This window comes from Leuconostoc mesenteroides subsp. mesenteroides ATCC 8293, from assembly GCF_000014445.1.
Classification (GTDB): Bacteria; Bacillota; Bacilli; order Lactobacillales; family Lactobacillaceae; genus Leuconostoc; species Leuconostoc mesenteroides.
Genome location: NC_008531.1, coordinates 155,001 through 211,841 on the forward strand (window position 1 = coordinate 155,001; position 56,841 = coordinate 211,841).

Annotated in this window: 66 protein-coding genes and 3 tRNA genes (1 of these 69 cut by a window edge); 61 read left to right on the top strand and 8 right to left on the bottom strand. The window is 39.2% G+C overall.

All coding sequences use genetic code 11. The features are described 5' to 3' along the window. Positions 1-265: 265 nt before the first annotated feature. From serS to LEUM_RS00890, 4 genes are all read left to right on the top strand, one after another. Entirely contained in the window at positions 266-1,573 is a 1,308-nt protein-coding gene (gene serS / locus LEUM_RS00875) for a serine--tRNA ligase (RefSeq protein WP_011679121.1), read from the top strand. A 135-nt stretch (positions 1,574-1,708) separates the two neighbouring features. Beyond that, entirely contained in the window at positions 1,709-4,120 is a 2,412-nt protein-coding gene (gene secA / locus LEUM_RS00880; protein ID WP_011679122.1) for a preprotein translocase subunit SecA, read from the top strand. A gap of 50 nt (positions 4,121-4,170) precedes the next feature. Next, positions 4,171-5,289 (top strand): peptide chain release factor 2, encoded by a 1,119-nt coding sequence (gene prfB, locus LEUM_RS00885; RefSeq protein ID WP_011679123.1) that lies wholly within the window; start codon positions 4,171-4,173, stop codon positions 5,287-5,289. A gap of 145 nt (positions 5,290-5,434) precedes the next feature. Then, entirely contained in the window at positions 5,435-7,915 is a 2,481-nt protein-coding gene (locus LEUM_RS00890) for an ATP-dependent Clp protease ATP-binding subunit (protein WP_011679124.1), read from the top strand. A 4-nt stretch (positions 7,916-7,919) separates the two neighbouring features. On the opposite strand, the gene LEUM_RS10420 is transcribed toward LEUM_RS00890, so the two are convergent. Next, a complete protein-coding gene (locus LEUM_RS10420; protein ID WP_011679125.1) occupies positions 7,920-8,579 on the bottom strand; it encodes a prepilin peptidase in 660 nt (219 codons plus the stop codon). Positions 8,580-8,831: 252 nt separating this feature from the next. Between LEUM_RS10420 and rpsL the strand changes: the two genes are divergently transcribed. The 36 genes from rpsL to rplQ all read left to right on the top strand — a co-directional run bounded on the left by rpsL (position 8,832) and on the right by rplQ (position 31,406). Beyond that, a complete protein-coding gene (rpsL, locus tag LEUM_RS00895) occupies positions 8,832-9,245 on the top strand; it encodes a 30S ribosomal protein S12 (protein WP_004911305.1) in 414 nt (137 codons plus the stop codon). 15 nt (positions 9,246-9,260) lie between these two features. Beyond that, complete coding sequence (gene rpsG / locus LEUM_RS00900) at positions 9,261-9,731, top strand: 30S ribosomal protein S7 (protein WP_011679126.1); 471 nt, start codon at positions 9,261-9,263, stop codon at positions 9,729-9,731. Between the two features lie 160 nt (positions 9,732-9,891). Next, complete coding sequence (gene fusA / locus LEUM_RS00905; RefSeq protein WP_011679127.1) at positions 9,892-12,003, top strand: elongation factor G; 2,112 nt, start codon at positions 9,892-9,894, stop codon at positions 12,001-12,003. A 90-nt stretch (positions 12,004-12,093) separates the two neighbouring features. Then, on the top strand, positions 12,094-13,287 hold the full coding sequence (locus LEUM_RS00910; protein WP_011679128.1) for a CynX/NimT family MFS transporter: 1,194 nt from the start codon (positions 12,094-12,096) through the stop codon (positions 13,285-13,287). Positions 13,288-13,367: 80 nt separating this feature from the next. Continuing rightward, positions 13,368-14,474, top strand: a complete 1,107-nt coding sequence (locus LEUM_RS10960) for an ABC transporter ATP-binding protein (protein ID WP_011679129.1) — start codon at positions 13,368-13,370, stop codon at positions 14,472-14,474. Continuing rightward, the gene (locus LEUM_RS00920) at positions 14,461-15,282 is read left to right on the top strand and encodes an ABC transporter permease (RefSeq protein WP_041775224.1); all 822 of its coding nucleotides are present in this window, start codon (positions 14,461-14,463) and stop codon (positions 15,280-15,282) included. Before LEUM_RS10960 ends, LEUM_RS00920 begins: the two co-directional genes overlap by 14 nt. Before the next feature lie 13 nt (positions 15,283-15,295). After that, the gene (locus LEUM_RS00925; protein WP_011679131.1) at positions 15,296-16,126 is read left to right on the top strand and encodes an ABC transporter permease; all 831 of its coding nucleotides are present in this window, start codon (positions 15,296-15,298) and stop codon (positions 16,124-16,126) included. Between the two features lies 1 nt (position 16,127). After that, positions 16,128-17,207 carry an ABC transporter substrate-binding protein gene (locus LEUM_RS00930; RefSeq protein ID WP_011679132.1) on the top strand — a complete coding sequence of 360 codons (1,080 nt, stop codon included), beginning with the start codon at positions 16,128-16,130 and terminating at the stop codon, positions 17,205-17,207. Between the two features lie 296 nt (positions 17,208-17,503). Continuing rightward, positions 17,504-17,812: a 30S ribosomal protein S10 gene (gene rpsJ / locus LEUM_RS00935; RefSeq protein WP_002816040.1), complete on the top strand. Its 309-nt coding sequence runs from the start codon at positions 17,504-17,506 to the stop codon at positions 17,810-17,812. A 73-nt stretch (positions 17,813-17,885) separates the two neighbouring features. Continuing rightward, positions 17,886-18,572 (top strand): 50S ribosomal protein L3, encoded by a 687-nt coding sequence (rplC, locus tag LEUM_RS00940; protein ID WP_011679133.1) that lies wholly within the window; start codon positions 17,886-17,888, stop codon positions 18,570-18,572. 32 nt (positions 18,573-18,604) lie between these two features. Further along, positions 18,605-19,228 carry a 50S ribosomal protein L4 gene (gene rplD, locus LEUM_RS00945; protein ID WP_011679134.1) on the top strand — a complete coding sequence of 208 codons (624 nt, stop codon included), beginning with the start codon at positions 18,605-18,607 and terminating at the stop codon, positions 19,226-19,228. Beyond that, entirely contained in the window at positions 19,228-19,515 is a 288-nt protein-coding gene (gene rplW / locus LEUM_RS00950; protein ID WP_002816036.1) for a 50S ribosomal protein L23, read from the top strand. Before rplD ends, rplW begins: the two co-directional genes overlap by 1 nt. 21 nt (positions 19,516-19,536) lie before the next feature. Beyond that, on the top strand, positions 19,537-20,370 hold the full coding sequence (gene rplB, locus LEUM_RS00955; protein ID WP_002816035.1) for a 50S ribosomal protein L2: 834 nt from the start codon (positions 19,537-19,539) through the stop codon (positions 20,368-20,370). A 17-nt stretch (positions 20,371-20,387) separates the two neighbouring features. Then, the gene (gene rpsS / locus LEUM_RS00960) at positions 20,388-20,666 is read left to right on the top strand and encodes a 30S ribosomal protein S19 (RefSeq protein WP_002816034.1); all 279 of its coding nucleotides are present in this window, start codon (positions 20,388-20,390) and stop codon (positions 20,664-20,666) included. Positions 20,667-20,680: 14 nt separating this feature from the next. Continuing rightward, the gene (gene rplV, locus LEUM_RS00965) at positions 20,681-21,037 is read left to right on the top strand and encodes a 50S ribosomal protein L22 (RefSeq protein WP_002816032.1); all 357 of its coding nucleotides are present in this window, start codon (positions 20,681-20,683) and stop codon (positions 21,035-21,037) included. After that, positions 21,037-21,708, top strand: a complete 672-nt coding sequence (gene rpsC, locus LEUM_RS00970) for a 30S ribosomal protein S3 (RefSeq protein ID WP_002816031.1) — start codon at positions 21,037-21,039, stop codon at positions 21,706-21,708. Before rplV ends, rpsC begins: the two co-directional genes overlap by 1 nt. Positions 21,709-21,722: 14 nt before the next feature. Then, complete coding sequence (gene rplP, locus LEUM_RS00975; protein ID WP_002816029.1) at positions 21,723-22,136, top strand: 50S ribosomal protein L16; 414 nt, start codon at positions 21,723-21,725, stop codon at positions 22,134-22,136. Further along, complete coding sequence (rpmC, locus tag LEUM_RS00980; protein WP_002816028.1) at positions 22,136-22,342, top strand: 50S ribosomal protein L29; 207 nt, start codon at positions 22,136-22,138, stop codon at positions 22,340-22,342. The genes rplP and rpmC overlap by 1 nt, the downstream gene beginning before the upstream one ends. Before the next feature lie 22 nt (positions 22,343-22,364). Then, on the top strand, positions 22,365-22,631 hold the full coding sequence (rpsQ, locus tag LEUM_RS00985; RefSeq protein WP_002816027.1) for a 30S ribosomal protein S17: 267 nt from the start codon (positions 22,365-22,367) through the stop codon (positions 22,629-22,631). A gap of 48 nt (positions 22,632-22,679) precedes the next feature. Beyond that, positions 22,680-23,048: a 50S ribosomal protein L14 gene (gene rplN, locus LEUM_RS00990; RefSeq protein ID WP_002816026.1), complete on the top strand. Its 369-nt coding sequence runs from the start codon at positions 22,680-22,682 to the stop codon at positions 23,046-23,048. 23 nt (positions 23,049-23,071) lie between these two features. After that, positions 23,072-23,380, top strand: a complete 309-nt coding sequence (gene rplX, locus LEUM_RS00995) for a 50S ribosomal protein L24 (protein ID WP_011679135.1) — start codon at positions 23,072-23,074, stop codon at positions 23,378-23,380. A 23-nt stretch (positions 23,381-23,403) separates the two neighbouring features. Then, a complete protein-coding gene (gene rplE, locus LEUM_RS01000) occupies positions 23,404-23,946 on the top strand; it encodes a 50S ribosomal protein L5 (protein ID WP_002816024.1) in 543 nt (180 codons plus the stop codon). A 133-nt stretch (positions 23,947-24,079) separates the two neighbouring features. Continuing rightward, on the top strand, positions 24,080-24,478 hold the full coding sequence (gene rpsH / locus LEUM_RS01005) for a 30S ribosomal protein S8 (RefSeq protein ID WP_002816023.1): 399 nt from the start codon (positions 24,080-24,082) through the stop codon (positions 24,476-24,478). Between the two features lie 24 nt (positions 24,479-24,502). Then, positions 24,503-25,039 carry a 50S ribosomal protein L6 gene (gene rplF, locus LEUM_RS01010; RefSeq protein ID WP_002816022.1) on the top strand — a complete coding sequence of 179 codons (537 nt, stop codon included), beginning with the start codon at positions 24,503-24,505 and terminating at the stop codon, positions 25,037-25,039. Between the two features lie 80 nt (positions 25,040-25,119). Continuing rightward, entirely contained in the window at positions 25,120-25,473 is a 354-nt protein-coding gene (gene rplR, locus LEUM_RS01015) for a 50S ribosomal protein L18 (protein ID WP_002816021.1), read from the top strand. A 19-nt stretch (positions 25,474-25,492) separates the two neighbouring features. Beyond that, positions 25,493-25,999 carry a 30S ribosomal protein S5 gene (rpsE, locus tag LEUM_RS01020; protein ID WP_002816020.1) on the top strand — a complete coding sequence of 169 codons (507 nt, stop codon included), beginning with the start codon at positions 25,493-25,495 and terminating at the stop codon, positions 25,997-25,999. Positions 26,000-26,010: 11 nt separating this feature from the next. Further along, positions 26,011-26,193 carry a 50S ribosomal protein L30 gene (gene rpmD, locus LEUM_RS01025; protein ID WP_002816019.1) on the top strand — a complete coding sequence of 61 codons (183 nt, stop codon included), beginning with the start codon at positions 26,011-26,013 and terminating at the stop codon, positions 26,191-26,193. A gap of 30 nt (positions 26,194-26,223) precedes the next feature. After that, positions 26,224-26,658, top strand: a complete 435-nt coding sequence (gene rplO, locus LEUM_RS01030) for a 50S ribosomal protein L15 (protein WP_010292117.1) — start codon at positions 26,224-26,226, stop codon at positions 26,656-26,658. Then, positions 26,658-27,992 carry a preprotein translocase subunit SecY gene (gene secY / locus LEUM_RS01035; RefSeq protein WP_011679136.1) on the top strand — a complete coding sequence of 445 codons (1,335 nt, stop codon included), beginning with the start codon at positions 26,658-26,660 and terminating at the stop codon, positions 27,990-27,992. The genes rplO and secY overlap by 1 nt, the downstream gene beginning before the upstream one ends. After that, on the top strand, positions 27,985-28,548 hold the full coding sequence (locus LEUM_RS01040; RefSeq protein ID WP_002816016.1) for an adenylate kinase: 564 nt from the start codon (positions 27,985-27,987) through the stop codon (positions 28,546-28,548). The genes secY and LEUM_RS01040 overlap by 8 nt, the downstream gene beginning before the upstream one ends. 106 nt (positions 28,549-28,654) lie before the next feature. After that, on the top strand, positions 28,655-28,870 hold the full coding sequence (infA, locus tag LEUM_RS01045) for a translation initiation factor IF-1 (RefSeq protein ID WP_002816015.1): 216 nt from the start codon (positions 28,655-28,657) through the stop codon (positions 28,868-28,870). Positions 28,871-28,914: 44 nt separating this feature from the next. Continuing rightward, positions 28,915-29,034, top strand: coding sequence for a 50S ribosomal protein L36 (gene rpmJ / locus LEUM_RS01050; protein WP_002816013.1), 120 nt, complete (start codon positions 28,915-28,917; stop codon positions 29,032-29,034). A 76-nt stretch (positions 29,035-29,110) separates the two neighbouring features. Next, positions 29,111-29,482, top strand: coding sequence for a 30S ribosomal protein S13 (rpsM, locus tag LEUM_RS01055; RefSeq protein WP_002816010.1), 372 nt, complete (start codon positions 29,111-29,113; stop codon positions 29,480-29,482). A gap of 125 nt (positions 29,483-29,607) precedes the next feature. Further along, on the top strand, positions 29,608-29,994 hold the full coding sequence (gene rpsK / locus LEUM_RS01060) for a 30S ribosomal protein S11 (RefSeq protein WP_011679137.1): 387 nt from the start codon (positions 29,608-29,610) through the stop codon (positions 29,992-29,994). Positions 29,995-30,041: 47 nt separating this feature from the next. Next, positions 30,042-30,986 carry a DNA-directed RNA polymerase subunit alpha gene (locus tag LEUM_RS01065; RefSeq protein ID WP_011679138.1) on the top strand — a complete coding sequence of 315 codons (945 nt, stop codon included), beginning with the start codon at positions 30,042-30,044 and terminating at the stop codon, positions 30,984-30,986. Between the two features lie 36 nt (positions 30,987-31,022). Next, on the top strand, positions 31,023-31,406 hold the full coding sequence (rplQ, locus tag LEUM_RS01070) for a 50S ribosomal protein L17 (protein WP_002816006.1): 384 nt from the start codon (positions 31,023-31,025) through the stop codon (positions 31,404-31,406). A gap of 41 nt (positions 31,407-31,447) precedes the next feature. Here rplQ and LEUM_RS01075 read toward each other — a convergent pair whose 3' ends face one another. Together LEUM_RS01075 and LEUM_RS01080 are read right to left on the bottom strand one after the other, a co-directional pair. Next, entirely contained in the window at positions 31,448-32,446 is a 999-nt protein-coding gene (locus LEUM_RS01075) for a polyprenyl synthetase family protein (protein ID WP_011679139.1), read from the bottom strand. Positions 32,447-32,514: 68 nt separating this feature from the next. Further along, on the bottom strand, positions 32,515-34,185 hold the full coding sequence (locus tag LEUM_RS01080; protein WP_011679140.1) for an NAD(P)/FAD-dependent oxidoreductase: 1,671 nt from the start codon (positions 34,183-34,185) through the stop codon (positions 32,515-32,517). Positions 34,186-34,359: 174 nt separating this feature from the next. Between LEUM_RS01080 and LEUM_RS01085 the strand changes: the two genes are divergently transcribed. The 8 genes from LEUM_RS01085 (at position 34,360) to LEUM_RS01120 (ending at position 40,157) form a co-directional block, all read left to right on the top strand. Then, on the top strand, positions 34,360-35,178 hold the full coding sequence (locus LEUM_RS01085) for an energy-coupling factor transporter ATPase (RefSeq protein WP_010282672.1): 819 nt from the start codon (positions 34,360-34,362) through the stop codon (positions 35,176-35,178). Continuing rightward, positions 35,154-36,011 carry an energy-coupling factor transporter ATPase gene (locus LEUM_RS01090; RefSeq protein ID WP_011679141.1) on the top strand — a complete coding sequence of 286 codons (858 nt, stop codon included), beginning with the start codon at positions 35,154-35,156 and terminating at the stop codon, positions 36,009-36,011. Before LEUM_RS01085 ends, LEUM_RS01090 begins: the two co-directional genes overlap by 25 nt. Then, complete coding sequence (locus LEUM_RS01095) at positions 36,004-36,807, top strand: energy-coupling factor transporter transmembrane component T family protein (protein WP_011679142.1); 804 nt, start codon at positions 36,004-36,006, stop codon at positions 36,805-36,807. The genes LEUM_RS01090 and LEUM_RS01095 overlap by 8 nt, the downstream gene beginning before the upstream one ends. Before the next feature lie 20 nt (positions 36,808-36,827). Further along, positions 36,828-37,595: a tRNA pseudouridine(38-40) synthase TruA gene (gene truA, locus LEUM_RS01100; protein WP_010281220.1), complete on the top strand. Its 768-nt coding sequence runs from the start codon at positions 36,828-36,830 to the stop codon at positions 37,593-37,595. A 49-nt stretch (positions 37,596-37,644) separates the two neighbouring features. Continuing rightward, positions 37,645-38,055, top strand: a complete 411-nt coding sequence (locus LEUM_RS01105) for a pyridoxamine 5'-phosphate oxidase family protein (RefSeq protein WP_011679143.1) — start codon at positions 37,645-37,647, stop codon at positions 38,053-38,055. A gap of 137 nt (positions 38,056-38,192) precedes the next feature. Next, positions 38,193-38,636, top strand: coding sequence for a 50S ribosomal protein L13 (gene rplM / locus LEUM_RS01110; protein WP_002815997.1), 444 nt, complete (start codon positions 38,193-38,195; stop codon positions 38,634-38,636). 18 nt (positions 38,637-38,654) lie between these two features. After that, complete coding sequence (gene rpsI, locus LEUM_RS01115; RefSeq protein WP_002815996.1) at positions 38,655-39,050, top strand: 30S ribosomal protein S9; 396 nt, start codon at positions 38,655-38,657, stop codon at positions 39,048-39,050. Positions 39,051-39,239: 189 nt separating this feature from the next. Next, positions 39,240-40,157, top strand: coding sequence for a LysR family transcriptional regulator (locus LEUM_RS01120; RefSeq protein WP_011679144.1), 918 nt, complete (start codon positions 39,240-39,242; stop codon positions 40,155-40,157). 22 nt (positions 40,158-40,179) lie between these two features. On the opposite strand, the gene LEUM_RS01125 is transcribed toward LEUM_RS01120, so the two are convergent. Beyond that, positions 40,180-41,364: an oxidoreductase gene (locus LEUM_RS01125; RefSeq protein WP_011679145.1), complete on the bottom strand. Its 1,185-nt coding sequence runs from the start codon at positions 41,362-41,364 to the stop codon at positions 40,180-40,182. 775 nt (positions 41,365-42,139) lie between these two features. Here LEUM_RS01125 and LEUM_RS01135 point away from each other — a divergent pair. Both LEUM_RS01135 and LEUM_RS01140 read left to right on the top strand, forming a co-directional pair. Then, positions 42,140-42,222: transfer RNA gene (locus tag LEUM_RS01135), tRNA-Tyr, on the top strand. A gap of 37 nt (positions 42,223-42,259) precedes the next feature. After that, positions 42,260-42,331 (top strand) — tRNA-Gln (locus LEUM_RS01140). 95 nt (positions 42,332-42,426) lie between these two features. Here the strand turns inward: LEUM_RS01140 and LEUM_RS01145 are convergent. Beyond that, positions 42,427-42,511 (bottom strand) — tRNA-Leu (locus LEUM_RS01145). 113 nt (positions 42,512-42,624) lie between these two features. Here LEUM_RS01145 and LEUM_RS01150 point away from each other — a divergent pair. From LEUM_RS01150 to ppx, 7 genes are all read left to right on the top strand, one after another. Next, positions 42,625-42,960, top strand: a complete 336-nt coding sequence (locus LEUM_RS01150; protein ID WP_011679147.1) for a hypothetical protein — start codon at positions 42,625-42,627, stop codon at positions 42,958-42,960. Further along, positions 42,957-43,766, top strand: a complete 810-nt coding sequence (tpiA, locus tag LEUM_RS01155; protein ID WP_002815975.1) for a triose-phosphate isomerase — start codon at positions 42,957-42,959, stop codon at positions 43,764-43,766. The genes LEUM_RS01150 and tpiA overlap by 4 nt, the downstream gene beginning before the upstream one ends. A 141-nt stretch (positions 43,767-43,907) precedes the next feature. Further along, the gene (gene eno, locus LEUM_RS01160) at positions 43,908-45,233 is read left to right on the top strand and encodes a phosphopyruvate hydratase (protein WP_011679148.1); all 1,326 of its coding nucleotides are present in this window, start codon (positions 43,908-43,910) and stop codon (positions 45,231-45,233) included. Positions 45,234-45,329: 96 nt separating this feature from the next. Further along, positions 45,330-45,917: a DNA-3-methyladenine glycosylase I gene (locus LEUM_RS01165; RefSeq protein ID WP_011679149.1), complete on the top strand. Its 588-nt coding sequence runs from the start codon at positions 45,330-45,332 to the stop codon at positions 45,915-45,917. Positions 45,918-45,992: 75 nt separating this feature from the next. After that, positions 45,993-47,471, top strand: a complete 1,479-nt coding sequence (locus LEUM_RS01170; RefSeq protein WP_011679150.1) for a Ppx/GppA phosphatase family protein — start codon at positions 45,993-45,995, stop codon at positions 47,469-47,471. 8 nt (positions 47,472-47,479) lie between these two features. Further along, entirely contained in the window at positions 47,480-49,612 is a 2,133-nt protein-coding gene (locus LEUM_RS01175; protein ID WP_011679151.1) for an RNA degradosome polyphosphate kinase, read from the top strand. After that, positions 49,609-50,574 (top strand): exopolyphosphatase, encoded by a 966-nt coding sequence (ppx, locus tag LEUM_RS01180; RefSeq protein ID WP_011679152.1) that lies wholly within the window; start codon positions 49,609-49,611, stop codon positions 50,572-50,574. The genes LEUM_RS01175 and ppx overlap by 4 nt, the downstream gene beginning before the upstream one ends. Before the next feature lie 136 nt (positions 50,575-50,710). Here ppx and LEUM_RS01185 read toward each other — a convergent pair whose 3' ends face one another. Further along, on the bottom strand, positions 50,711-51,346 hold the full coding sequence (locus LEUM_RS01185) for a YigZ family protein (protein ID WP_011679153.1): 636 nt from the start codon (positions 51,344-51,346) through the stop codon (positions 50,711-50,713). Positions 51,347-51,363: 17 nt separating this feature from the next. Here LEUM_RS01185 and LEUM_RS01190 point away from each other — a divergent pair, with 17 nt between their 5' ends. From LEUM_RS01190 to LEUM_RS01205, 4 genes are all read left to right on the top strand, one after another. Beyond that, positions 51,364-52,644, top strand: a complete 1,281-nt coding sequence (locus tag LEUM_RS01190) for an ATP-dependent helicase ComFA (RefSeq protein ID WP_011679154.1) — start codon at positions 51,364-51,366, stop codon at positions 52,642-52,644. Between the two features lie 277 nt (positions 52,645-52,921). Continuing rightward, a complete protein-coding gene (locus LEUM_RS10780) occupies positions 52,922-53,332 on the top strand; it encodes a ComF family protein (protein ID WP_174221736.1) in 411 nt (136 codons plus the stop codon). A 136-nt stretch (positions 53,333-53,468) separates the two neighbouring features. Next, complete coding sequence (gene hpf / locus LEUM_RS01200; protein ID WP_010291116.1) at positions 53,469-54,014, top strand: ribosome hibernation-promoting factor, HPF/YfiA family; 546 nt, start codon at positions 53,469-53,471, stop codon at positions 54,012-54,014. A gap of 147 nt (positions 54,015-54,161) precedes the next feature. Beyond that, positions 54,162-55,700, top strand: coding sequence for a YhgE/Pip domain-containing protein (locus LEUM_RS01205; RefSeq protein ID WP_011679156.1), 1,539 nt, complete (start codon positions 54,162-54,164; stop codon positions 55,698-55,700). A gap of 43 nt (positions 55,701-55,743) precedes the next feature. Here LEUM_RS01205 and LEUM_RS01210 read toward each other — a convergent pair whose 3' ends face one another. Further along, on the bottom strand, positions 55,744-56,415 hold the full coding sequence (locus LEUM_RS01210; protein WP_010287707.1) for a histidine phosphatase family protein: 672 nt from the start codon (positions 56,413-56,415) through the stop codon (positions 55,744-55,746). 93 nt (positions 56,416-56,508) lie between these two features. Continuing rightward, a protein-coding gene (locus tag LEUM_RS01215; protein ID WP_011679157.1) for a hemolysin family protein crosses the window boundary here: on the bottom strand, positions 56,509-56,841 show its final stretch. 1,068 nt of this gene lie beyond the right edge of the window; only the last 333 of its 1,401 coding nucleotides appear in the window; the start codon falls outside the window, past its right edge; it ends in the stop codon at positions 56,509-56,511.

The following is a 56,841-nucleotide window of genomic DNA, read 5'->3' on the forward strand; positions in this document are numbered from 1 at the left end:
ATGGGTTAAAATGAGAACATCAGTTACCATAAGTAGCGCATTTTAGAAAATCATTGGTTGATGAAAAATGGTACGCGTGAAACTCCAGTAACAAACAGTTTAGCAGGTAATGCTGCTCGGGATCGCCGTTATTGATAATGAAGTGTTATGGTTTATTTATATAATCATAAAAATTGGGTGGTACCACGGAAATGCGTTTTTCGTCCCTTGTTTAGCGACAAGAGAAGAACGCGTTTTTTATTTTATGAAAAAGAGGACATATTAAATGTTAGATATACGTTATATGCGTAAAAACAGCGCAGAAGTCAAGCAACGTTTAGAATACCGTGGCGTTAACCCAGAAACAATTGACGAGTTATTGGAACTTGACCAAAAACGACGGGATTTGATCCAAAAAGTTGAGTCTCTTAAAGCACAACGTAATGATGTATCAGATAAAATTGCTTTTGCTAAGCGTCAAAAAGAAGATGCTAGTGAAGCAATTTTGCAAATGAAGCAAGTCGGGGCAGATATTAAGAGTCTTGATAATGAGCAAACATTGCTGGATGAACAGGTTCGAGAAATCGCTGCTCATTTGCCAAACATGGCTGCTTTTGATGTACCAGTTGGGCCAGATGAATCTGCTAACGTAGAACAACGAAAGTGGGCCCCAGAGGAATATGGATCACGTCCGCATGCCTTAGAAGAAGCATCGTGGGTTAAAGCTCATTATGAAATTGGAGAGAATCTGGGGATACTTGACTTTGAGAGAGGCGCAAAAGTTTCTGGTGCCCGCTTCTTATACTACGTTGGTGATGGGGCAAGGCTTGAACGTGCTGTCTATAACTTTATGTTAGATGAGCATAGGCAAGAAGGTTACACTGAAATGATCACGCCGATTGTGGTGAATGATTCAGCAATGTTTGGAACAGGACAATATCCAAAGTTTCAAGATGATGCTTATCGTGTAGAAGGATTGAATCAAACATATATTCCAACAGCGGAAGTCCCTTTGACTAACTATTATTCAGGTGAAGAATTGCCAAGTGAGGACTTACCAATCAAGTTCACTGCGCTGTCACCTTCTTTCCGTAAAGAAGCGGGATCGGCAGGTAAAGATACGCGTGGATTAATCCGTTTGCATCAATTTAATAAGGTTGAAATGGTTAAATTTACCAAACCAGAAGATTCTTACGAAGAATTAGAAAAGATGACACTAGATGCGGAAAACATTTTACAAAAATTGAATTTGCCTTATCATGTGATTGTATTGTCAACAGGCGACATGGGATTCTCAGCAGCAAAAACATATGATATTGAGGTCTGGATGCCACAGCAGAACGTTTATCGAGAAATTTCTTCAGTATCAAACACTGAAGATTTCCAAGCCCGTCGAATGCACATTACCTATCGTGATGCAGATAATAAGTTACAGCTTGTGCATACATTAAATGGTTCTGGTCTAGCAGTAGGGCGAACAGTAGCGGCTATTTTAGAAAACTATCAAAATGAGGATGGTTCAGTAACTATTCCAGAAGTTTTGCGACCTTATTTAGCCGGACAAGAGAAGCTTGAACCAACAACACACCATTAATTCAAAGGAAGGGTCTATATTTTGGACTCTTTTTTTGGTATAATTAGTCATATAATACACATATTTTGCAGTAATATACAAAAAATAGATTTTAGAGGAGAAACGAGCGAACTTACTACTCGCACGTTAAAAGTAATGGCCAATCCAATACGTAAATTAGTTGATAATTCAAAGCAACAACTAAAGAAATTAAATAAAATTGCCGATCAAGTCGAAAGTTATGCAGACACCATGGCTAGCATGTCAGATAGTGAGTTACAGGCTAAAACTGGAGAATTCAAGTCAAAAATTGCTGATGCAATTGATGGTATTGAGGACAAGGATAAGCAAAATAAGGCTTTGGCAAAAGTTTTAGACGAGCTGTTACCAGAAGCTTTTGCTGTGGCGCGGGAGGGAGCTAAACGAGTTCTTGGTTTGTATCCTTTCCATGTTCAAATCATGGGATCCATCGTATTACACGGTGGAAATTTAGCTGAAATGCGCACAGGTGAAGGTAAAACCTTGACAGCAACAATGGCTGTTTATTTAAATGCGTTATCAGGTCGCGGTGTGCATGTTGTTACAGTGAACGATTATTTATCCGCTCGAGATGCGGAACAAATGGGTCAATTATACAATTGGCTTGGATTGACAGTCGGTGTCAATGTTGGTGATGCGCCAGCAGAAGAAAAGCGTGCTGCTTACAACGCTGATATCACTTATTCTACCAACTTTAACATCGGGTTTGATTACCTACGTGATAACATGGTACGACGCGCAGACGAGCGTGTTATGCAACGAGGATTGAACTTTGCACTTATCGATGAAGCAGATTCAATTTTGATTGATACGGCACGTACACCTTTGATTATTTCTGGACCAGGTTCAGGAGTCTCCCAACTTTATGCTCGCGCTGACCGTTTCGTGAAAACTTTGCAACGTGATGAGGACTTTAAGGTTGATGAAGAAGCCAAGGCGACTTTGTTAACACCTGAAGGAATTCACAAAGGCGAGATATTCTTTAACTTGAATAACTTATATGATGCTGACGATACAGCCTTAACGCATCATATTGACCAAGCCTTGCGGGCTAATTTTAATTACATTAAAGATAAGGATTATGTCGTTCAAGATGGCGAGGTTAAGTTGATTGATCAGTCAACGGGCCGTATTTCTGAAGGAACACGTTTATCAGACGGTTTGCACCAAGCTATTGAAGCTAAAGAAAACGTCGAGATTCAAGAAGAAAATAAATCAATGGCGCAAATTACTTATCAAAATTTGTTCCGTATGTATAAGAAACTTTCAGGTATGACTGGAACCGCTAAAACTGAGGAAGAAGAATTACGTGAAATTTACAATATGGAAGTAATCAGTATTCCTACGAACCGTCCTGTTAGACGTGTGGATAAACCTGATTTGCTTTATACGTCTATTCGTGCCAAGTATAATGCGGTTGTTAAATTGATTGTTGAATTGCATGAAAAGGGACAACCTATCTTAATTGGTACGGGATCTGTCGAAGATTCAGAATTATTATCAAAAATATTGATGACGAAAAATTTGCCTCACAATGTTTTAAATGCCAAAAACAATGCCAAAGAAGCTGAGATTATTGCTAATGCCGGACAGCGTGGTGCAATAACTGTTGCAACCAACATGGCTGGTAGAGGGACTGATATTAAACTTGGTCCTGGTGTTGCGGAACTCGGTGGGTTAGTTGTTATTGCCACAGAACGTCATGAATCACGACGTATTGATAATCAGTTACGTGGTCGTGCAGGACGTCAGGGAGATGAAGGCTTTTCACAATTCTTTCTTTCATTGGAAGATGATTTGATGATTCGTTTTGGTGCTGAACGTGTCCGCTTGATGATGCAGAGAATGAATTTGGATGAAGATACAGTGATTACCAATCGGTTTATTACTCGTTCTGTCGAATCAGCCCAAAAACGTGTTGAAGGAAACAACTATGATACACGTAAAAATGTTTTGCAGTACGATGATGTTGTACGTGAACAACGTGAATTGATTTATCATGAACGTGATGTTGTCATTGATGAATCAGAGTCATTGGAATGGGTTTTGATGCCAATGGTTGAACGTACTATTAACCGTGTCGTGGATGCTCAAACGAAAGAGAAGAAGTCATCCGATTGGAATCTGCCGCAAATTGTTGCTTTTGTTGGCAATGCCCTAGCACATGATGATGCCGTTACAGTGCAACAACTGCAGGGATTGACTCGTGATGAAATCAAAGCAAAATTATTAGAGCTAGCGAAGTTGAATTATAAAGAAAAGCAAAGCCAGCTTTATGATCCAGAACAAATGTTGGAGTTCGAGAAAGTTGTTATTTTGAGAGCAGTTGATCAACACTGGACAGATCATATAGATTCTCTTGATCGGTTGCGTCAAGGTGTTGGTTTACGTGGATATGGACAATTAAATCCACTCATCGAATATCAAAGCGAAGCATTTGCGAACTTTCAAAAAATGATTGCAGATGTTGAATATGACACAACACGCACATTTATGAAAGCTGAAATTCGTCAGAATTTACGTTCTTAATATACAAATAAAAGCGAACTTTGTTCGTTTTTATTTTGAAAGGAATTAATATGGAAATTATCGATGCAAAGCATGCCGTCAGTGATATGCAGGAGAATATCGAACGTTTTCGCGGAACGCTCGATATGGAAGCACTTACGGAAGAAATTGCTGATTATGAAAATCGTATGACGGAACCTGATTTTTGGAACGACAATGAAAAAGCGCAAAAGGTTATTGAAGAAAATAATGTTTTAAAAAATCGTCGTGATTCATTTTTGAATTTAACAAATCAAGTTGAAGAATTAGAACTATTAATAGAAATGGCTGTGGAAGATCCTGAGGATGAGGACACGCTAGGTGAACTTGAAGCAGGGGTTGCGAAGGCGCAAAAAGATATTGATGCTTATAATTTAGAGCAACTATTAACTGAGCCGTATGATGCAAATAATGCCATTTTAGAAATTCATCCAGGTTCTGGTGGTACTGAGTCGACAGACTGGGGTGCTAACCTATATCGTATGTACACGCGTTGGGCACAGCAACATGATTTTCAAGTTGAAACCTTAGATTATCATGCAGGAGATGAAGCGGGTATTGATAGTGCAACGATTAAAGTAACTGGACATAATGCCTATGGCTTTTTACGAAGCGAAAAAGGTGTGCACCGTTTCGTAAGAATTTCTCCTTTTGATAGCGCTGGTCGACGTCATACGAGTTTCGTATCAGTTGATGTAATGCCTGAGCTAGACGATTCAATTGAGGTTGAGGTACGTGATGATGATGTTAAAATGGATGTGTTCCGTTCTGGTGGCGCCGGTGGACAAAACGTCAACAAAGTTTCAACAGGTGTTCGTCTAACGCATGAACCGACAGGAATTGTTGTTTCATCAACTGTAGAGCGTACTCAGTATGGTAACCGTGATTATGCCATGCGTCTGTTGAAAAGTAAGCTATACCAGTTGGAATTAGAGAAAAAAGAAGCTGAGCGTGCGGCGTTGACAGGCGAAAAAATGGAAAATGGTTGGGGATCACAGATTCGCTCTTACGTTTTGCACCCCTATCAAATGGTTAAGGATCATCGAACAAATTATGAAACTAACCAACCACAAGCAGTACTGGATGGTGATTTAGATCCTTTCATCAATGCGTACTTGCAGTGGCAGTTATCACTTAAAAATCCTAATTAATAATTAGTCGAAACATTACTGTTTCGACTTTTTAAATTTTATAAGTATAAAATAGACTAAACAAAAAGATTTCCTAATAAATGTTTAATAGGTTATAATATAAGTCAATATAAGACGTAGGCAGCCTAATTTTAAGGAGGCAAACATGGATAATAATTATACACCAAGTGCGCAAAATGTATTGGTTTTGGCACAGGAACAAGCAAAGTATTTTAAGCACCAAGCTGTGGGTACAGAACATCTTTTACTCGCCCTAGCAATAGAAAAAGAAGGCATCGCCAGTAAGATATTAGGTCAGTTTAATGTTATGGACGATGATATTCGTGAGGAAATTGAACACTTTACAGGATATGGTATCACTAGTCGGTATGATAAAAACATCTATTTACCTTATTCACCAAAAGCGGCAGATATTTTACATCAAGCGAATGAAGAGTTGCGTGCTTTAGCACAATCAAAAGTTGGAACAGAGCACATTTTGTTAGCTTTATTACAGGATGAAAGCATACTATCTTCACGAATTTTACTAGCATTAGACGTTAATTTACAAGATATGCGTCGTGCAATTCTTCGAAAATTAGGCATTACTGATGTGCGGAAGCAAATGAAGCAACAGGAGAAGCAGCAAGCATCAGCGGGAACGCCTACTTTAGATGGATTGGCACGTGATTTGACTCAAATGGCGCGAGACAACAAAATTGATCCAGTAATCGGTCGCCCAAAGGAGGTTCGTCGTGTTATACAAATACTATCCAGACGAACAAAAAATAATCCTGTATTGATTGGAGAACCTGGTGTTGGAAAAACTGCCATTGCTGAAGGACTGGCACAAAAAATCGTAGACGGTGAAGTACCTGAAAACTTAGCCAAGAAACGGTTGATGGCATTGGACATGGGGTCACTGGTTGCAGGAACAAAATATCGTGGAGAATTTGAAGACCGATTAAAAAAAATCATTGAAGAAATTTATAATGATGGCGAGGTTATTCTATTTATCGATGAGTTGCATACATTGATTGGTGCAGGTGGCGCCGAAGGCGCCATTGATGCATCGAATATTTTAAAGCCAGCATTAGCACGTGGTGAATTGCAAACTTTGGGTGCTACGACATTTGATGAGTATCAAAAATATGTCGAATCCGATGCAGCTTTAGAGCGCCGCTTTGCATCAGTAACAGTTGATGAACCAACTCAAGATGATGCTATTGCTATTTTGAAAGGAATTCGTTCTCATTTTGAGAAACATCATCAAGTTCAGATTGATGATGCAGCTATTGAAGCGGCTGTGAAACTTTCGGCTCGCTATATTTCGGATAGATTTTTGCCCGATAAAGCCATTGATTTGATGGATGAAGCTGGAGCAAAAGTACGTATTGATGCCACTGGGAAAGCAACACCAATATCGAAAGCCAAGGTTCGTTTTGCAGAAGTTCAAGCGGAAAAAGAAGCTGCTATTACGTCATTGGACTTTGAAAAGGCAGCCCAGTTGCGCACTGAAGAGATGAAATTGAAGCAGAAACTGGCAAAGTCAGAAGCTAAAGATACTCAAAATAACCAAAAAGAAAATGCTGAACGATATTCGCTTCATGTTACAGAAGAAGATATTGCTGAGGTTATTTCGCAACAAACCGGTGTGCCTGTTATGCAAATGGAAAAGAACGAGCAACAACGTTTGGTCAATTTGGAGTCAGTTCTGGGGCGCCGTGTTATTGGACAAAAGACAGCTATATCCGCAGTGGCTAGAGCAATTCGTCGTGCTCGTTCTGGATTAAAAGACCCTAGTCGCCCGATTGGTACATTTATGTTTTTGGGACCAACTGGTGTTGGAAAAACAGAACTAGCTAAAGCGTTAGCTGAAGCAATATTTGGCAGCGAAGATAACTTGATTCGAATTGACATGTCAGAGTATCAGGAACGTTGGTCATCTAGTCGTTTGATTGGTTCGGCACCCGGATATGTTGGTTACGACGAAGGTGGCCAATTAACGGAGCAGGTTCGTAATCATCCCTATTCTGTTGTCCTATTGGATGAAGCGGAAAAAGCGCATCAAGACATCTTTAATTTAATGTTACAGGTGTTTGATGATGGTTATTTAACGGATTCAAAAGGACGAAAGGTTGATTTCAAAAACACAATCATCATTATGACTTCCAATCTTGGTGCAACACGATTGCGTGATGAAAAATCAGTTGGGTTTGGTGCAGTTGATTTGAAGGACGATCACGAAGCAGTAGCTGCAAAAATACGTGAAACCTTAAAAGAAACATTCCGACCAGAATTTATTAACCGACTAGATGAAGCTATCGTGTTTGAAAGTTTGACGAAGCCTGAATTGCATGAAATTGTCAAGCTAATGAGTCGTTCAGTTCTACAGCGTGTTGCTGAGCAAGGTATCAGTGTTAAGATAACACCAGCAGCAATTGACGTAGTAGCTTCAGCGGGATTTGATCCCGAATATGGTGCGCGTCCAATTAGACGTGCACTCCAAACTAAAGTTGAAGATGCATTAAGTGAAGAATTACTGCGAGGTAATATCACAACTGATGATGCGGTAACGATTGGTGCCAAAAATGGTGAAATCAGAATTAGCACAAAGCCATTAAAGAAAGATACGACAAAAGCGTAAGTTTTTAAAGTAAAAATAATATGTAAAGATTAGTGATTACCCAACCACCGCTTAAAAACGGTACAAAGGGTAATCTTTTTTGTTGTGAGTATAATAGATAGAGTAAAGCCAGGCAACAACTGATGAGTAAAGTACAAGAAAAAATAACAGGCGTGTTTGATAGTACTAAACTTAGTAGTACCGGTATATCACCACTGCCTAATGTGTGCCGATGTTTTACGAGAATTATAGATAAAATTAAAATGAGGACTGTTAAACACAGATGTGCAGCATCATGATGAAGTATAAGTAGATAGCCTATCCAGGGGAATAAAATATTCGCGTGTATGCTTTGTTTCGAACAGTCTTCTAACGATAAAAATAATAATAAGACTCCTGTAATCCAAGTTACAGGTGTAGCCCATAAGAGTGTGCCAATTAATATGTAAGACAATTCAAAAATAGCATAGTAGTGACCAAAATGAGCATGACAATAGCGACATTTGTTGCGTAGAACACATGCCGAAATAACTGGTATAATATCAAACCAAGCTAAATTATGATCGCAATAAAAACAAAAAGAGCGTTGTATTTTCAAAGAGACACTGTTGGACAACCGAGCCGCAGCACATATAATAGTTGAGACGATAATACTATTAAACAAAAAGACAAATATATTTTCCATAACTTATCATACGTTGTGGTAATCATTTTTTCATTTAGCATGGAAAGTTGTTAAAACCTATTGACAACACGGCTCAAAATGGTATTATATTGAACGTGCTTTTGAGTAATCTGTTCTGTGACATCGTCACACTGTGCTGAACGGCGCTGTAAAGGCAATTGTCAGCAGATTTTCAGTGATATGATTTTTGGAAATATAAAAATGATACACCTGGAACTGTGAAATTAATGAAAATTTAAAGGAGACTGTAGCATGCCTACAATTAACCAACTGGTTCGTAAGCCACGTAAGTCAAAGGTTTCTAAGTCAAAATCACCTGCTTTGAACTTTGGCTACAACTCAATGAAGAAGAAGGCAACTAATAATGCTGCACCACAAAAGCGTGGTGTTGCTACTCGTGTTGGAACAATGACACCTAAGAAGCCTAACTCAGCTTTGCGTAAGTACGCCCGTGTGCGTCTTTCAAACTTATATGAAGTAACTGCATATATTCCAGGTATTGGACACAACTTGCAAGAACACTCTGTTGTTTTGATTCGTGGTGGCCGTGTTAAGGATTTGCCTGGTGTACGTTACCACATTATCCGTGGGGCTTTGGATACTGCGGGCGTTGATGGTCGTATGACTTCACGTTCAAAGTATGGCACAAAGGCACCAAAGAAGTAAGAAGGAGACTGACTAATGCCACGTAAAGGTTATACTAAGCGTCAGGAAATTTTGCCTGACCCAATTTACAACTCAAAGCTCGTTTCACGTTTGATCAACAAGTTGATGCTTGATGGTAAGCGTGGTACAGCTTCAACAATTTTGTACGATGCTTTTGATCGTATCAAGGAAGCAACTGGTAACGATCCATTAGAAGTTTTCGAACAAGCTATGGAAAACATTATGCCAGTATTGGAAGTTAAGGCTCGCCGTGTTGGTGGTTCTAACTACCAAGTGCCAATCGAAGTTCGTCCAGATCGTCGTTCAACTTTGGGACTTCGCTGGTTAGTTAACTACTCACGTTTGCGTAACGAACATACAATGGATGAACGTTTAGCTAAAGAAATCATGGATGCCGCTAATGATACTGGCGCATCTGTAAAGAAGCGTGAAGACACACACAAGATGGCTGAAGCGAACCGTGCATTTGCACACTACCGTTGGTAAAAATTTGATACTGAGGCTAGTAGATAATACAACCCTTGGTATGCAGATAGTGTACAATTGTCATAGATGGTGTTTGTCACACACAAGCACCGTCAAAAAGCGAACACAACTATGTGTCGCTTTTTGTTGCATATAGAACTAAACCAGGAGATAACTCACAATGGCAAAACGTGAATACCCACTAGAACGTACACGTAATATCGGAATCATGGCCCACATTGATGCGGGTAAGACAACGACTACTGAACGTATCTTGTACTATACAGGTAAAATTCACAAAATTGGTGAAACACATGATGGTGCTTCACAAATGGATTTCATGGAACAAGAAAAGGAACGTGGAATCACTATCCAATCAGCTGCTACAACAGCTGTATGGCATGGTTTCTTTGACCAATTCGCTAAAACACCTTACCGTGTCAACATCATTGATACACCAGGGCACGTTGATTTCACAATTGAAGTTGAACGTGCATTGCGTGTTTTGGATGGTGCCGTAGCGGTTTTGGATGGCGCTGCCGGTGTTGAACCACAAACTGAAACAGTTTGGCGTCAGGCAACAACATATGATGTACCACGTATCGTATTTGTTAACAAAATGGATAAGTTGGGTGCTGACTTCCAAATGTCAGTGGATTCAATTCACGAACGTTTGCAAGTTAATGCAGAAGCTATTCAATGGCCAATTGGTGCTGAAGATGACTTCGAAGCGGTTATTGACTTAATCACACAAGAAGCATACTATCCTGAAGATGATTTGGGCGAAAAGTGGGCACCTCGTGAAATTCCTGAAGAATTGAAGGAATTAGCAGAAGAAAAGCGCAACACATTGATTGAAGCTGTAGCTGATGTTGATGATGATTTGATGGAAAAGTATCTTGAAGGTGAAGATATTTCAATCGAAGAATTAAAAGCTGCAATTCGTCGTGCTACTTTGGCATTGCAATTCTACCCAGTTCTTGCAGGCTCTGCCTACAAGGATAAGGGTGTCCAAATGATGTTGGATGCGGTTGTTGATTATTTGCCAGGACCTTTGGATGTTAAGCCATATATCGCTAACGACCCAAAGACTGATGAAGAAATTGACTTGATTGCTGATGATTCAAAGCCATTTGCTGCTTTGGCATTTAAAATCATGACTGATCCATTCGTTGGTCGTTTGACATTTATGCGTGTGTATACTGGTACTTTGAAGTCTGGTTCATACGTACAAAACACATCTTCTGATACTCGTGAACGTGTTGGTCGTTTGCTACAAATGCATGCTACTTCACGTACTGAAATCGAAGAGGTATTCTCAGGTGATATCGCTGCTGCGATTGGCTTGAAGAATACAACAACTGGTGATTCATTGACAGATGTTAGTCATCAATTGATTCTTGAATCAATGGAATTCCCAGAACCTGTTATTGAATTGGCTATTGAGCCAAAGACAAAGGCTGACCAAGACAAGTTGTCAAATGCTATTCAAAAGTTAGCTGAAGAAGATCCATCATTCCGTGCAACAACAAACCAAGAAACTGGTCAAACTTTGATCGCTGGAATGGGTGAATTGCAATTGGATATCATGGTTGATCGTATGCGCCGTGAGTTTAACGTTGAAGCAACCGTTGGTGCGCCTCAAGTTGCTTATCGTGAAGCGTTTACCAAGACAGTTCAAGCTCGTGGATTCTTCAAACGTCAATCTGGTGGTAAGGGTCAATATGGTGATGTTTATATTGAATTCGCACCAAACGAAGAAGGCGCTGGCTTTGAATTCGAAGATGCTATTGTTGGTGGTGTTGTGCCACGTGAATACATCCCTTCAGTTGAAGCTGGTTTGAAGGATGCATTAAATGCTGGTCCTTTGGCTGGATTCCCATTAGTTGACTTGAAGGCTAAGTTGTATGATGGTTCATATCACGATGTCGATTCTAGTGAAGCTGCCTTTAAGATTGCTGCATCATTGGCTTTGAAGGAAGCTGCAAAGACGGCTGGTGCGGTTATTCTTGAACCTATCATGGCTGTTGATATTGTTGCACCTGAAGACAACCTTGGTGATGTTATGGGACACGTCTCAGCTCGCCGTGGTATGATCGAAGGTCAAGAATCACGTGGACCCGTATTGGCTGTTAAGGCTAAGGTTCCTTTGTCAGAAATGTTTGGTTATGCAACTACTTTGCGTTCAGCTACGCAAGGTCGTGGTACATTCCAGATGGTATTTGACCACTATGAAGCTGTTCCTAAGAACATTCAAGAAGAAATCATCAAGACAAACGGTCAAGAAGATTAATTCTAATATTTAAATATTTAACTGACAGATGGTTCAGTATAAACGGCGTCACTCATATTGAGTGACGCCGTTTTAATAGGAAAAAGTAAAATGCTGAAAAATAATAAAAATCATAGTAAATTTTTAGTACCCGGGATAATTGTTGTGGGAATGGTTTTACGCTTACCCTTCACGTCTATTCCACCGATATTGGGGAATATTGCGCGTTCATTGCATGTACCGGTTTCTAGTCTAGGAATCTTAACAACGATACCTTTATTGGCGTTCGCCATTTTTTCAGTTTTTGCGCCAAAGGTAGCACAAAAGTTGGGGTTAGAACGTGCTTTCACACTCATGCTTGGATTGCTTATTATTGGTTCGTTCATTCGAATCTTAAATACACCGCTTCTCTACATTGGTACGGCATGCATAGGAGTTGCAATTGCACATATGAACGTTTTATTGCCTAGTGTGATTCGAACGTATTTCCCACAAAAAGTTGGTTTTATGACTTCGATATTTACATTTAGTATGATGCTAGCGACTGCTATAGGGGCTGCGTTATCGGCACCTATTACTGCTGTAACTGGTTGGCATACATTTATAATTTTGTTAACAGTTTTACTAATAATCGCATTACTTGTTTGGTTACCTAATCAAAATTTTGTTCATAATAATCAAACAACTGTTAAAACAAAATCTGAGAATGTTTTGAAACCCAGTATTTGGCGAAATAAGTATGCTTGGCTATTGTTGTTTTTTAGTGGTGTACAGTCAATTATGTTTTATATTCTCTTGGCCTGGGGACCAACGATGGCAGTGCAGACCGGTTTGTCGGCTTCTACGGCCAGCCTGTTTGCTGGCTTGAATTCATTGATTGGTCTGCCATTTGCTTTGTTTATTCCATCAATTGTTGCCAGACTTGATAGTGGGCAACGGCAGTGGCTAGTGGGGATGTTCTCAATATTGGGCACTTTAGGATATATGTTGTTACTTTTCCCGCAAGGAACGTTTACCTATTGGCTGATCGTTAATCTATTAATCGGGGTTGGCACATCAGCATTATTCCCATACTTAATGACAACGTTTAGTCTAAAAACTAGTAATGCAGAACAAACAGCACGGCTGTCTGGCATGGCACAAAGCGGTGGCTATTTATTAGCTGCAACTGGGCCACTGTTATTTGGTTATGCATATGGTTGGTTTCATTCTTGGATTCCGCAAATTATTATGTTAATTATCTTATTTATTCTGATGACAGTTGCAATATTAATTGTGGAAAATCAAGATAAAATTTTGGATTAAAAAGCGCAAGTCATCGCGCTTTTTTTGTTTTTATAATTAGTGTAAAATGTATTCTATTGAAAAGATTCGAGGGTGAGCAAGTGAGTGAGAAACAAGTACCAATTATTGCTTTTAATCAAGTAGATTTGTCTTTTGGAGATACACATGTTTTAAATAATGTTGATTTAGAAATAGAAGCTGGTAAATTTTATACTTTACTTGGACCATCTGGTTCAGGAAAATCAACTATCTTGAAACTGATTTCTGGACAGCTAACGGCTGACTCAGGAGATATATCTTTTGAAGGTCAACGTGTTAATGATGTACCTGCGGAAAAGAGAAAAGTGAATACCGTATTCCAAAACTATGCATTATTTCCAAATATGAATGTTTTTGATAACGTTGCTTTCGGTCCAACTTTAAAAGGAATGAATAAGACGGAAATTAAGAACAAAGTGAAAGAAATGCTTAATTTGGTCAAGTTAAGTGATTTTGTTGATCGCGAGATTGATGAGTTATCAGGAGGGCAACAGCAACGCGTTGCGATTGCGCGTGCTTTGGCTAATGACCCAGAGGTTTTATTACTTGATGAGCCTTTGTCAGCTTTAGACTACAAGCTACGTAAAAGTATGCAATATGAACTTCGAGAAATTCAACAGCGCTTAGGGATTACTTTTGTTTTCGTGACACATGACCAAGAAGAAGCATTGGCTATGTCTGATTGGATATTTGTTATGAATGATGGTGTAATTCAACAAAATGGTTCACCAGAAGATATTTATGATGAACCAATCAATCACTTTGTTGCTGATTTTATTGGTGAGAGCAATATTGTTGATGGCATCATGAAGGAAGATTATGTGGTCCATTTTGTGGGTAAAGATTTTGAAAATGTTGATGCAGGAATGCGCCCCAACGAGAGAGTTGAAGTAGTGTTACGACCTGAGGACTTAGATTTGACGTCCATTGAAAATGGTAAATTAGTCGTTACTATTGAAGACCAGTCATTTAGAGGAGACTACTATGAAATTACGGCTAGAGATGATGATGGCAATGAATGGCAAGTTCAGGCAACAAATTCGGCAATAATTGGTGCTAGAGTAGGTTTGACATTTGATCCTGAGGATATCCACATTATGCGATTTAATGAGTCTGAGGACGATTTTGATGCGCGTCTGGAAAGTTATGAGGACGATGATGAAATCTAAACAACAACGTCAAATATTTTATATTGTTCCTTATGGCATCTGGCTATTACTATTTGTGATTGCGCCATTGATACTAATGTTATTTCAGTCATTTACTACTGCTAGTGGACATTTCACATTTAGCAATTATGCGGCCTATTTTGGCAGTGGAACATATTTGCGAATGACTTTCAACTCAGTATGGTACGCATTTTTGATAACAGTGATTACTTTAGTGATTAGTTACCCAACTGCCTATTTATTGAATCAACTGAAACAAAAACAGTTCTGGCTATTGTTAGTCATATTGCCTACATGGATTAATTTACTGTTAAAAACGTATGCTTTTATTGGACTATTGTCCAAGACTGGGACTGTGAATAATTTCATTTCACTTTGGGGCATTGCGCCCCAACAGCTCTTATTTTCGGACTGGAGTTTTTTGCTGGTAGCGGCGTATATCGAAATTCCTTTTATGATTTTACCCATTTTTAATTCGTTAGCGGAGATTGATTCAAGACTTTCTCAGGCTAGCCACGATTTGGGTGCTAATAAGTGGCAGACACTCCGCTACGTTATCTTCCCATTGTCGATGCCAGGTGTTAAGGCCGGTATTCAGGCAGTGTTTATTCCTAGTTTGTCATTATTTATGATTACACGCTTGATTGGAGGTAATCGAGTGATTACCCTAGGAACCGCAATTGAAGAGCACTTTTTGGTCACACAAAATTGGCAAATTGGTTCAACGATTGGCGTAGTTTTGATTGCTGCAATGATTGCTACAATGCTGCTGACACGTGATCGTACACGTAAAAATCTAAGAAAGTGAGGTATGGCTAATCATGCATAAAAAATTTAGATGGTCTAATTTGTATTTAGTGTTTGTATTTGTTTTGTTGTACTTACCTATTTTCTTTTTGATTATTTACTCCTTTAATGCAGGAGATGTTATGCAAGGATGGGATGGCTTTTCGTTGAAGCATTACACCGAGCTCTTTGTCGACACAAGAATTTTAGAGATTGTGGTTAACACATTTCTGGTTGCGTTATTATCTTCACTACTGGCTAGTATAATTGGCACAGCAGGGGCCCTATATATCTATAATCAACGTCATCAATTGGCGAAAAATATTTTCTTGTCACTTAATAATATTTTACTTGTTTCTCCGGATGTTATTATTGGCGCCTCATTTTTAATTCTATTTACCGTTGTTGGTTTTACACTCGGTTTTACTTCCGTTCTACTTTCGCATATTGCTTTTAGTATACCGATTGTTGTTTTGATGGTATTACCTCGTTTACAGGAGATGAATCCTTATTTAGTCACCGCAGCCAAGGATCTTGGTGCCAATAATTTACAGATGTTGTCTAGGGTAGTATTACCAGTTATATCACCGGGAATTTTAGCGGGATTTTTTATGGCGTTTACTTACTCACTGGACGACTTTGCAGTGACGTTCTTTGTAACAGGAAATGGTTTTTCAACTTTGTCAGTTGAAATATATTCCCGTGCGCGCCAAGGGGTTAGTTTAGAAATCAATGCGTTATCGGCCATGATGTTTTTGGTTTCACTACTATTAGTATTAATCTATTATTTTATTTCCAACAGATCTTCTAAAGGCAAAAAGCGCGGCGGAACAAACCTTGTAATGCCAGCTACGGAGGGACTGTAAGATGAAAAAATTATTATCCAGTGTAGTGGGGATATTAATTGTTGTTGCTTTACTCATTAGTGCGCAGCATTATTTTTCGGCACAGACAGGCACGGGGGACAAGAGCGGCAAAGTTTTGAATTTATATAACTGGGGAGATTATATTGATCCTGCCTTATTAAAAAAATTTACCAAAGAAACTGGCTATAAAGTTAGTTATGAAACTTTTGATTCAAACGAAGCGATGTATATGAAAGTTAAGCAAGGCAGTACATCGTACGACTTAGCAGTGCCTTCAGAATATATGATTGAAAAAATGAAAGCAGATAATTTACTATTACCACTTGACCATAGTAAATTAACTGGTTTGAATAATTACGATAGTCGTTTTCTAAATCAATCTTTTGATAAAGGCAATAAATATTCGGTTCCCTACTTTTGGGGTACACTTGGCATTATTTACAATGATAAATATGTCAAAGCCAAAGACATTCAACATTGGGATGATCTTTGGTCATCAAAGTTTAAAAATCAAATCATGTTAATTGATTCAGCAAGAGATGTTTTGGGTATCACTTTAATTACACAAGGGAAGTCCGTGAATAATAAATCGGTAGCTGATTTAGCTGCAGCACAAGGAAAACTAACAACCTTGATGCCGAATGTCAAAGCGATTATTGCTGACGAGATTAAAATGTATATGGCTCAGGATGAAGCTGCAATAGCCGTCACCTATTCTGGTGAAGCTGCAGAAGCAATGGACAAAAATTCTCATTTGCATTATGTTGTACCTAATGAGGGATCGAATTTGTGGTTTGACAACATTGTGATGCCAAAAAATGCTAAACATAAAGCAGCAGCATATGCATTTTTGAATTTCATGAGTGAACCGAAAAACGCTGCTCAAAATGCAGAGTATATTGGTTATGCTACACCAAATAAGAAGGCGTTGTCGTTATTACCAAAATCAATTCGGGAAGATAAACAGTTTTATCCAGATGAAAAAACAGTCCGAAATTTACAAACATATGATGATTTAGGACAAAAATGGACAGAGAAGTATAATGATGCATTCTTAGAGTTTAAGATGACGCAGCGATGAAATAAAGTTAGTAGATTTAGTTGTGGAAATTTATTGAAAGAGGGTAATAAACATTTTTAAATTAAAAGAACAAAACCCTTGCCTTGCAAGGGTTTTTCTGTTATTATATTTAAGTACGCTTTTGGAACAGTAGTAGTAAAACCCTACCGAAAGCCTAGTGTATCAATGTTTAGCGATGATGATTAAGGTTGCGACACGCGCGGCCGCGTTGCCATGGGCGCGCAAAACACAAGCAGTGTTGTCGGTTTTTAATCGAAGTTAGCTGATTTACAAAATCAACGAGGAGGCATGAAATAATGGCACAAAAGAAGATCCGTATCCGTTTGAAGGCATACGAACACCGTATCTTGGACCAATCAGCAGAAAAGATTGTTGAAACGGCCAAGCGTACGGGCGCAGAAATTGCTGGTCCTATTCCGCTACCAACTGAACGTACATTATATACAATTTTACGTTCACCACATAAGCATAAGGATAGCCGTGAGCAATTTGAAATGCGTACGCACAAGCGTTTGATCGACATTGTGAACCCTACTGACAAGACAGTTGACGCATTGCGTAAGCTTGAATTGCCATCAGGTGTTGCAATTGAAATCAAGTTGTAATCCATAACGGATATAACTTTCATGCCTCATTGAGGCAAAATTAAAATAAGAAAAATATTTAAGGAGATTAGTCATGACTAAAGGTATCTTAGGCCGCAAAGTCGGTATGACTCAGGTTTTTACAGAATCTGGTGAATTGATCGCCGTGACTGCTGTTGAAGCAACACCAAACGTCGTTTTGCAAGTAAAAAATGCAGAAACAGACGGATACAGTGCTATTCAACTTGGTTACCAAGACAAGCGCACAGTTTTGTCAAACAAACCTGAACAAGGCCATGCTTCAAAAGCAAATACGGCCCCTAAGCGCTACGTTCGTGAAATCCGCAATGCGGGAGACGAATTTAACGTTGGGGATGAGATTAAGGTTGACACATTCCAAGCGGGCGAATACGTCGACGTAACAGGAATCACGAAGGGACATGGTTTCCAAGGTGCTATCAAGCGTTTGGGACAGTCTCGTGGTCCTATGACTCACGGTTCTCGTTACCACCGTCGCCCAGGTTCAATGGGTGCTATTATTAACCGCGTTTTCAAGGGTAAGCTTTTGCCAGGACGTATGGGTAATAATAAGCGAACAATGCAAAATATTGCCATTGTTCATGTTGATGTTGAAAACAATTTGTTGCTTTTGAAGGGTAACGTACCTGGTGCTAACAAATCACTTTTGACAGTCAAATCAACTGTAAAAGTAAACGCAAAGCATCCTGAAGTTAAGATGGCTAATGCATCTGCATCTGCTACTAACTCAGAAGAAGCTTAATATAAATTATATAGAAAGGAGAACAATCAATCATGACTAAAGTTGCTGTATTAAAGCAAGATGGTAGTCAAGCTGCAGAAATTGAATTAAATGACGCAGTATTCGCCATCGAACCTAACAACGCCGTTATTACTGATGCAGTATTGATGCAACGCGCATCATTGCGTCAAGGTACACATGCTGTTAAGAATCGTTCTGCGGTTTCTGGTGGTGGACGTAAGCCTTGGAAGCAAAAGGGTACTGGTCGTGCACGTGCCGGTTCAATTCGTGAACCTCAGTTCCGTGGTGGTGGAATTGTTTTCGGACCTTCACCACGTTCATATGCTTACCGTATTAACCGTAAGGCATATCAATTGGCATTAAAGTCAGTTTTGTCACAAAAAGTCGCTGATAACAAGTTGGTAGTTGTTGATGCTTTGTCATTTGAAGCACCAAAAACACAAGACTTTAAGAAAGTTTTGGCAAACTTGTCAGCTGATAAAAAGACATTAGTAGTTGTTGATGAAGACAACGAAAACGCAATCTTGTCAGCACGTAACTTGGCTAATGTTCAAGTTATGACAACAAAGGGTATCAACGTGCTTGATGTTGTTAATGCAGATAAGCTGGTGATTGTTCAATCATCAATCGAAGAAATCCAAGGAGGTCTTGCCTAATGGATGCACGCGATATTATCCGTCGCCCTATCATCACCGAAGCTTCAATGGCGCAAACAGAACGTAAGCGTTATGTCTTCGAAGTTGATACGCGCGCAACAAAGCCTGAAATTAAAAAAGCTATCGAAGAAATCTTTGAAGTTAAAGTTTCTGGTTTAAACACAGCGAACGTTCGTGGCAAGAAAAAGCGCCAAGGCCGTTATGTTGGTTACACACGTAAATTAAAGAAGGCAACCGTTACGTTGTCAAAAGATTCAAAAGATATTCAAATCTTTAACGAAGGTTAATCTAAATAGGAGGATAAGACATTGGCTATCAAGAGTTATAAGCCAACTTCTGCCGGACGTCGTAATATGACGACTTCAGATTTCGCTGAAATCACGAAGACAACGCCCGAAAAGAGTTTGTTGGCCAAAAAGTCAAAGACTGGTGCACGTAATGCATCTGGTCGTATGACAGTTCGCCACCATGCTGGTGGACATAAGCAAGCCTACCGTATCGTAGACTTCAAGCGTACTAAAGATGACAAGACAGCTACTGTAAAAGCTATCGAATATGATCCAAATCGTACTGCTAACATTGCTTTGTTAGTATACGAAGATGGTATCAAGTCATATATCTTGGCGCCAAAGGGATTGAAGGTTGGCGACAAAGTTCAATCTGGTCCTGATGCCGACATTAAGCCCGGCAATGCCTTGCCATTGAGTGCTATTCCTGAAGGTACTTTGATTCACAATATCGAATTGAAGCCTGGTAAGGGTGGACAATTGGCTCGTTCAGCTGGTGCATCAGCACAAATTTTGGGACGTGATGGTAAATATATCATCGTTCGTTTGACTTCAGGTGAAGTTCGTTTGGTATTAGCTACAAACCGTGCAACAATCGGTGAAGTTGGTAATGCTGAGCATTCATTGATTAACTGGGGTAAAGCTGGTCGTAACCGTTGGCGTGGAAAGCGTCCACACGTTCGTGGATCAGTTATGAACCCTAACGACCATCCACACGGTGGTGGTGAAGGTAAAGCACCAGTTGGTCGTCCAAGTCCTATGTCACCATGGGGTAAGAAGACTGCCGGTAAGAAGACTCGCGATAAGAAGAAGGCTTCAACAAAGTTTATCGTTCGCGGTCGTAAGAGTAAGTAAGGGAAAGGAGACAACTAATGGCTCGTAGTTTAAAAAAGGGACCATTTGCGGACCCACACTTGCTTAAGAAGATTGAAGCGCAAGTTGATTCTGAAAAGAAATCAGTGATCAAGACTTGGTCACGTCGTTCAACAATCTTCCCAAGCTTCATCGGCTTTACAATTGCCGTTTATGATGGTCGCAAGCACGTTCCAGTTTATGTGCAAGAAGATATGGTCGGACACAAGTTAGGTGAATTCGTACCAACTCGTACGTTCAAGGGACACAAGAACGACGATAAAAAGACTGGTAAATAAGGAGGAAGTGAAAAATGGCTGAACAAGTTACATCAGCTCGTGCGACTGCTAAGATCGTTCGCGTTGCCCCACGTAAGGCACGCTTAGTTCTTGACACTATTCGCCGTAAGAGCGTTAACGAAGCATACGCAATTTTGAAGTTCCTACCTAATACTTCTACTGAAGATATTTACAAGGTTTTGAACTCAGCAGTTGCTAATGCTGAAAATAACTTCTCATTAGACCGAGAAGATCTTATTGTGAAGGAAGCCTTTGCTAACGAAGGACCAACGCTTAAGCGTTTCCGCCCTCGTGCTAAAGGTTCTGCTTCACCTATTAACAAGCGTACAAGCCACCTAACAATTGTGGTTGCTGAGAAGGAGGCAAAGTAATGGGTCAAAAGATTAACCCTACTGGATTCCGTGTCGGCGTTATTCGCGACTGGGATGCAAAGTGGTTTGCTGACAAGGCTGACTATGCTAACCAACTTCACGAAGACTTGCGTATTCGTAAGTATATCGAGAAAAACTTAGCAGATGCCTCAGTTGATCGCATTGAAATTGAACGTACAACCAAGTCACGTGTTGACGTTTCTATCCAAACTGCCAAGCCAGGAATGGTTATTGGTAAGGGTGGTTCAGAAGTTGAAAAGCTTCGTACACAATTGGCAAAGTTGACAGACACAGATGAAAAAGGTCGCTCAAAGCGCGTCTTTATTAACATCGTAGAAATCAAAAAGCCGGATTTGAGTGCACATTTGGTTGGACAACAAATCGCTGGTGATTTGGAACGCCGTGTGGCTTTCCGTCGCGCCATGCGTGGTGCTATCCAACGTGCCACTCGTTCAGGTGCTAAGGGTATCAAGGTTATGGTTTCAGGTCGTTTGAATGGTGCTGATATTGCACGTATTGAACAATATACTGAAGGTACAGTGCCTTTGCATACTTTACGTGCCGATATCGATTACTCATGGGATGAAGCAATGACTGCTTATGGAAACTTGGGTATCAAGACTTGGATTTACCGTGGTGATGTATTGCCACAAAAAAAGAACAGTAAGTAAGGAGGGAAGCAAACATGTTAGTACCAAAGCGTGTTAAGTTCCGTCGTGTACACCGTGGTCACATGCGTGGCGAAGCAAAAGGTGGCAAGACGGTAACATTCGGTGATTTTGGCTTGCAAGCAACAACTTCAAGTTGGATTACTAACCGTCAAATTGAAGCTGCTCGTATTGCAATGACACGTTATATGAAGCGTGGTGGTAAGGTTTGGATTAAAATCTTCCCTCATAAGTCATATACATCTAAAGGTGTCGGTGTTCGAATGGGTAACGGTAAAGGTGCACCCGAAGGTTGGGTTGAACCAGTTAAGCGTGGCAAGGTAATGTTTGAAGTTGCAGGTGTTCCTGAAGCAACTGCTCGTGAAGCATTACGTTTGGCACAACACAAGTTGCCTGTACGTACAAAGATTATTGCTCGGGAGGCTGAATAATGGCTAAAGCAAGTGAATTGAAAGAATTGTCACTTGCGGATTTGCAAAAGCGCGAAGCCGAATTCAAGGAAGAATTATTCAACCTACGTTTTCAATTGGCTACTGGTCAACTAGAAAACACGGCGCGTATCGCACAAGTTCGTAAGGACATTGCACGAGTTAAGACAGTTATTCGTGCACAAGAATTGGCAAACGCCAACAAATAAGACGAAAGGAAGAAGCTGAAAAATGAGTGAAGAACGTAATACTCGTAAGGTTTACCAAGGACGAGTTGTTTCAGATAAGATGAACAAGACAATTACTGTTGCTGTTGATACTTATTTGACACATGATGTCTACGGTAAGCGTGTCAAGTACACAAAGAAGTTCAAGGCCCACGATGAAAACAATGCTGCCAAACAAGGCGATATTGTTCAAATCATGGAAACACGTCCTTTGTCTGCAACTAAGCACTTCCGTTTGGTTAAGATCGTTGAAGAGGCTGTTATTCTTTAATGCTCTACCCAAAACGTCGTAATTAATTGCTAACAAGGAGGAAGAACCATGATTCAACAAGAGAGTCGTTTAAAAGTGGCTGACAACTCTGGCGCACGTGAAATCTTGACGATTAAAGTGCTCGGTGGTTCAGGCCGTAAGTTTGCTGGTGTAGGTGACATGATTGTTGCTACAGTTAAGCAAGCTATCCCTGGTGGTAACGTAAAGAAGGGTGACGTCATTAAGGCTGTTATCGTTCGTACTGTTTCTGACGTTCGTCGTGCAGATGGCTCATACATCAATTTTGATGAAAACGCCGCTGTTATCGTGAAGGACGACAAGTCACCAGTAGGTACACGTATTTTTGGTCCGGTTGCACGTGAATTGCGTGACAACGACTATATGCGTATCGTTTCATTGGCACCAGAAGTGCTCTAATACTGACAAGGAGGAGCCAAATCATGTTTGTAAAAACAGGTGATAAGGTTCGCGTCATTGCCGGCAAAGATAAGGGAAAAGAAGGCACAATCACTAAGACTGTTGCTGGAAAAGATCGCGTCGTTGTCGAAGGCGTGAACATCGTTAAGAAGCATCAAAAGCCTTCTAACGAATATCCACAAGGTGGTGTTATCGATATCGAAGCACCAATCCATGTTTCTAACGTGCAATTGCTTGACCCTTCAACTAACGAACCAACACGTGTTGGATTCAAAGTGGAAGACGGCAAGAAAATTCGCGTATCTAAAAAGTCTGGTAATGTACTAGGCTAATATCGAAAGGTGAAATCATTTTCATGGCTAATGCTTTAAAAGAAAAATATGTTAATGAAGTTCAACCTGCTTTGATCGAAAAGTTTAACTTTAAGTCATCAATGCAAGCCCCAAAGATTGATAAGATCGTCTTGAATATGGGTGTTGGTGATGCGGTTTCAAACTCAAAGAACTTGGATGAAGCGGTTGAAGAATTGAAGTTGATTGCTGGTCAACAACCAGTTATCACAAAGGCAAAGAAGTCAATCGCTGGGTTCCGTTTGCGTGAAGGTATGTCAATCGGAACAAAGGTTACACTACGTGGAGAACGTATGTATGACTTTTTAGACAAGTTGATCAACATTTCATTACCTCGTGTTCGTGATTTCCGTGGTGTATCATCAAAGGCCTTTGATGGCCGTGGTAACTATACACTGGGTATTCGTGAACAATTAATTTTCCCTGAAATTGACTTTGACAAAGTTAACCGCGTACGTGGTTTGGACATTGTTATTGTTACGACAGCGCAAAACGACGAAGAAGGTCGTGAGTTGTTAACACAAATGGGAATGCCATTTGCTAAGTAATTGGTAAATAAAAATGTTGTTGCTCTAAATGAGTGACGCGTTTTTAACTGTTATTGACAGAAATAGTCTATAATAGTTAAGAGCGTGTCATTTTGCATGATTACGTTCAAAATAAAAAGGAGGATATCGATAGATGTCTATGACTGATCCAATTGCTGATTTTTTGACTCGCGTTCGTAATGCCAATTTGGCACGTCACGAAGTAGTTGAAGCTCCAGCATCAAAAATTAAGAAGAGCATCGCTGAAATCTTGAAAGCAGAAGGTTTTATCCGTGACTTTGAATACATCGATGACAACAAGCAAGGTGTTATCCGTGTATTTCTCAAGTATGGGGAAGATCGTAATCGTGTGATTACAGGAATTCAACGTATCTCTAAGCCAGGCTTGCGTAAGTATGCTAAGGCTGAAGAGTTACCAAAAGTTTTGAACGGTTTGGGAATTGCTATTATCTCAACTTCTGCCGGTGTTATTACTGACAAAGAAGCACGTTCTAAGCAAGTCGGTGGCGAAGTTATCGCTTACGTTTGGTAATATATCTAAGAAAGGAGACTTACCATGAGCCGTATTGGAAACAAAACAATCACTTTACCAGCTGATGTAACTGTATCTCAAGAAGGTGCAGTTGTGACAGTTAAAGGACCAAAGGGTGAATTGTCACGTGAAATTGTTTCAGCTATCACAATGACTGTTGAAGGGAACGAAGTTTCTTTCAGCCGTGATAGCGATGACAGCAAGACTCGAGCATTGCATGGCACAACTCGTGCTAACGTTGCAAATATGGTCGAGGGTGTATCTGAAGGTTTCACTAAGACATTGAAGCTTGTCGGTGTTGGATATCGTGCAGCAAAGTCAGGATCAAAATTGACTTTGAGTGTTGGATACTCTCACCCTGTTGACTTTGAAGATCGTGAAGAATTGAGTGTTGAAGTACCAGATGCTTTGACAATCAAAGTTTCAGGAATTTCAAAGCAAAAGGTTGGCGATTTAGCAGCTGAAATTCGTGCCGTACGTTCACCAGAACCTTATAAAGGTAAAGGTATTCGTTACGAAGGCGAAGTTGTACGTCGTAAGGAAGGTAAGACAGGAAAGTAATTTATTACTTTTTGTCTGCCAAAACTTTATTAATAATAAACTTAAAATGGCATTTGCCATAAGAAAAGGAAAGCACAGCTATGATTTCAAAACCAGATAAGAATAAGCTCCGCGTAAAGCGTCATAAGCGCGTTCGTGGAAAAATCTCTGGTACTGCTGCTCGCCCACGTTTGAACGTTTTTCGTTCTAATGCAAACATCTACGCTCAATTAATTGATGACGTAGCGGGTGTAACGCTAGCAAGTGCCTCAAGTCATGATGCCGAAGTAACGGGATCAAAGACAGAACAAGCAGTTAAAGTTGGTGAGTTGATCGCTTCACGTGGTAAGGCCGCAAAGATCGAAGACGTTATTTTCGATCGTGGTGGTTACGTTTATCATGGACGTGTTCAAGCACTAGCAGATTCAGCCCGTGAAAACGGCTTGAAGTTCTAAGGAAAGGAGGAATATAAAAATGGTTGAATTCGTTAATCCTAAGTCACTTGGTGAATTAGAAGAGAACGTTGTTGCTATTAACCGTGTCACAAAGGTTGTCAAAGGTGGTCGTCGCTTGCGTTTCGCAGCTTTGGTCGTTGTTGGTGATAAGCAAGGACACGTTGGTTTTGGTACTGGTAAAGCACAAGAAGTTCCTGAAGCTATCCGCAAGGCTATTGAAGATGCTAAGCGTAAGTTGATTACTGTGCCAACAGTTTCTACAACTATTCCTCATGATGTCCTTGGTGAATGGGGCGGCGGTAAGATTTTAGTTAAGCCCGCCGAAGAAGGATCTGGTGTTGCCGCTGGTGGTGCAGCACGTTCTGTTATGGAACTTGCTGGTATTGCCGATGTGACTGCTAAGTCACTTGGTTCAGCAACACCAATTAACGTTATTCGTGCTACTTTCGACGCTCTTACAAGCTTGAAAGATGCCGAAGAAGTTGCTAAGTTGCGTGGTGTTTCTTTAGAACACTTAGCTGAATAAGGAGCGATAAAATGGCTGATTTGAAAATCACTTTGATTAAGAGTGCGGTTCATCGCTTACCTAAGCAACGCGCGATCGTTAAGTCTCTTGGACTTGGACGCGTATCTAGTTCAGTGGTGAAGCCTAACAACGAAGCTACACGTGGTGCGATTTTTCATATCGCTCACCTAGTTAACGTTGAAGAAGTTAAGTAATTACACAATTAAAATAGGAGGTACCGAAAGATGAATTTGAACGAATTACAACCAGCTGCCGGTTCACGTCATGTACGTAACCGTGTTGGTCGTGGTACATCATCTGGAAACGGTAAGACATCCGGACGTGGTCAAAAGGGTCAAAAGGCTCGTGGCAAAGTGCGTTTGGGGTTTGAAGGTGGTCAAATGCCTTTGTACCGTCGTATTCCAAAGCGTGGATTTACTAACATTTCACGTAAGGAATTCGCAGTTGTTAACTTGAACAAGTTAAACAGCTTTGATGATGGTACAGAAATTACACCAACACTTTTGATTGAAAACGGTATTGTTAAAAATCAAAAGTCTGGTATTAAGATTTTGGCTGTTGGTCAACTTGAAAAGAAGTTGACTGTTAAGGCACATAAGTTCTCTGCAGCAGCAGTTGCTGCAATCGAACAAGCCGGTGGGTCAACTGAGGTACTTTAATGCTTAGCACGTTATTTAATGCAGTACGTGAAAAGGACATTCGTAAAAAATTAGGGTGGACGTTTTTTATTCTGTTTATTTACAGAGTTGGAACGCACATAACTGTGCCTGGTGTTAACCCTTCTGCTATGTCTGAGATGGCTAGTTCCGGATTAATGAACATTTTGAACATCTTTTCTGGTGGTGGCCTGACAAACTACTCGTTGTTCGCAATGGGCGTGTCACCATACGTGACAGCACAAATTATTGTACAACTTTTGCAATTAGATATCGTGCCTCGCTTTGTTGAATGGAGTAAGCAAGGTGAAGTTGGTCGCCGAAAATTGAATAACGCTACGCGGTGGTTAACGCTTGTTCTTGCGTTTGTTCAATCTGTTGGTATCACAGCTGGATTTAATTCATTGTCATCCTATGGATTAGTGAGTCAAACCAATAGCGTAATGTCATTTGTTGTAATCGGTTCTGTTATGACTATTGGAACATTTTTTGCAATGTGGCTTGGTGAAATGATTACTGAAAAAGGCTTAGGAAACGGCGTTTCAATGATTATTTTTGCGGGTATAATCGCCCAAGCACCAGAAGGTTTCTATGAAATTTTCAAAGAAAATATTCTGCAAGCAGACAGTAGTGACATGCTTAATGGTTGGATATTTGTTGTTGTATTAGTTATAGCGATGATTTTAGTGGTTGCATTTACGACATGGTCTTACGAAGGAACTCGTCGATTACAAATGCAGTATACGCGATCTGCCACATCATATGGTAGCGAAGCATATCTGCCACTAAAAGTAAATGTTTCTGGCGTTATACCGGTCATATTTGCCTCATCATTTATTAGTACACCACAAACGGTTATGTTAGCTTTTCAAGACAAATATTCATCAGCCCAGTGGTACCAAATTATGCAACAGATATTCAGTATGACAACGTTGCCTGGTGCAATTTTATATACTGCATTGATTGTTGTTTTCACATATTTTTATGCCTTTGTTCAAGTTAATCCTGATAAGTTATCAGAAAATCTACAAAAGCAAGGTGCATATATTGTTGGTGTTCGTCCCGGTGCAGAAACAAAAGCTTTCGTTTCAAAACTCTTGTTAAATTTGAGCTTTGTTGGATCAATTTTCTTGGGTGTTGTTGCATTGGTTCCGTTGATTGCATCGGATGTCTGGGGACTCAATGAAAAGATTGGTCTTGGTGGTACAAGCCTGTTAATTTCAATAGGTGTCGCTTTGGATCTAATTCGCCAAATTGATGGTTTGATGCAGAAAAAGAATTACGTTGGATTTATTACAAAAGATCAGTTAGCAGCTCGGGAGGCAATCAATGGCTAAAAATTTGATTTTGTTGGGTTTGCCAGGTGCTGGTAAAGGCACACAAGCAGACTTTATTGTGAAGGATTATTCTATTGTTCATATTAGTACTGGAGATATTTTCCGTGCTAATTTGGCAGAGAATACTGAATTAGGACAAAAGGCGCGTCAATTCATGGATGCGGGCGACTTAGTTCCTGACGAAATCACAAATGCTATGGTTGCTGATCGTTTAAACCAACAAGACGTTGAAACTGGTTTTATGCTTGATGGGTACCCTCGTAATGAAGCACAAGCAGTATTCCTAGATAAGTATTTATCAGATAACGGTAAATCTGTGTCAGCAACATTATATTTTGAAGTTGCTGATACATTGTTGCGCGAACGTCTTTTGGGACGTGGTCGAGCAGATGATACACCCGAAGTTATTGACAACCGTTTGGCAGTTAATAAAGCGGCTAACTTGCCTTTGGTAGATTACTATCAAAAAGCAGGTGTGTTGCACACAATCGATGGCGGTCGTGAACTTGCTGATGTGTATCATGATGTTAAGGAAGTTTTGGACAATTTAAATTAATTATTCAAAACGCCATTGTTGAGAGATATCAGTTTTTCTGGTATAATTTGATAGGTTAAGCACTTATCAACAATGTTGAACATTATAAGCACAGGAGGTTAAGTGCGTGGCCAACGATGTCATTGAAATCGAAGGTAAAGTGAAAGAAACTTTGCCAAATGCGATGTTCCAAGTGGAACTCGAAAATGGTGCTGTGATCTTAGCGCATGTATCTGGTAAAATCCGAAAGAATTTTATCCGTATCTTGCCAGGTGATCGTGTTACCGTTGAAATGTCACCATACGACTTAACGAAGGGTCGTATTACTTATCGTTTCCGATAAGTAAAAGATATAATAATCAGTTAACCGAATAGGAGGAATAGATTATGAAAGTACGCCCATCAGTTAAAAAGATGTGTGATGCTTGCCGTGTTATCAAGCGTAATGGTCGAACAATGATCATTTGTTCTGCTAACCCCAAGCATAAGCAACGCGCTGGAAAGTAATTTCTGCGTGTTATAAATATTGATTGAATAAAGACATAACTGTCATTTTCAAAAATACTAAAGGAGGTAAATTGTTATGGCTCGTATAGCAGGTATAGATTTGCCACGTGACAAGCGAATTGTCATTGGCTTAACTTACATCTACGGAATCGGTAATACTACTGCACAAAAGGTCTTGGCTGAAGCTGGCGTTTCTGAAGACGTCCGCGTACGCGATTTAACGTCTGACCAAGAAGATGCCATTCGTGCAACAGTTGACAAGTTGAACTTGCAATTAGAAGGTGACTTACGTCGTAAGGTATCACTTGATATTAAATCATTGCAAGAAATTGCATCATACCGTGGCATTCGTCATCGTAAGGGCTTGCCCGTTCGTGGACAAAACACGAAGAACAACGCTCGTACACGTAAAGGCCCAGCTAAAGCAATTGCTGGAAAGAAAAAGTAATTTACTTTTTCTTGTTGTATCCTCATCGATGCGACACATGATTATCGCAACCAAAGTTGTGTAATGTTGGTTAATTTATTTTAACCCGAGAAATTATAAGAAAGTATTGAAAAGGAGGCAAATAAATGGCAGGTCGTACAACGCGTAAGCGTCGTGTGAAGAAGAATATTGAATCTGGTGTGGCTCACATCCATTCAACATTCAACAACACTATTGTAATGATTACTGATGCACAAGGTAACGCAGTTGCTTGGTCATCAGCTGGTGCACTTGGCTTCAAAGGAAGTCGTAAGTCAACACCATTCGCTGCTCAAATGGCGGCGGAAGCTGCAGCAAAAAGTGCCATGGAAATTAACATGCGTACAGTTGCAGTAACTGTTAAGGGTCCTGGTTCAGGTCGTGAATCAGCTATCCGTGCTTTGGCAGCAGCTGGCTTGGAAGTAACATCAATTAAGGATGTTACACCAGTTCCCCATAACGGATCACGCCCACCAAAGCGTCGTCGTGTTTAATTGAATTTCATTGCTCTTGCTGTGAAAGAAGGGGTAAGAATTTACAGATGATTGAATTTGAAAAGCCAAATATTCATAACATCGAAGAGGATGCCCGCTACGGCAAATTTGTTGTAGAGCCTCTTGAGCGTGGATATGGTACGACACTTGGTAACTCGTTGCGTCGTATCTTATTGTCTTCGCTTCCTGGCGCAGCCGTTAATACGGTGCAAATTGACGGCGTGGTTCACGAGTTTTCAACCGTGGATGGCGTTGTTGAAGATGTCACACAAATTATCTTGAACCTCAAGAAGGTTGTGTTGGCGATTGACTCAGATGATGAACGTTCACTTGAAATTGATATTCAAGGACCGGCAGATGTAACAGCTGCAGATCTGCAGGGTGGTGCTGATGTTGAAGTTTTGAATCCTGATTTGCATATCGCTACTGTGGCAGCAGGTAAGTCATTACATATGACAGTCACGGCAGTCAAAGGTCGTGGATATACATCAGCTGATGAAAATAAGAAGTTACGTGATGAAATGCCCATTGGTGTTTTAGCCGTTGATTCTATTTATACACCTATCGAACGTGTAAACTACCAAGTAGAAAACACACGTATCGGTGCGCGTGACGACTATGATAAGCTTACTTTTGATATTTGGACAAATGGTTCTATCAAACCAAGTGATGCCTTAAGTTTGGGTGCTAAGATCTTAGCTGAGCATCTTGGTTTGTTCATGGATATTTCTCCTGTAGCTGCTGAAGCTAGTGTTATGGTTGAAGCAGAGCCTGTTGCTGCTAGTGCATCAGATTCTGCACCAATTGAAGATCTAGATTTATCTGTTCGCTCATATAATTGTCTCAAACGGGCCGGTATCAACACTATTGTAGAGTTGACGGATCGCACTGAAGCTGACATGATGAAAGTGCGTAACCTCGGTCGGAAATCACTTGACGAAATCCAAGAAAAGCTCACTGATATGAACTTAGGATTTCGCAAGGAAGATTAACACATGTCTTTAAATTAAAAAAAGGAGGATTCACCAATGGCATATCGTAAATTGGGTCGTACATCTTCACAACGTAAAGCTATGTTGCGTGATTTGACAACTGATCTTTTGATCAATGGTCGTATTACTACTACTGAAGCACGCGCTAAAGAAGTTCGTAAGACAACTGATAAAATGATTACATTAGGTAAGCGTGGCGACTTAAACGCTCGCCGTCAAGCAGCTACTTTTGTTCGTAACGAAGTTGCGGACGTTATAGAAGATGGCGACGATGTTAAAGTACAATCAGCTTTGCAAAAGTTGTTTGATGATGTTGCACCTCGCTTTGCAGAACGTAATGGTGGTTATACACGAATTCTCAAGACAGTCCAACGTCGTGGCGATGCTGCGCAACTGGTTATCTTGGAGCTCGTTGATTAACAAAAAAACTTGAGAATTTATTTCTCAAGTTTTTTTTTTTGCTAATTTTTACGATTTAATAATAATGTGGCAAGATGGCTTAATTTTTGTCGTAATGCATTATTTGGCAATTTATTCAGGAGATCATCAAGTTCCTGACTATATTCAGCTAAAAGAGAATTTAGACGCGACATGGCATCACTTTCAAGAACAACATTGTGAATGTGTACGAGTTGATCATCGGTAATTCCATCTCTCAAAGCCAGTAGTTCCTTCAATTCTGCATTGATATCTGGATTTTCTAAAGCAAATAAGATAGGTGCTGTGTATATGCCATTTCGAATGTCTTGACCAGCAGGTTTACCGAGTGAAAGCTGTTCAGTAATTGACTCAAAATCAAGATAGTCATCTAATAACTGAAAAGCAATGCCAAGATTCTCACCCAGTTTACCTACAACATCAAGTAATTGAGAACTTACACCATCTGAGCTTGTGGCTCCAAATAGTACACTGAGTTTAAATAAAGCAGCTGTCTTACCGGTGATTTGGGTGAGATAGTTATCAAAAGAAGTATCAGTTAAATATCGATTGTGTTTTTGTGTTAATTCACCAAACAAGATATTTCTTAAAGATTCTAATGCTAGCTTATTTGCTTGAATATTGTCAGCATCATTTAATAGTGATAACATTCCAGTAAGCAAGTAATCGCCGGCATAAACAGCTGTATCCTTACCAAAATGTGCTTGAATACTATCTTGTCCGCGTCTCAGTTTGGATTCGTCAATGATATCATCGTGTATTAGTGTAGCAAGGTGCAAAAGCTCAATACTTGCTCCTAACACAATAGCTTTCTGATTATACGGCGCATCAGTTAATTCGGAGAAAAGTAATGTCAGTGCAGGACGAACTAATTTTCCAGCACTAGCTTGTGAACGAATAGCATTATCAATTTCTGAAAAACCAATACGCCAACTTTCAGACATTTCTATTAATACATTTTGAAGCGGTGGGTTTAATTCTGGGAAAGTGTCCCAAATTTTTGGTAACGACGGCATTGCCATGGGAGTCTCTTTTCATTGATTATGTACAAAGTGCGAGAGTAATGATACTCACACTTTATTATTATAACTTATTTTTCTAATTCATTATATGTTGATTTTGCTTTACCATACCAGAGACCACCAAAAATCTTTTGGAGTAGCGGCACGACATAAAAATCTAAACCAAATCCACGACCAGAACCGTTCATAATTGCCAAACTACTCAACATGACAAACCAGTGCGTGAGTTCAAACGAATGTGTTGCTCCGGAAACAATCGTAAGGAGGATTGATAATAAGCCCAAAGGCCACGTAAATAGTCCAAGTAAGATACCTGCGCCAGTAACAATTTCAATAAAGCTAGCAAGACCACTTTGCCAGAAGAAATTGTTTAAATCACCGGCATTTCCTAGTGCAACTAAAATCCAGAATATACCTAAAAACAAACGTAGTGGTGTTGACCATAGGACATTGCCAAGACGTGATATGCTTCCCTTGAACGGGTTACGGCCGTCTTCTGTACGGAAGAATTCATCCAACATATAATGGAAGATGGAATAGGCTGAACGGATTTGAGAGTAGAAGAAGAGGTTGATACCGTGCTTTGCAATGCTGGCGATAAATCCTGAAAAGTTAAGGCCCATTAAGCTAGCGACAGTGTAATGGGATCCAATTGAAACCGCGAAACCGTGATACTTTACAGCTTCAGAAAATGTTTTGGCTTTGCCTAGGCCAAAATCAGCAAGGATATTAGCAGACGCTGCACGAGCAGCACTTTCAGCACCTTCAACGGTTTGTGGGATTGGCCCGGTTTTTTCATCAACGTAAGAAAGTGTATCTCCAGCCACATAAATGTCCTTTTCTGGAGTGCCATCTTCTTTAGTGGCGCGCATATAATCATCAGCCTCAATACGACCACCACGGCCATATTTGAATCCCCAGTTTGATATGAATGATTTGGCTTTGACACCAGCAGTCCATATTAATGATTTTGTTGGTAATGTCGATCCGTCTTGGAAGAATACACCATTCTCATCGACCCCAGTGACTCTTGAGTTCAATCGTATATCGACACCATTGTCCTCCATATATTTGAAAGCCTTGTCAGCTAATTTGCGGTCTTTTAACATGTTTAGGATAGAAGGAGATGCCTCAAGTAGGACAAGCTTAATTTCGCTTTCATCTAATTTGTAAGTTTGAGCCAATACTTTACGTTGTTCGATAAATTCGCCCATTAGTTCGGCGCCCGTGAAACCAGATCCTACAACGGCAATAGTTAACATTTGTTCACGCTTGTCGGGATCAAGCTCAGCGGCTCCTTGACCAATAATATTTTCAACGTGATTTCGAATTTTCAGTGATTCTTCCATTGACCACAATTCAAATCCATGTTCTTTAACGCCTGGCGTACCAAAATCGTTTGACTGACCACCAACTGCTAAAACAAGTTTTTCGTATGGAATATCACCCTGGGTTGTTGAGATTGTCTTTTTATCTTTATTGATATTTGTTACTTCAGTCGTTAATAATTTAACATTCTTATCTTGGTAGAAGAGATGTTCTAAATCTTCTTGCACATGTTTTGGTTTAACACGTTGAGAAGCAACTTCATGTAACTCTGTCATGTATGTAAAGTATGAATGCTTATCAACTAAGATGATATTATATTCTTTATGACTTCTTAGCTTTTTAGACAATGTTTTTGCTGCGAAGACGCCACCAAAACCGGCGCCGACAATGACGATATTTTTCTCGTTCATGGGATGCTTCCTTTGTGAAATTTATTGTTTATTAGCGTTTTACCTCTTCTAGTATAGACTAGTTTATGCTAATTTACTAGGTTTATGAGAGTAGTTCTTTGTGAAAATATGGAATTTGTATTGTGAAATGGTTCCACCTATTTTTTAGAGGAAAATATGCTAAAATAAGTAGTAATGGTTAAAGCGATAAAGATAGACAATTTAAAGTATAGTTATGACGAACGCTCCTTATTCAGCGATTTTAATTTAGATATTGATGCTGGACAATGGGTTGCTTTGGTGGGACACAATGGCTCTGGTAAATCAACTTTGGCAAAACTGATTTTAGGGCTTTTAGTGGCAGAACAAGGTGATATTGATGTTTTTGATGAACGTCTGACTGTCGAAACTGTGCACCATGTCCGATCAAAAATTGGCATGGTTTTTCAAAATCCAGATAACCAATTTGTTGGTGCAACTGTTGCTGACGATGTTGCTTTTGGTCTAGAAAATATCCAGGTTGAGAGCTCGGAAATGCCTCAAAAAATAGATAATGCACTGACTATCGTTGGCATGCAAGAGTTTAAAAATCGGGAGCCACATACACTGTCAGGTGGACAAAAGCAACGCGTTGCCTTAGCAAGTGTGTTAGCACTACAACCCAAGATTATTATTTTAGATGAAGCGACTGCAATGTTAGATCCTGATGGCCGCGCTACGGTCATGGAGACATTACAGAAATTAAAAAAGCAGTTTGGTAAAGAGTTAACATTAGTGACTATTACGCACGATATGGATGAAGCGACACTCGCTGACCGAGTAGTGGTTATTAATGACGGGCAAAAAATCTTAGATGGTACACCAGCTGAAGTTTTTTCACAACGAAAAGCGCTACATGAAAATGGATTAGAGCTACCTTTTGCTAATGAGTTAGCATTTCATTTAAACGAGAAACCTAATAAATATATGGACGAAAGAGAACTGATACAGTGGCTATCAACTTTGAACAAGTGAATTTTAGTTATGGTGCTGGTACAACTTTAGCGCAGCCAATTCTGCATGATATTAATGTAACGATACCGGATGGACAAGTAACGGCAATTATTGGTCAGACTGGTTCGGGCAAGTCAACTTTTATACAACATTTAAATGGTTTATTGAAACCTACAACAGGACGAGTAGTTATTGATGATTTTGTTTTGACGAGTGACTTGAAGGAAAAAAACCTAACCTCTTTGCGGGCCAGAGTGGGTATGGTTTTTCAATTTCCAGAAAATCAGTTGTTCGCAAATACAGTCTTAGAAGACGTCATGTATGCCCCAATAAATTTTGGTTATGCTAAAGCAGATGCTGAGTTTGCGGCAAAAACTGCCCTGAAACAGGTGAATGTCTCTGAGGAATTATGGGATAAATCACCTTTTGAACTTTCGGGTGGACAGATGCGTCGTGTTGCTATGGCAGGGACGTTGGCAAGTAATCCAGATATTATTGTTTTAGATGAGCCAGCTGCTGGCTTAGATCCAAAAGGGCAAAAAGAATTGCTTGCAATTGTGAGAGGACTGAAAGAAGCAGGTAAACTGGTAGTTTTCATTTCTCATCAAATGGATCATGTAATTGCTGTAGCTGACCATGTAATTGTGATGCATGATGGTGGTGTTGTGGCAGAAGGAACGCCAGTTGAAATATTCAATAAAGATCTGGTTTGGTTTAAAACGGTTGCTTTGGATTTGCCTAAGGCAGGACAGTTTGCGGAGCAGTTGCGTCAAAAGGGACATATATTGCGGCATCGTCCATTATTATTGACGGAATTAGCGACTATGTTAAATGAGGAAAAACGGCATGAATAATATTATGATTGGCCGTTTTGTGCCAGGGGATTCTTGGATTCACCGTTTAGATCCAAGAACTAAAATGATTGGAACCTTTATTTTTATTTTTGTGATGTTGTGGTCAACATCGTGGGCGACCTATGCATGGTCAGCGGCTTTCGTTGTTTTAGCAATACGCTTAACAAAGCAGCCATTTAGACTTTATTGGGATGGATTAAAACCAATTTTTTGGCTAATTCTATTTACAGTGGTCTTGCAGCTTTTTTTTACGCCGGGAACACCAGTATTATTACATGCTGGACCACTAAAAGTGACGATTCCGGGCATTATTAATGCTATTTATGTTATGATTCGTTTTGTTTTAATCATTTTGATGTCAACAATTTTGACGTTAACAACGCCACCGACAAGTATTGCAAACGCGTTAGAATCTTTATTGAAGCCTTTGAAAAAGATCCACGTACCAGTAGCTGAACTTTCATTGATGCTATCAATCGCGCTGCGTTTTGTACCACTGTTAATGGATGAAACGCAAAAAATCATGAATGCACAAAAGTCACGTGGTATGAGCTTTTCAACAGGGGGACCAATTAAAAGAGCCAAAGCTATTGTGCCATTACTTATTCCGCTGTTCGTGGGTGCATTACAACGAGCACTAGATTTAGCCAATGCGATGGAGGTTCGTGGATTTCAAGACGCCACACAACGAACAAAGTATCGTGTACTATCTTATGGCAGCAATGATCGCAGCGCGTTTATAGGATTAATCGGGTTTACGATTATATTTATTGGTATTAATTTTTTTATAAAATGAGGCAATAAGAGGAGAAATTTATGCCACGATATAAAGCAGTTATAGCTTACGATGGTGCTGAATTTTTTGGGTTTCAATTGCAAACAAAAAACGGTGTTGAGTCTGTACGTACAGTCCAAGGGGAGCTTAATAAAGTCATCAATAAAATGGCAAAGAACCCATCACCGCAGATTAAAGTAGTAGGTGCATCGCGCACTGATACGGGTGTTCATGCTTTTGGTCAAGTAGTTCATTTTGATTTGCCATTCAATATTGATCCAGAAGGCGTGCGCAAGGGGATGAATACGTTGTTGCCATTTGATGTGGTTGTAAATCATGTAGAACATGTTTCTGATGACTTTCATGCACGATTTAATACACATTCTAAGCGGTATATTTATCGTGTATCTACGACTGACTACAAGGATCCTTTTAAACGCAAATACACGGGACATTTCCATTGGAAACTGGATATAAACAGAATTAAAGCTGCTTTACCTGACCTCTTAGGTGAGCATGATTTTGCTAGCTTTGCTGCCTCAGGAAATGAAACGGCTACAACTATTCGTTTGATTACTCGGGCTGACGTTGATGAGAAACCAGAAGAACATGAGATAGTATTCACCTTTGAAGGGAATGCTTTCTTATACAATCAAATCCGTATCATGGTTGGTGTACTATTAGAAATTGGTACCGGAAAACGACCAGTACATGATATTGTTCGACTGATAGAAGTTAAGGATCGGGAACAAGCTAGGTATACTGCACCAGCAAGTGGCCTATACTTGGACGAGATTGATTACAATTGAACAATATTTGTTATAATGAAACCAGTACTACTTTAAGGGGGGAGTAATTATGACGTTTTTTGAAGAGTATATTCAAGCTTCACGAGGGCTTGTTTTCGTGGCAACAACTAGAGATAATCAACCAAGTATTCGAATCATGGGATTTGCGGTCAGTCCAGAACGTGAAAATCTGTGGTACTTTAACGTTGATCCGACATCATATAAAGTTCATGATATCGATAATAATGACAAGGTAGCTATCATTACGCCATTTAATGAAAATGGCGCACGTATTGAATCAAATAATGCAACTATGAGACGTTCTGATAAAACATGGGCAGATGTTAAACCATTATTTATTGACAACAAATCTTATATGCAGGGGCACCCAGATATCGAAAATGAGATTGTACTGGAACTCCACATTCATTCTGCTAGTCTTGCGTCATATGGGTATAAAAAAGATGTTAATTTTGAGTAAAATAATTGACATGAGACGCTTTTTTGGTTAAGATAGAAGACGGTATTGTTTACCTCACGATAAGCCCCGGAAACTTATTGTAAATGCTTGGCAAGGAACGGCTGAGTCAGTAAACAACTAATCAAAGGAGCGCAAACATGCGTACAACATTTTTAGCAAAACCAGGTGAAATCGAAAAGAAGTGGTATATTATTGATGCAAAAGACGTCGTTTTGGGACGTTTGTCAACAGTAGTAGCTTCAATTTTGCGTGGTAAGAACAAGCCAACGTTCACACCAAACGTTGACATGGGTGACAATGTCATCATCATCAATGCAAGCGAAGTTAAGTTGACTGGTAAGAAGGCCACTGATAAGGTTTATTACCACCACTCAAACCACCCAGGTGGTTTGAAGGCTCGCACAGCTGGAAACTATCGTGAATTCAACCCTGAAAAGTTGCTTGAGTTATCAATCCACGGTATGTTGCCAAAGAACACTTTGGGACGTAAGCAAGGCTTGAACTTGCACGTGTATGCAGGATCAGAACATGATCACGCTGCACAAAAGCCCGAAGCACTTGACATCAACAAGTTAGTTTAAGAAAGGAGAATCTCAATTATGACTACAGCAGTACAATATGCCGGCACAGGTCGTCGTAAGAACTCAGTTGCTCGTGTACGTTTGGTTCCAGGTAATGGCCAAATCACAATGAACGGCAAGTCAATCGAAGAATATATTCCTTTTGCTAACTTGCGTGAAGTTGTTTTGCAACCATTTAACGTTACTGAAACATTAGGTAACTATGACGTATTAGTTAACGTTATTGGTGGTGGTTATTCTGGTCAAGCTGGTGCAACACGTCACGGTATCGCCCGTGCTTTGTTGACAGTAGATCCTGATTTCCGTGCAGCATTGAAGGCAGCAGGTTTGTTGACTCGTGACTCACGTATGAAGGAACGTAAGAAGCCAGGTTTGAAGAAAGCCCGTAAAGCATCACAATTCTCAAAGCGTTAATATTTTTATTATATCGGCGTTTAAAAACACTTTTCTTTTATTGAAAAGTGTTTTTTTGATTTGATATCACGTTGCTAGTAATTTAAATGTGATATACTGTTCATGAATTTAATCTTCATTTTGAAGCACTTAAAACTCTGTTTTTTAGTTTTTGTTTAGATACAGATAAATCATTTGAGGAGTACATCCATGAATTTTGACCAACTACTTTACGCGGAAGTTTTGGCTCAGCATAATTCTATGCAGAAAGCTGCTGATGTACTACACATCAGTAAGTCTGGACTAAGCATAGCCATACATCAACTTGAAAATGAATTAGAAGTAACTCTTTTTGATAAATCATCATCTGGAACTAAGCTAACCTCAGAAGGAAGACAATTATTGTCTTCAATTTCCGATATTTTACGTTTTAAAAATAATCTTGAGAAAACTGCTACGATTGTTGCTAATCCTCAAAAGCATCAAAAAGTTTCAATTCATTATATGAACACAATGTTAAAACCTTTTATCAGCACCTTTATTGATAATTATGTCGCTAAATTTGAAAATGTTCAGGTAAATATTAGTTGTCACGAATTTGAATCAATTGTTCGTCGTGTACGCAGTCAAGAAATTGATGCCGGCTTTATCGCAATAAATAATATCAATGATGAAAGCATTAAAAATTTAGATTTCACACCAGTTTGTGACAGTAAGTTAGTTTTATTTTGCGCACCGAATAATCCGCTAAATGCTTTGAATCGGCCGATATCTTTAACAGATTTAAAAAAACAAAAATTTAGTCTTTTCAATGATAAATTCCACGATGAAATTTTCGAAAGATTACAATTTCAATGTGGACCGTTATCACTTGTGTTAAGAGTCGATGATGCTTGGGCAATGAACCAAGCAATAATTAATTTAAACACCGTCTGTTTTGGTAGAATTGTTCAAGGGAATTTATCTAGTAATACAGATTTTTCGAAGCTTAAGATCATTCATATTGGTCATGTTTTTGATGATGATTTCAAGCTCGGTTGGTTAACTAATCCAAATTATATGATATCCGAGAAAGCCCAAGAATTACTGAGAGATATTACTGCAGAAGTAAAAAAAGATGCTCAATAAAGAGCATCTTTTTAAGTTAAATTTATTTTGTTCCGTCGTGAGTTACAGCGTCGCCTAGTTTAACATCTGTGAGCGTTTTAAGATAGTCTATGCCAGGCATATCGAAATATGCTGTGTTTGCAAGTAGATCAATCAATCCTGGTGTTAGATGTGATTCTTTCACTGATTCTTCGTTGAATTCTAAGAAAATATGGTCAGCTTGACCGTTTTTGATTTTATAACCAATTTGGTTGTCAATTAAAGTGGGGCGTCCTAAACTTACAATATCAACATATTGCAGAGCATCCTTCATTTTCTCAACTGTGTGGATACCGCCAGCAATCATCAGAAGAGCTGGCTTTTTTACTCGTTCTCCGAGTAGTTGTGCATAGTTTTTATCAGAATCGGTTGGTGTCGCAGTATAATCATTTGTCGAAAGGTGGACATAGTCAAATTCAAAATTTTCGGTCAATTGGTTAACTAGTAATTGAGCTTCGTGCCATGTATAGCCGATATTATCTTCGTGAACCTCTTCGGGGCTAATTCGATAACCGATAATAAAGTCTTTTGGGGCATTTTCCTTGGCTACCTTGAATACTTCTCGTGCGACTTCGAGGGCAAAATTCATCCGTTTTTCAAGACTACCGCCCCAAAAGTCAGTGCGAACATTAGAATAAGCAGAAAAAAATTCTTGATGCAAATAGTGATTTGCTCCGTGAATTTCGATGCCATCAAAGCCACTAGCAATTGCACGTTTTGTTGCGGTACCGAAATCTTTTACAATTTGCCAGACTTCATCTTCGGACAACTCGTGTAAAGGATAATTAATCCATGGAAAATCAATGTTTGAAGGTACCTCTACTTGTCCGCCGAGCGCATAGCGATACTGTGCCTCACGTCCAGAATGGACTAGTTGAAGGATAGCTTTATTACCATCTTTTTTTAATTTCTCAGTAATTTTTTTAAATCCTGGGACAAAACTATCGTCATAAATTGCTAATTGTTCACGGTCGGGTGCCCAAGAACGTGATGGACCGCCATTAGGACTGACGCTCGTGTACTCAACAATTACCATACCAGCTGATTGTGAACGGGCATTATAGTAATTGATTGTGTCTTGTGTTACTTTTTCATTTAAGCCACTATTTGTCAGCATAGGTGACTGAGCAGTCCTAGTATCTATTGTTGCGCCATGCCGAAAAGTTACCTTGTCTATTAAGTTTTTCATTATAAGAGCCTCCGTTTCATAAACAAAGTATAACATTTCACAAACTTTTCGGAATTTCTGAAAAATGAATGGATCGTCAACTTTTATTGAACACAACAGAATTTGAACGTGATGTGATGCCTAATAATATATTCATTTTATATTATTCTACATTAAAAAAATGGCTTCACCATATGAAAATAAAGCTTTTTCAATTTTAAAATAATTATGCTTCATTCGATGGATTATGTCATTCGTTCATAAATAATCCAAGCGATTAAGTATGTTAAAAACACAAGAGTCAGCATATTTGTTAACATTACAATAATAAAAATGCTTATACTTGTGATGTTTGTACTTATTGATAGACTGCGGTGAAAGTAATATGGATTGTATCATTGCAAATGCTATCAGCGGGGTAGTAACAATATTGCCTGTTTGCTCAAAAATAATTTTTTTCATGTTTGATTTTCCTCATTAATAGTGAATAGATCAGTCAGTGGTGTTTTCAGTGCTTGTGCTAACTGGAAGGCCAATATCAAAGAAGGTGTATAGTTTCCTTTTCTATAGAAACAATAGTTCGCCTTGAAACACCAATTTATTTTGCTAGAGATTCTTGCGTCAAATGAAGCGATTTTCTAACGGGTTGAACATTGTTATTAATTTTCATTGGAGGCCTCGCAATATTGATGAGCAATCTACTTCACTTTTAAATGTAATCACAACATGTAATTATCACAAAAATGCTTGCCATGTCTCTCAGTATTTGGTATACTATTATAGTTGTTTGAGATATGGGAGTGTAGCGAAGTCTGGCTAAACGCGACGGACTGTAACTCCGTTCCTTCGGGTTCGTAGGTTCGAATCCTACCGCTCCCATTGCCGATAAAAGCTAACGGCAAAATAAATTAGCTATTGCCCCTTCGCCAAGTGGTAAGGCATCGGTTTTTGGTACCGACATGCGCTGGTTCGAATCCAGCAGGGGCAACTATTAAAGGAATCCTTCGGGATTCCTTTTTTTGTATAAAATAAATTTTCAACACAAAGAAAAAGCTATACAATTAAGTATAGCTTTTGTTATAGTGCAGCTAGCGGGAGTCGAACCCGCACGCCCTAAACGGGCACAGGATCCTTAATCCTGCGCGTCTGCCAATTCCGCCACAGCTGCAAATATGAATTGACAACTATATAATTATACCCATTAAATCTAATCTCGTCAATAGATATTCAATGACAGCGAGCGTGTAATGTTTGATAGAATAGAAGTAATGGAGAAAACACATGAGATTTTTTAATCGAAAAAAAACAGAAGTAATCACACCAGAAATACAGGCCCATAATGAAGCTTTACAAAATGAAAATGATGATTTATTAGATCAGATTGAAGCTTTGAAATTAGATGTTTCAGAACTGAAATCGGAAAACCAACATTTGACCGAACGCCTTTCACGTAGTAAGTACCAGCAAAAGTTAACTAAAACAGGTGGCGGACTGGCCGTTTTGTTTATTAGCTACATGTTGCTATCCTTGCTGGGTGAACCTTCTCGTTATATGATTTGGTTATTATTAATTGAGGCGGTCTTTATTTTTATGATGCTTAGAGGAGACGAAAAATGAGTCAACATAATGCTTCACGTATACCTTTTGTAGTTGCAAATTGGAAAATTAATAAGTTGCACGCTGATGTTGCAGAATTTTTGGACAAGGTGAACGGTAAGGTGCCTGCTGAAAATGTTGTGGAAACAGGTATTGCGGCACAAGATTTATTCTTGTCAGACATGGTTCGAGCTACAGCACAGTCACCCATACATATTGTCGCAGAAAATGTTCATTGGGAAGACAGTGGAGCTTACACAGGCGAAACATCACCAAAAGCATTGAAAGATATTGGCGCCAAATATGTTTTAATTGGGCATTTTGAACGTCGAAAGTTTTTTAATGAGACTGATTCAACAGTTAATTTGAAAGTCACTGCTGCACTTAGAAATGGCTTACGCCCAATTATCGATGTCGATGAGGATATGAGTACCTATGCCCAGTTTATGGACGCGGAACCCTCAGTGGCTCAAGTGGCTGCCGCGTTGGCAGGCGTCTCTGTTGACCAAATCCGCAACGTTACACTTGCGTATGAGCCCACATGGGCAATTGGATCAGGTGAGGCCGCAAGTGCGGTCCAAGCGCAAAAAGCAGCTCATCTGATACGTCAGACGCTGGCCAAGTTATATTCACCTGTTATTGCTGAACAAGTTCGCGTTTTATATGGCGGATCGGTGACACCAGACAACGCTCGCGAAATAATGTTGCAAAAAGATATAGATGGTGTGTTGGTTGGCACATCCGCTCTTGATCCAGAAAAGTTTCTACAACTTGTTGCCATTGCGCAAGATCCAGAAGTCCCAGAATTTAATATTGAGAATACTTAAAAAGCAGTGCCCTAAAAGGGTGAACTCAATAGTTGTTGCACATTACTTTGCTTTATGTATTGAGGAAATTTTTGGCTATGACTCTTACCCTGTGATATAATATACATGGTATATAACCGAAAACCAAAGGAGAATTAAAACATGTCTTTAATCACTGATATTATCGCACGCGAAGTCCTTGACTCACGTGGAAACCCTACACTTGAAGCTGAAGTTATCACAGAATTGGGTGGCTTTGGTCGTGGAATGGTCCCTTCAGGTGCATCAACAGGTGAACACGAAGCTGTTGAATTGCGTGATGGAGACAAGTCACGTTTTGGTGGTAAGGGAACAACAAAGGCTGTTGCCAATGTTAACGATGCTATCGCTAAGGCTTTGGTTGGTAAGTTCGACGTAACTGACCAACGTGCAATCGATCAAGCTATGATCGAACTCGACGGTACAGAAAACAAGGGTAACTTGGGTGCAAACGCTATTTTGGCTGTTTCAATCGCTGCTGCCCGTGCTGCTGCTGACGAATTAGGTGTACCTTTGTTCTCATACTTGGGTGGTGCAAATTCATACGTATTGCCAACACCTATGATGAACGTTATCAATGGTGGTGCTCACTCAGCAAACAAGGTTGACTTCCAAGAATTCATGATTATGCCTGTTGGCGCACCAACAGTTAAGGAAGCAATTCGTTATGGTTCAGAAACTTTCCACGCTTTGAAGAAGTTATTAGAAGCTGATGGTAAGGCAACTTCAGTTGGTGATGAAGGTGGATTTGCTCCTGACTTCGCTGATAACGAAGAACCTTTGAAATATTTGATCCGTGCGATTGAAGCCGCTGGTTATAAGCCTGGTAAGGATATCGCAATCGCTGTTGATGTTGCTTCATCAGAATTGTATGATGCAGAAACAAAGACATACAAGTTGCGTTGGTCAACTGGAGAAGAATTCACAACACCTGAATTTATCAAGTATCTTGAAGATTTGGCAGATCGTTACCCAATCATTTCAATCGAAGATCCTATCGACGAAAACGAATGGGAAGACTGGGCTGCAATTACAGCCGAATTGGGCAAGAAGGTTCAATTAGTTGGTGATGACTTCTTCGTTACTAACACACAATACCTTGAAAAGGGTATCAACATGGGTGCTGCTAACTCAATCTTGATCAAAGTTAACCAAATTGGTACTTTGACAGAAACTTTCGAAGCTATTGAAATGGCTAAGGAAGCTGGTTACACGGCTATCGTTTCTCACCGTTCAGGTGAAACAGAAGACACAACAATTTCTGACTTGGTTGTTGCTACAAACGCTGGCCAAATCAAGACAGGCTCATTGTCACGTACTGACCGTATCGCTAAGTACAACCAATTGATCCGTATCGAAGAATTGTTGGACACAACTGCTAAGTATAAGGGTATCCATTCATTCTATAACTTGTCAGCTGCTGCCCGCGAAGTTATTGAAAACAAGTAAAAAAAAACTAAATCGGCCGTTTGGTCGTTTTTTTTTATATGAAATGATTAAAAACTATTTTGTCTTGCAAATATAAGTGAAAAAGGAGCAAGCACAATGGATGATTTGAAACGTTGCTCCTGGGTAGATAATTATCCAGATTCCAATATTATGACAACTTATCATGATGCAGAGTGGGGACAACCTAACCAATATAGTGACGAAAAGTTATTTGAACTGTTGACTTTAGAAGTGTTTCAAGCTGGGTTAAGCTGGGAGACCTCGTTAAAAAGACGTTCAGGGATGAACACTGCATTCCTCTCCTTTGATATTGATTTAGTGTCTAAAATGACAAACGAGGACATTGAACGATTAAAAAACAATCCTAATATTATTAGCAATAAACTAAAAATTACATCAACTATTCACAATGCACGAGTCATTAGACAGATTCGTCAGCAGAGGGGGAGTTTTTTTGACTATATGTGGTCGTTCACTGATGGTCAGATTATCAATCACCATATTACCAGTGGGGATGAAATTCCCAGTCAAAATGAATTATCGCAACAGATAACGAAGGACATGAAGAAACAAGGGTTTAAATTTATCGGACCGGTAATTGTGTATTCTTACCTGCAAGCAATAGGCATCATCAATGATCATGAACAGTGTTGTAGTTTTAATCCAGACAATGCAAGATTATAAGTATAATGTAGTCATATTTTTTCTAATACAATCCTAATATTAAATGTGATAAACTACCCTTAGAGGGCTCAATCTATGGCAAAATTACAGGGTGTTATTCTTTTAAACACTGATGCTGCTGCATTGCAAATTGTTGACAGTCGTGGGCGTCAAATTGAGCATGTTAAGCGCGAATATAGCGAAAAAAATTTACCATTAGCTAGTTTTTCTGCTGAAGTGATGCAGCGTGCATTATCACAGCTACAACGATTCCAACAACTTCTTCGTGATTATGGTGTAGAAGATGTGCGTTTGTACGGTAGTGAAAACTTGTCCAAGATGCTGAATGCTATTTATTTTGTCGATCAAGTAGAAAATGTAACGGGCCTTGAATTACTTTGGCTAAATGCCAATCAAGAAAATTATTATCGGCAGTTGGCCTTGCGCGTTCATGATGAAAAAATTTTAAATGAACGGTACGCATTTGTACTAGGTGTTAGCTCTACAAGAATAGACTTATCCTATTTTGAAAATAATCAGTTTAAATTCTCGCAGCATTCAGCCATTGGACCAGTGCGATTAACACAGTCCATCAGAGATATGGCTGCAGAAATTACTGAAATACCAGATTTAATACCAGAATTTATTGATAGTAAATTAGCAGATTTTTGGCATATGTTACCGCCTGTTCAAGCAACTGATACAATTATTTTGCTTGGGGCCGATGTATTAAATCAGCTGTTTTTAAATAAAAAGCCCAAAACTACAATTCATAAATCAGAGCTGCAATCATTAATTCATAGTTTTAATCAGATGAACAAACAAGCTATTGCTGAGCAATATAGCATTGATTTGAATGATATTTGGATGGTCTTCATGGAAGCTGTGTTGGTTGTCGAAGTGATGTCAGCTGTTGGTGCTAGTAATTTACATATGAGTAGCTTGACAGTCTTAGATGGGCTGGTCGTTAAAGACAACAATGCACAAAATGATATCATTACTGCCGCACGTGGTATTGCAGATAGATATATGGTTGAAGAGAAGCATCGAGAGTTGGTTCTGAGATATGCTTGGCGACTATTTGATCGTTTAAAAAGAATTCATCGATTGAGTGCGCGTGACCGGCTCTTATTAGGTGTCGCTGCTTTGACGCACGACGTTGGTAGTTTTATTAATTCTCAGAAGCATTATCAATATTCTGAAGAAATTTTAGAAGGAATTGATTTTCATGGATTATCAACCTCTGAGCAACGAATGATTGCGTCAATTGCACGGTATCATAGCGCTGAAACTCCTGATAATGCACTGCGATCAACGCAAGAGTTTTCCCCAAGACAACGTATGCGCATTGCTAAAATGGCCGCATTATTACGCTTGGCGGATGCCCTTGATGATAGCCGATTACAAAAAATTAGTAAATTAACTGTGTCTATCGGTACAGAAAAAATTACAGTAATCGGACAATCTGCCGCGGATTTGCAATTGGAAATGTATATATTTGCACAAAAAGCGCATTTTTTTGAGGCTGTGTTTGGATTGCCCATTGTATTGAAACGTCAGGGGAAAAGGAGCTGAAAAGCACTATGACAGATCTGAAACAACACAAATATTATGTTAATCGTGAAATGAGTTGGTTAGCTTTTAATAAACGTGTGCTTGAAGAAGGGCGCGATACACAAAATCCTATCCTAGAGCGCGCTAATTTTTTGGCGATTACACAAAAAAACATGGATGAATGGTTCATGGTTCGTGTGGCAAGCTTACAACAACAAATGTTTGTAGGTCACGATAAGGTGGATGCATCTGGTTTATCGCCCAAACAACAGCTAATTAAAATTTCTGCCGCTGCAGGAGAACAAATTAAAAACCAGTACCAAGTATTAAATCGTAGTATTATTCCGACCATGAAAAAGTTAGGTTTTTCATTGGTCCATAAAAATGATTTGACGAATGCACAAGTTAACTTTTTAAAGAAATTTTTTGAGAAGGAGTTACGTCCAGTCTTAACGCCGATGGCGATTGATAGTACACGACCATTTCCTTTTTTGGCAAATGATACGTTAAATATTGGTGTTCGTCTGAAAAAAAACGACGAAAAATCTGAAAAATATATTGCAGTATTACAGGTTCCAGAAACCTCTGGACGAGTAATCGCACTACCAGAAGAAAATCAAGTGATTTTAGTAGAAGATGTTGTGCAACTATTTTTAGATGCGCTTTTTCCAGGTTATACCATTAAAGAATCAAATGTTTTTCATATTTTACGTGATATGGAATTAGATGTTGCTGATGATGAAGATACGCCCAATATTTTGCAAGAAGTACAAAGTAAATTGCAAGAACGGGAGCGTGGACGAGTTATCCGTGTGATTGTAAGTGCGAACACGGGTAAAATGTTGATGACCCAACTCATCAAAGCCTTACAGGTCCCTGATGATAGAATTTATGAAGTGAGTGGTCCGATTGATTTAACATTCATCAGTTCATGGTTGAAAGTAATTGATGCACCTACACTAGAATATACATCATTTCATGGGTACGAAAATCCCGACTTGACCGCTGATAAAATATTTGAAAGTATACGAAAACGCGATTATCTGTTGCATCACCCCTATGATTCATTTAAGCCAGTAGTTCAGTTTATTCAAACAGCTGCTATAGATGATGATGTGCTAGCCATTAAAATGACTCTATACCGTGTATCCGGCAATTCACCAATTATTAAGGCACTCTCTGATGCTGCTCAACGTGGCAAGCAGGTAACGGTATTGCTTGAAATCAAGGCACGCTTTGACGAGGAAAATAATGTCCATTGGGCGCGTGAATTAGAGCAAAAGGGCGTCCATGTGGTCTATGGACTTCGTGGACTAAAAGTGCATGCTAAAATGGCCATGGTAGTGCGACGGGAAAGTGATACTATTCGTCGATATGTCCATCTCGCTACTGGAAACTATAATGATGTTACAGCGAATTTTTATACGGATCTTGGATTGCTAACAGTGGATAGCGAATTAGGTGCAGATGTGGCTTCGATTTTTAATATTCTAACGGGTTACTCTGATCCGAGTTTTTTTCATCAACTGCATATGTCACCTAATGGCATTCGTGAGTTTATTTATGAAAAAATAAACGTCGAAATTAAGAATGCTAAGGCAGGAAAACCATCCGGTATTAAGATGAAATTCAATTCGTTATCTGATGAACGAATGATTCGTCATTTGTATGAAGCAAGTGAAGCCGGTGTACCAGTAGAATTGATAGTTCGAGGAATTACAATGCTCAAGGTTGGTATTCCAAAAGTCAGTGAAACGATAGCTGTGCATTCAATTGTTGGCCGTTTTTTGGAACATAGTCGGGTGTTCATCTTTCATAATGATGATAGTCCACAAGTTTATTTATCTTCTGCAGATTTAATGACAAGAAACTTAGATCGACGTGTTGAATTGTTATTCCCAATTCGCAATGCTGGTTTGTCTCAACAGGTGATTAATATTTTTGAAATCATGTGGGCAGATAATGTTAAAACACGTGTCTTACAACCAGATGGATCGTTTGATAAAATTGATCGTAGAGGCTTATCCTCTGTTAACGCACAAGAAATGTTTATAGCTGAATCTATGGTCAAACAAATTGAGTTAAAGCAACAACAGGACCGAGAAAATACGCAAAAAGAATTTGAGCCAATCAACAACCCGTTTATAGGAGGTGAATCATGACTGTTATAGCAGTAATAGATTTAGGATCGAACTCAGTACGGATGACAATTAGTAGATATCATCAAGATGGTCATTATGAAGTAGTGAATAGATTACAAGAGATGGTACGCCTCTCTGAAGGAATGGGTGAAAATAAAGTTTTACAACCTGAGGCTATTAAACGTACGATGAACGCCTTGAAGAATTTCAAGGAAACGCTGGACAAGTATCCAAAAGCGAAAATAAGAGCAGTGGCCACTGCAGCTGTCCGACAAGCAACAAACCAAATGGCATTTTTGACGGAATTTGAAGAAACAATGGGTTTCACGCTGCAAGTACTAACAGGTGAAGAAGAGGCACACTATGATTACGTTGGTATTGTTAATACACTAAACATAAACGATGCCTTAATTTTGGATACTGGTGGTGCCTCTGCAGAATTGATTTTAGTTCGAAACAAAGAATCAGTTCACGAAATAAGTCTGCCTATTGGCGCAGTGACGATTAGCGAAATGTTTCTTGAGAAGGATGTTATTAATGCGGATTCTTTGTTTCAAGCAACTGTAGCCTTAAGGCAAATGTTTGGAGATGTTTCTTGGCTCAGTGATGCCATGCATTTGCCGTTGGTGGCATTGGGTGGTAGCAATCGTACTTTAGCTAAAATTTCTCGACGTCAGCGAAAAATCACTGATATGCCAATTCATGGATACCATCTGAGTAAGCAAGATGCAACAGATATATATCAAAAGATATTAAGTAAAAATCTAGTTGAACGACAGAAAATGGCTGGCTTAGCCAAGGATCGTGGTGACATTATTGTCGGTGGCTTATTGCCGTTGGTAGAACTGCTGCTTTTTCTAGGCGGACAGCAGGTCATATTCTCACAAGCTGGTCTGCGGGAAGGTATTTTATTTGAAACGATTAGGCAAGAGACAGGGCAACATGTTATTGCGCCAGAACCCGCTTCAATGACGATAGACTAATAAAAAACAGCCAATATGATTATTGGCTGTTTTTTATTTATTTAATGATCCACCCGGGAGTCGAACCCGGATTTCAAGAACCGGAATCTTGCGTGCGATCCATTACACTAGCGGATCATAACTATTCAATTATAGCCTATTTTACTGGAATTTCAAAGTAAGTTTCGTCACCAATGTCAAATAATATATGCCCAGAAAACTGGTTCATCAAATCTGATTGAAACTTGGTCAGGTCTTCTTCAGATACTGGGACTACGACGTGAACATTTGTATCATACTGTGTGTCTATTATTTGATAATTATGGCTGTTTAGCCAATAATTTAATGTTTCGCCATGCTTATAATCAATGCTGATAGTAATTTGTAGACGTGTTAGTCGTTCCACAAAGTCAATTGACTCAAGTCCTTCAGCAATCGTGCCAGCGTAAGCACGGATCAGTCCGCCTGCCCCTAATTTAATACCACCAAAATAGCGAGTTACTACTGCAACAACATCATGTAGATCATTTTTTTGTAAGACCTCTAGCATTGGTATGCCAGCCGTACCACTCGGTTCACCATTATCACTATAGCGCTTAATGCTATCATTGTCACCTAAGACATAAGCAAAAACATTATGGCTGGCTTTATAGTGGATTTTATTTATTTTTTCTATAAAATCTCGAGCGTCATTTTCGGAAGTAATACGTGCCATGTTTAAAATGAAACGTGATTTTTTAATTTCTTTTTCCCATGTGAATGCTGTGGGCTTAATTGTGAAATATTTTACCATATAACGTATTATACAGCATGAATGATGAATATTTCTATGGTCGTCAAATTGTCCAACCAAAAGTGGAAACAACGACTAAACATATTATTGAACCTTTTATTGGGAAGAAGTGCCAACGGTGCGGACAGAAGAATACCGAGGAATTGCCTAACCAACATTATTACTGTAACGCTTGTTTGATATTAGGGCGAGTTAGTTCTCTTGATAATTTAGTTTCGTTACCGGAACCAAATCAATTTTCTGGTACTGCTAAAATGACATGGCAAGGTGAATTGACGCAACAACAGGAAAAAGTTAGCAATGAACTATTGGTGACTTTGTTTCAAAAAGGGGAACATTTAGTGTGGGCGGTTACTGGTGCGGGTAAAACTGAAATGTTATTCCCGGTTATCCACAAAGCATTGTGTCAAAGACTACGTGTAGCGATTGTTTCACCACGCGTAGATGTCATTGTGGAGTTAGCACCACGAATTCAGTCGGCATTTGAAGAAACTGAGCTAATGATATTACATGGCAACCAAAAAGAAAACTATCGATATACACAGTTAGTTTTAGCGACCACACATCAGATGTTGCGGTTTTATCATGCTTTCGATCTTGTTATTGTCGATGAAGTTGATAGTTTTCCGTTTGCAGGGGATGCCATGCTGGCTTATGCGGTGAATAAAGCCCGAAAGGAGAACAGTGCTTTAATTTATTTAACTGCGACACCAACACTAGCAATGCGAAAAAAAGCAGGTAAAAAATTACCGACCTCTTATTTGCCATTAAGATTTCACCAGCATGTCTTACCTGAAATAAAAGTAAGATTAGTTAGCAACTGGCGTAAAAGGCTACCGAACGTCATCAAAAAACAAATTATTCAGCTCATTACATCTAAACAACGATTTTTAATTTTTGTGCCAAAAGTCTCTGATTTAAAACCGCTACATCAAAAATTGCATCAATTATTTCCAAGTGTACAAAGTGATTACGTACATGCAGCTGATCCATTTCGACAAGAAAAAGTTAAAAAAATGCGTGACGAAAAGTTACAGTATTTAATTACGACTACAATATTAGAAAGAGGGGTTACTTTCCCAAGAATCGACGTATTAATTATAGGAGCAGACGATAAAACATTTAGTGAAAATGCGCTAGTCCAAATTGCAGGTCGTGTAGGGCGTAGTGCCGATCGACCCACTGGTTTAGTACAAGCATATGTACAACATATCAATTTAAAGGTTAGGGCAGCACAAAAACAGATTATCATGATGAATCGTCGTGGGGAAAAATTAAAGCGTAGAATGGACAACTAAAAAAGGAGAAGCTATGCATTGTGCATTGTGTCAAACACAATTATTTGAAGTAAATTCATTTTTGCAGTTTTTTGGCCTAATAAGACATGAAAATAGTGTGTTGTGTGAAAGTTGTCGTCACAATTTTGATGCAATCAATGATCAAAGTTGTCCAGCGTGCGGGCGACAGCAACTAAATAATGACGCATGTTACGACTGCCAAAGGTGGCAATTGAATAACAGGCCCAGCCTTCATCATCGGGCATTGTATCAATACAATGATGCCATGCGATTATTTATGCAACAATATAAATTTAATGGTGACTACAAACTACGTAAAATTTTTAATCGTGAGTTAATAAACCTAATTCATACTTCAGATATGGATTTGGTAGTAGCAGTTCCTGTTAGCCAGCATACGATGATGACACGTGGATTTAATCAAGTAGCTAGCCTTCTAGAAGGCATTGAATTAACAGAAGCCTTACAAGTTAAGGTAACGAAAAAAATGCAACAATCACATTTTAATCGCAGAGCTCGCATGAAAAGAGAACAGCCATTTTCCATAATCGACGAAAAAATTATTGAAGGACAAAGTATTTTACTTGTAGATGATGTATATACGACTGGTAGCACATTGCACCACGCTGCCGATTTATTATTAGCACATGGGGCTGATTCTGTGAAAAGCATTTCATTAGCACGATGAAAATGAAGAAATTGTAATTTCGCGGTAAACGCTTACAGATATGTTATAATGATGATAGAACCAATATAAAATAACTGACTTGATGATAATATTTAGAATTTTATCATTAAAGAAGGAAATTTGGAGGAATTAGTTTATGTTAGATTACAATGTACGTGGTGAAAATATCACAGTCACAGATGCAATTCGTGAATATGTGGAAAAACGCTTGACGAAATTAAATCGTTATATCGAAGAAAATGCCAAGGCCAACGTTAACTTGCGCACATACAAGTCTGACAATTCTGGTAAGGTTGAAGTAACTATTGTGTTGCCTTACGTAGTTTTGCGAGCTGAAGATACTAATCAAGATTTATACGCAGCTGTTGATAATGTTTCTGAAAAAGTAGAACGACAAATTCGTAAGTATAAGACAAAGATCAATCGTAAATCCAGAGAAACTGGATTTAAAGGTATTGATTCGAAGGGTGAAATTCCTGAAGAAGAGGTAGATGATTCTGCTCTACAAATTGTTCGTACTAAGCAGGTTGATTTGAAACCTATGTCACCTGAGGAAGCTGCCTTGCAAATGGATTTACTAGGACATGTGTTCTTTATCTTCAAAGATGCAGAGTCAAATACTGATTCAGTAATCTATAAGCGGGCTGATGGAAAGTATGGCTTGCTTGAAACAGCTGAATGATATGCGTCATTGTGTATTATCAACTGCAAAGTGGGGAACATTTTTCCATAATTTAGTTAAGAATCGTAAAAGTTTATAAAGTTATCCAAAAGACCAGTTCAATTGCGTATGCTATATTAAGCAGAGTTTAAATTGAAGAGGTCTTTTATGTTTGGTTGGCAAACGATATTAAAAAATAAACACAGTTTAGTTAAGTGGCTATTAGCAATGGTGATTCCAGTAATTTTAGTTGCTGGGTACCTTGGAGCAACTAGTCATGTAACTCAGCATGCGAACCGTTTAAAGGTCGCTGTTGTTAATTTAGATAAGCCAGCGCAGTTTGAAGGTGAACAACAAAGCGTTGGTGCTAAATTGACTGATCAATTTAAGGCCAGTAAAAAGTTAGTGGTCAAGAAGTATAGTTCAGAGAAGTCAGCTCGAGAAGCCTTAAAGTTGGGACAGATTAGTAGTGTTATTGTTTTCCCAAATAAGATGACGCAGCAGTTGGCCAACTTTAAAAGTTCAGGCAAGAACGTGAATGTTAAACAAGTCATAGCTACTGGTAATAATCAATTTGCTACACAATATACGAGTCGTGTACTCGAAGACTTGATTAATGAAGCCAATGTAAAGTTGAGCATGGGTATCTCAAACGACTCTACCTTGAAAAATTTAGCAAAGCAAAGCAATAGTTTGGCGGACAAAACATCCGATTTGCAAGCCAATTTACAAGCTGTTGGGAATGCTATTGATACAGATACAGCTAAAGATTTGCAAACAGATGCGAGTGATTTAGCAACACAGTTAGCAACTTATTCTGTTGAGCTTAATACGGCCATTAGTAATAGTGACACCGACAAAATTAAAGAAGCAGCAGCTAAGATAAACGACGTTTCCTACAAAATGCAAACAACGGTAGTAGGGGGAATTAGTAATATTGTTGTGAATTTGAATAATACACAGGCTTTGAGTCAGAAGTCTGGTATTATCCAAACCGAAGCCACATCCGTAAAAAACGGTCAAACTGCTATCTCCAATAAATTAAAATCACTGCTTGGGGATAAGTCCGAGACGACCACTTCCTTGACGCAAATGCTTACGCTAAACATAACTGACATTAAGCCAGTTAAAAACGATGGACAAGTCATTTTGCCACAGGTATTGGCAGTTGGTGTGACAGTAATGGCAATACTATTTGGTTTGGTATTACCAATTAAACCAGAAAAGCCAGAAGCACTTGCGCTTGAACAATGGTGGGATAATTTCCAAATTGGTGGTCTATTGAGTGTTGTAGGTGCGTTGTTAATGACAACCAGTGTATTATTGTGGAAAATACCAATCACTCATTTTTGGTTCATTGTAGGAGTTGTCATACTAGCCGAGTGGATAATGCTAAGTTTTGTTTGGTACCTGAAACAACTATTTGGTCAAGCAGGCTGGTGGTTAGCTACAGGAATATCTGTTTTACAACTGATTATAGTTGCTGTTAGTTATCCAGCAATTGTACAAGATACAGCATTTGGTATTTCTAGACCATTTTGGCCATTAACAGCACTAATAAGTGCTGTCAACCACATTACGTTTAGTGGTGAAATACAGCAAAACGTAATGATTTTAGTAATTTGGTGGATTATACTTACTATCTTATTAGTCTCACAGTATCGTTTTAGGCAACGAAAAAGTTTGACAGAAAAAATTGATGAATAAAAAAAGCGAGCACATTTGAGCTCGCTTTTTTATTGTCAATAAATTATGAATTAAATATAGTTGAATCATCGTTAAAGTTAGTAATTTTAGCATGGTCAGCAGCTAATTCAAGTTGCGTAACAGCACCATTTTTAACACTAATCTTGGCAAAATCATGATAGCCAAAATAATCAACAATAGCACGAATAGCTGTACCATGAGAGACAATTAGTACATTATCTCCATCTTGATGACGAGAAAGAATATCGTCAAAACCGTGTTGTATACGGTTTATAAACTGTTGATAGTCCTCTGCAATTTTGAAAGGGTCGCCTTCACGAATCAAATCCATTGCTGCAGGCATACCATATTTAGCGATAACATCGGAAAAATCTGAGAAGGTATCATTTTTATAAGCACCAAGAGTTGTTAAGGCTAAGCCAGTGTGTACACCTTCAAAATAGCCAAAGTTTTCTTCACGGAAGTCTGGTAATTGGATAGCTTGATTGGGTGAATCAGATTTATTGTTGGCTAAGATATATTGTGATGTGTGGATAGTTCGTGTTAAGCCAGATGAATAAGCACCATCGAAGTGTACGTTGGCCAGTCGAGTACCGGCTGCATAACCGTCTTGAATCCCTTTTTCTGTTAAGGGTGCATCGGACCAGCCTTGGAAACGATGCAAAAGATTAAAATAGGTTTCGCCATGGCGTACCATGTAGATGTTGACTGTCATAAGTTTCCTCCTGAAGATAACTATTTCCATTTTACCACAAGTGTTTTGGTAGCAGAATGAAAAAGATGCATTCCCGAAGGAATACATCTTTGATTAATTGGCAGCAACTTCATCTTCAGAATTTTTTTCTGAGGCTGCTTCATCCTCGTCGAAAATACCATTTTGATTTAAATCATCTTTTGGTAAAGGCAATTCTTTGACAATGAATTGAGAAATATAAGCATTATCATAATCCAATGCTGTCAACTCAAAGTTGGCGACTTTCATAGTGTCTCCGGCACGGAATTCGGGGTCATGATTCAAGACATATCCAGTTAAGGTAACTGCATCGTCATTTTCAAGTTCTTTGATATTGCGATTAAAGTAACGTTCAAAATCGTATAATGTCATCTTACCTGAGATCTTAAAACGGTGATCTCCGAGCTT

Bases quoted from the DNA above. Each gene is read 5' to 3' on its own strand.
- rpmJ (WP_002816013.1), top strand. From the start codon at position 28,915: ATGAAAGTACGCCCATCAGTTAAAAAGATGTGTGATGCTTGCCGTGTT.
- LEUM_RS01125 (WP_011679145.1), bottom strand. From the start codon at position 41,364: ATGAAAAACTTAATAGACAAGGTAACTTTTCGGCATGGCGCAACAATA.
- eno (WP_011679148.1), top strand. From the start codon at position 43,908: ATGTCTTTAATCACTGATATTATCGCACGCGAAGTCCTTGACTCACGT.
- LEUM_RS01205 (WP_011679156.1), top strand. From the start codon at position 54,162: ATGTTTGGTTGGCAAACGATATTAAAAAATAAACACAGTTTAGTTAAG.
- secA (WP_011679122.1), top strand. From the start codon at position 1,709: ATGGCCAATCCAATACGTAAATTAGTTGATAATTCAAAGCAACAACTA.
- LEUM_RS10420 (WP_011679125.1), bottom strand. From the start codon at position 8,579: ATGGAAAATATATTTGTCTTTTTGTTTAATAGTATTATCGTCTCAACT.
- LEUM_RS01075 (WP_011679139.1), bottom strand. From the start codon at position 32,446: ATGGCAATGCCGTCGTTACCAAAAATTTGGGACACTTTCCCAGAATTA.
- rplC (WP_011679133.1), top strand. From the start codon at position 17,886: ATGACTAAAGGTATCTTAGGCCGCAAAGTCGGTATGACTCAGGTTTTT.
- tpiA (WP_002815975.1), top strand. From the start codon at position 42,957: ATGAGTCAACATAATGCTTCACGTATACCTTTTGTAGTTGCAAATTGG.
- rpmD (WP_002816019.1), top strand. From the start codon at position 26,011: ATGGCTGATTTGAAAATCACTTTGATTAAGAGTGCGGTTCATCGCTTA.
- secY (WP_011679136.1), top strand. From the start codon at position 26,658: ATGCTTAGCACGTTATTTAATGCAGTACGTGAAAAGGACATTCGTAAA.
- rpsQ (WP_002816027.1), top strand. From the start codon at position 22,365: ATGAGTGAAGAACGTAATACTCGTAAGGTTTACCAAGGACGAGTTGTT.
- rplM (WP_002815997.1), top strand. From the start codon at position 38,193: ATGCGTACAACATTTTTAGCAAAACCAGGTGAAATCGAAAAGAAGTGG.
- LEUM_RS00925 (WP_011679131.1), top strand. From the start codon at position 15,296: ATGCATAAAAAATTTAGATGGTCTAATTTGTATTTAGTGTTTGTATTT.
- hpf (WP_010291116.1), top strand. From the start codon at position 53,469: ATGTTAGATTACAATGTACGTGGTGAAAATATCACAGTCACAGATGCA.
- rpsS (WP_002816034.1), top strand. From the start codon at position 20,388: ATGGCTCGTAGTTTAAAAAAGGGACCATTTGCGGACCCACACTTGCTT.
- LEUM_RS01080 (WP_011679140.1), bottom strand. From the start codon at position 34,185: ATGAACGAGAAAAATATCGTCATTGTCGGCGCCGGTTTTGGTGGCGTC.
- LEUM_RS01095 (WP_011679142.1), top strand. From the start codon at position 36,004: ATGAATAATATTATGATTGGCCGTTTTGTGCCAGGGGATTCTTGGATT.
- serS (WP_011679121.1), top strand. From the start codon at position 266: ATGTTAGATATACGTTATATGCGTAAAAACAGCGCAGAAGTCAAGCAA.
- LEUM_RS01085 (WP_010282672.1), top strand. From the start codon at position 34,360: ATGGTTAAAGCGATAAAGATAGACAATTTAAAGTATAGTTATGACGAA.
- LEUM_RS01175 (WP_011679151.1), top strand. From the start codon at position 47,480: ATGACAGATCTGAAACAACACAAATATTATGTTAATCGTGAAATGAGT.
- fusA (WP_011679127.1), top strand. From the start codon at position 9,892: ATGGCAAAACGTGAATACCCACTAGAACGTACACGTAATATCGGAATC.
- rpsK (WP_011679137.1), top strand. From the start codon at position 29,608: ATGGCAGGTCGTACAACGCGTAAGCGTCGTGTGAAGAAGAATATTGAA.
- rpmC (WP_002816028.1), top strand. From the start codon at position 22,136: ATGGCTAAAGCAAGTGAATTGAAAGAATTGTCACTTGCGGATTTGCAA.
- rplE (WP_002816024.1), top strand. From the start codon at position 23,404: ATGGCTAATGCTTTAAAAGAAAAATATGTTAATGAAGTTCAACCTGCT.
- rplW (WP_002816036.1), top strand. From the start codon at position 19,228: ATGGATGCACGCGATATTATCCGTCGCCCTATCATCACCGAAGCTTCA.
- rpsM (WP_002816010.1), top strand. From the start codon at position 29,111: ATGGCTCGTATAGCAGGTATAGATTTGCCACGTGACAAGCGAATTGTC.
- LEUM_RS00930 (WP_011679132.1), top strand. From the start codon at position 16,128: ATGAAAAAATTATTATCCAGTGTAGTGGGGATATTAATTGTTGTTGCT.
- LEUM_RS00890 (WP_011679124.1), top strand. From the start codon at position 5,435: ATGGATAATAATTATACACCAAGTGCGCAAAATGTATTGGTTTTGGCA.
- rplV (WP_002816032.1), top strand. From the start codon at position 20,681: ATGGCTGAACAAGTTACATCAGCTCGTGCGACTGCTAAGATCGTTCGC.
- rplD (WP_011679134.1), top strand. From the start codon at position 18,605: ATGACTAAAGTTGCTGTATTAAAGCAAGATGGTAGTCAAGCTGCAGAA.
- rplR (WP_002816021.1), top strand. From the start codon at position 25,120: ATGATTTCAAAACCAGATAAGAATAAGCTCCGCGTAAAGCGTCATAAG.
- ppx (WP_011679152.1), top strand. From the start codon at position 49,609: ATGACTGTTATAGCAGTAATAGATTTAGGATCGAACTCAGTACGGATG.
- LEUM_RS01065 (WP_011679138.1), top strand. From the start codon at position 30,042: ATGATTGAATTTGAAAAGCCAAATATTCATAACATCGAAGAGGATGCC.
- LEUM_RS01190 (WP_011679154.1), top strand. From the start codon at position 51,364: ATGAATGATGAATATTTCTATGGTCGTCAAATTGTCCAACCAAAAGTG.
- LEUM_RS01210 (WP_010287707.1), bottom strand. From the start codon at position 56,415: ATGACAGTCAACATCTACATGGTACGCCATGGCGAAACCTATTTTAAT.
- rplQ (WP_002816006.1), top strand. From the start codon at position 31,023: ATGGCATATCGTAAATTGGGTCGTACATCTTCACAACGTAAAGCTATG.
- LEUM_RS01165 (WP_011679149.1), top strand. From the start codon at position 45,330: ATGGATGATTTGAAACGTTGCTCCTGGGTAGATAATTATCCAGATTCC.
- rpsL (WP_004911305.1), top strand. From the start codon at position 8,832: ATGCCTACAATTAACCAACTGGTTCGTAAGCCACGTAAGTCAAAGGTT.
- LEUM_RS01170 (WP_011679150.1), top strand. From the start codon at position 45,993: ATGGCAAAATTACAGGGTGTTATTCTTTTAAACACTGATGCTGCTGCA.
- LEUM_RS01105 (WP_011679143.1), top strand. From the start codon at position 37,645: ATGACGTTTTTTGAAGAGTATATTCAAGCTTCACGAGGGCTTGTTTTC.
- LEUM_RS01120 (WP_011679144.1), top strand. From the start codon at position 39,240: ATGAATTTTGACCAACTACTTTACGCGGAAGTTTTGGCTCAGCATAAT.
- rplP (WP_002816029.1), top strand. From the start codon at position 21,723: ATGTTAGTACCAAAGCGTGTTAAGTTCCGTCGTGTACACCGTGGTCAC.
- truA (WP_010281220.1), top strand. From the start codon at position 36,828: ATGCCACGATATAAAGCAGTTATAGCTTACGATGGTGCTGAATTTTTT.
- rplO (WP_010292117.1), top strand. From the start codon at position 26,224: ATGAATTTGAACGAATTACAACCAGCTGCCGGTTCACGTCATGTACGT.
- rpsE (WP_002816020.1), top strand. From the start codon at position 25,493: ATGGTTGAATTCGTTAATCCTAAGTCACTTGGTGAATTAGAAGAGAAC.
- rplF (WP_002816022.1), top strand. From the start codon at position 24,503: ATGAGCCGTATTGGAAACAAAACAATCACTTTACCAGCTGATGTAACT.
- rplN (WP_002816026.1), top strand. From the start codon at position 22,680: ATGATTCAACAAGAGAGTCGTTTAAAAGTGGCTGACAACTCTGGCGCA.
- rpsG (WP_011679126.1), top strand. From the start codon at position 9,261: ATGCCACGTAAAGGTTATACTAAGCGTCAGGAAATTTTGCCTGACCCA.
- prfB (WP_011679123.1), top strand. From the start codon at position 4,171: ATGGAAATTATCGATGCAAAGCATGCCGTCAGTGATATGCAGGAGAAT.
- LEUM_RS00910 (WP_011679128.1), top strand. From the start codon at position 12,094: ATGCTGAAAAATAATAAAAATCATAGTAAATTTTTAGTACCCGGGATA.
- LEUM_RS01185 (WP_011679153.1), bottom strand. From the start codon at position 51,346: ATGGTAAAATATTTCACAATTAAGCCCACAGCATTCACATGGGAAAAA.
- LEUM_RS01150 (WP_011679147.1), top strand. From the start codon at position 42,625: ATGAGATTTTTTAATCGAAAAAAAACAGAAGTAATCACACCAGAAATA.
- rpsI (WP_002815996.1), top strand. From the start codon at position 38,655: ATGACTACAGCAGTACAATATGCCGGCACAGGTCGTCGTAAGAACTCA.
- rpsJ (WP_002816040.1), top strand. From the start codon at position 17,504: ATGGCACAAAAGAAGATCCGTATCCGTTTGAAGGCATACGAACACCGT.
- LEUM_RS10780 (WP_174221736.1), top strand. From the start codon at position 52,922: ATGCAACAATATAAATTTAATGGTGACTACAAACTACGTAAAATTTTT.
- rplX (WP_011679135.1), top strand. From the start codon at position 23,072: ATGTTTGTAAAAACAGGTGATAAGGTTCGCGTCATTGCCGGCAAAGAT.
- LEUM_RS00920 (WP_041775224.1), top strand. From the start codon at position 14,461: ATGATGAAATCTAAACAACAACGTCAAATATTTTATATTGTTCCTTAT.
- rpsC (WP_002816031.1), top strand. From the start codon at position 21,037: ATGGGTCAAAAGATTAACCCTACTGGATTCCGTGTCGGCGTTATTCGC.
- LEUM_RS01040 (WP_002816016.1), top strand. From the start codon at position 27,985: ATGGCTAAAAATTTGATTTTGTTGGGTTTGCCAGGTGCTGGTAAAGGC.
- rpsH (WP_002816023.1), top strand. From the start codon at position 24,080: ATGTCTATGACTGATCCAATTGCTGATTTTTTGACTCGCGTTCGTAAT.